The 46,316-nt window shown below is 46.6% G+C and carries 34 protein-coding genes and 1 tRNA gene; 23 read left to right on the top strand and 12 right to left on the bottom strand.

All coding sequences use genetic code 11. The features are described 5' to 3' along the window. A partial coding sequence (locus EOPP23_RS18145) for a hypothetical protein (RefSeq protein ID WP_194842668.1) occupies positions 1-1,062 on the bottom strand: 1,062 nt, incomplete at its 3' end. Between the two features lie 158 nt (positions 1,063-1,220). Between EOPP23_RS18145 and EOPP23_RS18140 the strand changes: the two genes are divergently transcribed. From EOPP23_RS18140 to EOPP23_RS18120, 5 genes are all read left to right on the top strand, one after another. Next, positions 1,221-1,775, top strand: a complete 555-nt coding sequence (locus EOPP23_RS18140) for a tRNA-uridine aminocarboxypropyltransferase (RefSeq protein WP_228550791.1) — start codon at positions 1,221-1,223, stop codon at positions 1,773-1,775. A gap of 145 nt (positions 1,776-1,920) precedes the next feature. Beyond that, complete coding sequence (alaS, locus tag EOPP23_RS18135; RefSeq protein WP_153767412.1) at positions 1,921-4,560, top strand: alanine--tRNA ligase; 2,640 nt, start codon at positions 1,921-1,923, stop codon at positions 4,558-4,560. A 145-nt stretch (positions 4,561-4,705) separates the two neighbouring features. Further along, complete coding sequence (locus EOPP23_RS18130; RefSeq protein ID WP_153767411.1) at positions 4,706-5,947, top strand: aspartate kinase; 1,242 nt, start codon at positions 4,706-4,708, stop codon at positions 5,945-5,947. Positions 5,948-6,422: 475 nt separating this feature from the next. Then, on the top strand, positions 6,423-6,623 hold the full coding sequence (gene csrA / locus EOPP23_RS18125) for a carbon storage regulator CsrA (RefSeq protein ID WP_153767410.1): 201 nt from the start codon (positions 6,423-6,425) through the stop codon (positions 6,621-6,623). Between the two features lie 209 nt (positions 6,624-6,832). Further along, positions 6,833-6,925 (top strand) — tRNA-Ser (locus tag EOPP23_RS18120). 57 nt (positions 6,926-6,982) lie between these two features. Here EOPP23_RS18120 and EOPP23_RS18115 read toward each other — a convergent pair. Further along, positions 6,983-7,192 (bottom strand): tyrosine-type recombinase/integrase, encoded by a 210-nt coding sequence (locus tag EOPP23_RS18115; RefSeq protein WP_370514816.1) that lies wholly within the window; start codon positions 7,190-7,192, stop codon positions 6,983-6,985. A 292-nt stretch (positions 7,193-7,484) separates the two neighbouring features. Between EOPP23_RS18115 and EOPP23_RS18110 the strand changes: the two genes are divergently transcribed. Genes EOPP23_RS18110 through EOPP23_RS18100 form a run of 3 tightly spaced genes read left to right on the top strand, consistent with a single transcriptional unit; the run spans position 7,485 to position 8,822 of the window. Then, the gene (locus EOPP23_RS18110) at positions 7,485-8,000 is read left to right on the top strand and encodes an adenylate kinase (protein WP_153767409.1); all 516 of its coding nucleotides are present in this window, start codon (positions 7,485-7,487) and stop codon (positions 7,998-8,000) included. Positions 8,001-8,029: 29 nt separating this feature from the next. Beyond that, positions 8,030-8,401 (top strand): VOC family protein, encoded by a 372-nt coding sequence (locus EOPP23_RS18105; protein WP_153767408.1) that lies wholly within the window; start codon positions 8,030-8,032, stop codon positions 8,399-8,401. 55 nt (positions 8,402-8,456) lie between these two features. Continuing rightward, on the top strand, positions 8,457-8,822 hold the full coding sequence (locus EOPP23_RS18100) for a VOC family protein (protein WP_153767407.1): 366 nt from the start codon (positions 8,457-8,459) through the stop codon (positions 8,820-8,822). 548 nt (positions 8,823-9,370) lie between these two features. Here EOPP23_RS18100 and EOPP23_RS18095 read toward each other — a convergent pair. Next, positions 9,371-10,264, bottom strand: a complete 894-nt coding sequence (locus tag EOPP23_RS18095; protein ID WP_153767406.1) for a protein kinase — start codon at positions 10,262-10,264, stop codon at positions 9,371-9,373. A gap of 338 nt (positions 10,265-10,602) precedes the next feature. Here EOPP23_RS18095 and EOPP23_RS18090 point away from each other — a divergent pair, with 338 nt between their 5' ends. Together EOPP23_RS18090 and rho are read left to right on the top strand one after the other, a co-directional pair. Beyond that, entirely contained in the window at positions 10,603-10,872 is a 270-nt protein-coding gene (locus tag EOPP23_RS18090; protein WP_153767405.1) for a DUF1778 domain-containing protein, read from the top strand. Positions 10,873-11,583: 711 nt separating this feature from the next. Continuing rightward, positions 11,584-12,528, top strand: a complete 945-nt coding sequence (gene rho / locus EOPP23_RS18085; protein WP_153767404.1) for a transcription termination factor Rho — start codon at positions 11,584-11,586, stop codon at positions 12,526-12,528. A 200-nt stretch (positions 12,529-12,728) separates the two neighbouring features. Here rho and EOPP23_RS18080 read toward each other — a convergent pair whose 3' ends face one another. Next, positions 12,729-13,418 (bottom strand): DJ-1/PfpI family protein, encoded by a 690-nt coding sequence (locus tag EOPP23_RS18080; RefSeq protein WP_153767403.1) that lies wholly within the window; start codon positions 13,416-13,418, stop codon positions 12,729-12,731. Positions 13,419-13,535: 117 nt separating this feature from the next. Here EOPP23_RS18080 and EOPP23_RS18075 point away from each other — a divergent pair, with 117 nt between their 5' ends. From EOPP23_RS18075 to EOPP23_RS18065, 3 genes are all read left to right on the top strand, one after another. Continuing rightward, the gene (locus EOPP23_RS18075; protein ID WP_153767402.1) at positions 13,536-14,489 is read left to right on the top strand and encodes a LysR family transcriptional regulator; all 954 of its coding nucleotides are present in this window, start codon (positions 13,536-13,538) and stop codon (positions 14,487-14,489) included. A gap of 113 nt (positions 14,490-14,602) precedes the next feature. Next, positions 14,603-15,619, top strand: a complete 1,017-nt coding sequence (locus EOPP23_RS18070) for a YafY family protein (RefSeq protein WP_153767401.1) — start codon at positions 14,603-14,605, stop codon at positions 15,617-15,619. 95 nt (positions 15,620-15,714) lie between these two features. Continuing rightward, positions 15,715-16,110, top strand: a complete 396-nt coding sequence (locus EOPP23_RS18065; RefSeq protein ID WP_153767400.1) for a RidA family protein — start codon at positions 15,715-15,717, stop codon at positions 16,108-16,110. A 171-nt stretch (positions 16,111-16,281) separates the two neighbouring features. On the opposite strand, the gene EOPP23_RS18060 is transcribed toward EOPP23_RS18065, so the two are convergent. Then, positions 16,282-16,632, bottom strand: a complete 351-nt coding sequence (locus tag EOPP23_RS18060) for a hypothetical protein (RefSeq protein WP_153767399.1) — start codon at positions 16,630-16,632, stop codon at positions 16,282-16,284. A 21-nt stretch (positions 16,633-16,653) separates the two neighbouring features. Next, positions 16,654-17,145, bottom strand: coding sequence for a DUF2938 domain-containing protein (locus EOPP23_RS18055; RefSeq protein ID WP_153767398.1), 492 nt, complete (start codon positions 17,143-17,145; stop codon positions 16,654-16,656). A 79-nt stretch (positions 17,146-17,224) separates the two neighbouring features. Here EOPP23_RS18055 and EOPP23_RS18050 point away from each other — a divergent pair, with 79 nt between their 5' ends. The 7 genes from EOPP23_RS18050 to EOPP23_RS18020 all read left to right on the top strand — a co-directional run bounded on the left by EOPP23_RS18050 (position 17,225) and on the right by EOPP23_RS18020 (position 27,118). After that, positions 17,225-17,683: a helix-turn-helix domain-containing protein gene (locus tag EOPP23_RS18050; protein WP_153767397.1), complete on the top strand. Its 459-nt coding sequence runs from the start codon at positions 17,225-17,227 to the stop codon at positions 17,681-17,683. Positions 17,684-17,713: 30 nt separating this feature from the next. Beyond that, positions 17,714-18,085: a VOC family protein gene (locus tag EOPP23_RS18045; protein ID WP_153767396.1), complete on the top strand. Its 372-nt coding sequence runs from the start codon at positions 17,714-17,716 to the stop codon at positions 18,083-18,085. Between the two features lie 312 nt (positions 18,086-18,397). Beyond that, on the top strand, positions 18,398-19,465 hold the full coding sequence (gene rluF, locus EOPP23_RS18040) for a 23S rRNA pseudouridine(2604) synthase RluF (protein ID WP_153767395.1): 1,068 nt from the start codon (positions 18,398-18,400) through the stop codon (positions 19,463-19,465). Positions 19,466-19,917: 452 nt separating this feature from the next. After that, the gene (locus tag EOPP23_RS18035) at positions 19,918-20,745 is read left to right on the top strand and encodes an SDR family NAD(P)-dependent oxidoreductase (RefSeq protein ID WP_153767394.1); all 828 of its coding nucleotides are present in this window, start codon (positions 19,918-19,920) and stop codon (positions 20,743-20,745) included. A gap of 245 nt (positions 20,746-20,990) precedes the next feature. Further along, complete coding sequence (locus EOPP23_RS18030) at positions 20,991-22,352, top strand: SPFH domain-containing protein (protein ID WP_153767393.1); 1,362 nt, start codon at positions 20,991-20,993, stop codon at positions 22,350-22,352. 103 nt (positions 22,353-22,455) lie between these two features. Further along, positions 22,456-22,977 carry a GNAT family N-acetyltransferase gene (locus EOPP23_RS18025; protein WP_153767580.1) on the top strand — a complete coding sequence of 174 codons (522 nt, stop codon included), beginning with the start codon at positions 22,456-22,458 and terminating at the stop codon, positions 22,975-22,977. A 61-nt stretch (positions 22,978-23,038) separates the two neighbouring features. Beyond that, positions 23,039-27,118 carry a hypothetical protein gene (locus tag EOPP23_RS18020; RefSeq protein ID WP_153767392.1) on the top strand — a complete coding sequence of 1,360 codons (4,080 nt, stop codon included), beginning with the start codon at positions 23,039-23,041 and terminating at the stop codon, positions 27,116-27,118. An 11-nt stretch (positions 27,119-27,129) separates the two neighbouring features. On the opposite strand, the gene recD is transcribed toward EOPP23_RS18020, so the two are convergent. The 4 genes from recD to EOPP23_RS18000 form a co-directional block, all read right to left on the bottom strand. Then, a complete protein-coding gene (recD, locus tag EOPP23_RS18015; protein WP_153767391.1) occupies positions 27,130-29,142 on the bottom strand; it encodes an exodeoxyribonuclease V subunit alpha in 2,013 nt (670 codons plus the stop codon). Beyond that, positions 29,136-32,753 (bottom strand): exodeoxyribonuclease V subunit beta, encoded by a 3,618-nt coding sequence (gene recB / locus EOPP23_RS18010; RefSeq protein ID WP_153767390.1) that lies wholly within the window; start codon positions 32,751-32,753, stop codon positions 29,136-29,138. Before recB ends, recD begins: the two co-directional genes overlap by 7 nt. Continuing rightward, positions 32,746-36,045, bottom strand: a complete 3,300-nt coding sequence (gene recC / locus EOPP23_RS18005; RefSeq protein WP_370514815.1) for an exodeoxyribonuclease V subunit gamma — start codon at positions 36,043-36,045, stop codon at positions 32,746-32,748. The genes recB and recC overlap by 8 nt, the downstream gene beginning before the upstream one ends. Positions 36,046-36,146: 101 nt before the next feature. After that, entirely contained in the window at positions 36,147-36,428 is a 282-nt protein-coding gene (locus EOPP23_RS18000; protein ID WP_153767388.1) for a hypothetical protein, read from the bottom strand. 174 nt (positions 36,429-36,602) lie between these two features. On the opposite strand from EOPP23_RS18000, the gene EOPP23_RS17995 reads away from it, so the two are divergent. Beyond that, entirely contained in the window at positions 36,603-42,422 is a 5,820-nt protein-coding gene (locus EOPP23_RS17995; protein ID WP_153767387.1) for a transporter substrate-binding domain-containing protein, read from the top strand. A 93-nt stretch (positions 42,423-42,515) separates the two neighbouring features. Here the strand turns inward: EOPP23_RS17995 and EOPP23_RS17990 are convergent, their stop codons facing one another. Then, entirely contained in the window at positions 42,516-43,565 is a 1,050-nt protein-coding gene (locus EOPP23_RS17990; RefSeq protein WP_194842667.1) for a folate-binding protein YgfZ, read from the bottom strand. A gap of 219 nt (positions 43,566-43,784) precedes the next feature. On the opposite strand from EOPP23_RS17990, the gene EOPP23_RS17985 reads away from it, so the two are divergent. Together EOPP23_RS17985 and EOPP23_RS17980 are read left to right on the top strand one after the other, a co-directional pair. Beyond that, entirely contained in the window at positions 43,785-44,063 is a 279-nt protein-coding gene (locus EOPP23_RS17985; RefSeq protein WP_153767385.1) for a succinate dehydrogenase assembly factor 2, read from the top strand. Next, a complete protein-coding gene (locus tag EOPP23_RS17980) occupies positions 44,023-44,520 on the top strand; it encodes a hypothetical protein (protein ID WP_153767384.1) in 498 nt (165 codons plus the stop codon). The genes EOPP23_RS17985 and EOPP23_RS17980 overlap by 41 nt, the downstream gene beginning before the upstream one ends. Positions 44,521-44,533: 13 nt before the next feature. Here EOPP23_RS17980 and nadB read toward each other — a convergent pair whose 3' ends face one another. Beyond that, positions 44,534-46,174: an L-aspartate oxidase gene (gene nadB, locus EOPP23_RS17975; RefSeq protein WP_153767383.1), complete on the bottom strand. Its 1,641-nt coding sequence runs from the start codon at positions 46,172-46,174 to the stop codon at positions 44,534-44,536. Positions 46,175-46,316 lie beyond the last annotated feature (142 nt).

Below are 46,316 nucleotides of genomic sequence, written 5' to 3'. Positions count from 1 at the left end.
ACCGTCGGTGTCGCCCAGATGTTGTTGTTGATTGTCGCTGTCCTCTGCCTCTTCGGTCGGAGGAATGTCCTGCTTTTTGGGGGGTGTCTCGGTATTTACCTTTGACTGTTCCGGCGGAGTTTCGCCGTCAGTACCTTTAGATTCTTTCCCAAGATCGGATGCAGCGGTTTGCTCTTTGCCGGTGTCATCGAGTTGTTGTGCTTCTTTCTCGGCTTCTGGTTGTGTTGCTAGTTTGGGCTTTGCATCGCTGACTGTTGGTGTAACCTCATCATGAGCGATATGAACGACATCTTCATCAACAAGGTTTGTACCAGTTTGAACGCTATCAACTATTTGATTACTTACAAGGCTACTGTCGTATGAAGTTGCAGGAAGCGACGAAGAAAGTGATGAGACAGGTGCTATAACTTCTGGCTGTGATTGATTCAGTCCGTATGGTGTATAGCTATTGAAAGCAAGCGCATCACTCCTTATCCAGGCAGCACTGCTTTCCATTACAGGGCTTGATAAAGGTTGATACTGTCCTATAGAAGGAGTGTTTGCCGTGAATGCCCCTTCTGGAGAAGTTGCAAACAATCGGCCCGACACCAGCAAACCACTGGCTCTAATGCCGACAGAAACCGAATTCAGTGCGAAGTAGTTCGGTGGGTCAAGCAGTGGCATGGCCCATAACTGTGGTGCTGAATAAAACGACGCTATAGAAGAAGTGCTGCCAAGTTCAATAATGGCGGGTGAACTGAAGCCACCTTCGTGTTGATGAATTTGTTCATCGAGTCTGTGATGGGGGGCAATATCCGCTTCATTATTGAGAGCACGGAAAAAAACGGTATCCTTGATAGCGACTTTTTGGCCAGCCTGATTGCTGGTCAGTACCAGATAGCTATTACCAGCCAGTAGCTCTACATGAATACCTGTTTTCTCAAAGATGAGAGTGGCATCTACCGAGATGTCCTTCAACTGATGGGCAGGTGATGGCTTCAGTGATCCCGGGTTTTGTATCAGTACACCAGAGTCAGAACTTATGACTTGTAGCTTGTTTGACTCATTCCAGAGGCTGGCCATCAATTATACTCCAATTACTTCAGCTGACAGGTGTACCGTCGGAGGCTTGATTAATATGTGAATGTTATTCTTATTTCACATAAAGATATTTTTATGTGTAGAGATTCAGATATAGCACAGGATTTTCTAATCGACTGAGATTGCGACGTTTGGATAAAATGAAACAGGCATTGATGAACGAAAAAGAGAACAGTAAAGCGATAGAGTTCTACTTGTTGATCCACGCTAATGAACTGGCAAAAGCAAGTAATACAGGGCAGCTCTTAAAGGATTTATCAGTACCACTTTCTATAGGTGAGTGGAGTAGGGTGAAAGAACCTGTTGATCTTATGAACAGGATTAAGAGCCCTGCTCATAAAGTAGTACTAGTGTTCCCATCAGAGTTTGCAACCTATCAACAGGACACTGGAATTAGTCAGCCGGAAAAACAGCCTGTAACGACTTATGTATTAATTGATGGCACCTGGCAGCAAGCTCGAAAAATCTATCGTAAGAGCCCTTACCTGCACCAGCTCCCCTTGGAGTTCCTGAATGTAGACAGAAAGTCGGTCTACACACTGCGAAGAAACCAGCAGGAAAAAGGTCTCTGCACCGCAGAAGTCGCGGCCTGTATTCTTGAGCAGGAAGGCTTGCTGGATGAAAGTGACATTCTGATGCAAAAGCTGGTCTCATTCTGCGAGAATTTCCATTCAAAATCTCCTGCAACAGCCTGAGCCGTGCATAGCTGTTTGCTTTTGCCTTCTATATAATGGCGTTTTTGCACTAATACCTATGGAAAGTATGAATCGGTTATGCCAGAGGATGCATACACCTGAATCATGCTTTCACTGATAGAACATCCCCTGGTGGAAAACCTGTATGACTCGTGTGACTGATAAAACAAGTGCCGGGATTCGCTCTGCATTTCTGAACTACTTTCAGGAAAAAGGCCATGAAATCGTGGCCAGCAGCTCTCTGGTGCCTCACGACGACCCGACCCTGCTGTTTACCAACGCAGGCATGAACCAGTTCAAGGACCTCTTTCTTGGACGGGAACAGCGTGCGTATACGCGTGCCACCAGTTCCCAGAAATGCGTGCGCGCTGGCGGCAAGCACAATGACCTGGAAAACGTGGGTTACACTGCCCGCCACCACACCTTCTTTGAAATGCTGGGTAACTTCAGCTTTGGTGACTACTTCAAGCAGGACGCTATCAACTACGCATGGGAATTCCTGACCAAGCGTCTGGGGCTGCCAACTGAAAAACTGTGCGTAACTGTTTATGAGTCTGACGATGAAGCCTATAACATCTGGCTGAACGAAGTGGGTGTGCCCGCGGAAAACATTATCCGTATCGGTGACAATAAAGGTGCACCGTACGCATCTGACAACTTCTGGCAGATGGGTGATACCGGTCCTTGCGGCCCGTGCACCGAAGTATTCTACGATCACGGTGACCATATCTGGGGTGGCCGTCCGGGCACACCGGAAGAAGACGGTGATCGTTTTATCGAGATCTGGAACGTGGTATTCATGCAGTACAACCGTCAGTCCGACGGCTCAATGCAGCCTCTGCCAAAACCTTCTGTTGATACCGGCATGGGTCTGGAGCGTATTGCGGCCATCATGCAGGACGGTCACAGCAACTACGATATTGATCTCTTCCAGAACCTGCTGAAAGACGCTTCCGGTATTCTCGGCGGTGTTGAAACCACTGAGTCTTCACTGCGTGTTATTGCTGACCATATTCGTTCCGCCTGCTTCCTGATTACCGACGGCGTAATGCCATCCAACGAAAGCCGTGGTTATACGCTGCGTCGTATTATTCGTCGCGCCTGCCGTCACGGTCACAAGCTGGGTGCCAAGGATTCCTTTTTCTATAAGCTGGTTGCTTCTCTGGTTCGTGAAATGGGCGACGCCTATCCGGACCTGAAAAAGAATCAGGCGCAGATTGAACGTATTCTGCTGCAGGAAGAAGAGCAATTCACCAAGACTCTGGACAAGGGCATGCGCCTGTTGGAAGAGAAACTGGCCGCACTGTCCGGTACTGAAATTCCAGGTGACGTAGTGTTTACTCTTTACGACACTTACGGCTTCCCAGTTGACCTGACCAGCGACATTGCTCGTGAGCGGGAGCTGACCGTTGATGAGAAAGGCTTCGAAGCACATCTGGAAGCTCAGCGTGAACGCGCTCGTGCCGCCAGCAAGTTCGGCATTGATTACAACGATCAGCTGACTCTGGAAGGTGTTACCGAGTTTACCGGTTATCATAAGCTGGAAGACGGTTCTGCGGTATCCGCTTTGTTCGTTGAAGGTCAGCCAGTCGATTTTGCGGCTGAAGGTCAGCAGGTAACGGTTGTTCTGGAAAATACGCCTTTCTACGCTGAGTCCGGTGGTCAAGTAGGCGACACAGGTTCTTTGATGTTTGACGGTGGTTCCCTGAAAGTTCTGGATACCCAGAAGCAGGGTGATAACCATCTGCATATTGCTCAAGTTCAATCCGGTCGCATTAAGTTAGGTGACAAGGTTGAAGCGCAGGTCGATATGGCCAAACGTCAGGCAACTGAGCTAAACCACTCTGCCACTCACTTGCTGCACGAAGCACTGCGTCGTGTACTGGGCGACCATGTTAATCAGAAAGGTTCCCTGAACGACGCCGAAAAGCTGCGTTTTGACTTCTCTCACTTTGAAGCGGTTAAGCCTGAAGAGCTGCGTGAAGTTGAGCGTATTGTTAACGAACAGATTCGTTCTAACACCGTCGTAGAAACAGAACTGCTGGACATCGAAGCGGCAAAAGCCAAAGGCGCTGCGGCACTGTTCGGTGAAAAGTACGGCGATGAAGTGCGTGTATTGACCATGGGTGCAGATGGCTTCTCCATCGAACTCTGTGGTGGTACTCACGCTGAACGTACCGGTGATATCGGTTCTCTCCGTATTCTGTCTGAATCCGGTATTGCAGCGGGTGTTCGTCGTATTGAAGCAGTCACCGGTGTTGCGGCTGACCAGCGTCAGGAGCAGGTTGAAGATACACTGAAATCTATTGCCGGTCTGGTGAAAGGTTCTCAGGACAATGTTCTGGACAAGGTATCCGGCCTGCTCGATCGTAACCGTGAGCTGGAAAAAGAACTGCAGAAGTTGCAGCAGAAACTGGCTTCCGCGGGCAGTTCCGACCTTATCTCCAAAGCGGTAGACGTCAAAGGCATTAAAGTGCTGGCGACCGAACTGGATGGTGTTGAACCTAAGTCTCTGCGCGATATGGTGGATCAGCTTAAGAACAAGCTGGGCTCCGGCGTCATCTTCCTGGCCGTTCCGGGTCATGAGAAGTTCCCACTGGTGGCAGGTGTGACCAAAGACCTGACCGGCAAGGTTAAGGCGGGCGATCTGCTGAAGATGGTGGCCGAGCAGGTAGGTGGCCGTGGTGGCGGTCGTCCTGACTTTGCGCAGGGTGGCGGCTCTCAGCCAGAAAACACGGCTGCGGCCTTGGCATCTATTCCGGTCTGGCTGGAAGAGAAGTTATAAGGTAATCCTTCAGGGTTATATCTGTTGTAACAAAAACGGGCTATAGAGCCCGTTTTTGTTGGGCTCTGTAAGTATTCACCGTTTTTTTATAGTGGTATTTGTGGTAAATTCCCGAATCGGCTCATAGATGTAGAACGAAATAATAATGGCGCTGTTAGTACAAAAATTTGGCGGCACCTCGGTCGGCAGTCTGGAGCGCATCCAGGGCGTTGCCGACAAGGTGAAAGGATTCCGCGAGCAGGGACACGACGTAGTGGTTGTGGTTTCTGCCATGAGTGGTGAAACCAACCGGTTAACGGACTTCGCCCACACTCTTCAAAAACAACCGACTCCACGGGAAATGGACGTGCTGCTCTCTACCGGAGAACAGGTGACCATTGCCCTGCTGTCGATGGCTCTCAACGAAAGAGGTTGCCCGGCCCGTTCCTATACGGGTGGCCAGGTCTCTATTCTGACCGACAGTTCCCACACCAAAGCACGCATCAAACAGATTGATGAAGAAAATATGCGTGCTGACCTCGACGCAGGTCGTGTTGTGGTTGTAGCGGGTTTTCAGGGTCGTGATGAACACGGAAACATTACCACGCTGGGTCGTGGTGGCTCCGATACGACGGCTGTGGCATTGGCCGCTGCACTGAAAGCCGATGAATGTCAGATTTACACCGATGTTGATGGTGTGTATACCACGGACCCTCGTGTTGTTGAGGGTGCCCGACGTCTGGACAAGATCACCTTTGAAGAAATGCTGGAAATGGCCAGCCTGGGTTCCAAGGTGTTGCAAATCCGTGCCGTTGAATTTGCTGGCAAATACGACGTTAAATTACGCGTTCTGCATTCATCCCAGGACGGCCCCGGAACACTTATTACCATTGATGAGGAAGTAGCTATGGAATCACCGGTTGTATCAGGCATTGCATTTAACAGGGACGAAGCGAAAGTCACCATCAAAGGCGTGCCAGACATTCCCGGTGTAGCGTCTCGCATCCTCGGCCCTGTGAGTGCGGCCAATATTGAAGTGGATATGATCGTTCAGAACGTATCCGATGACCGCACCACCGACTTCACTTTTACCGTTCATCGCAACGATTACCAGCGTACGCTGGAGGTCTGCAAGCAGATCTGCGAAGAGCTGGGTGCCCGTGAGTACGATGGCGACGAGAAAATCGCCAAAGTATCCATTGTTGGCGTAGGTATGCGTTCCCATGCAGGCGTAGCGACCAAGATGTTCCAGGCGCTGGCCGGTGAGGGCATCAATATTCAGATCATCTCCACCTCTGAAATCAAGGTGTCCGTGATCATCGCTGAGAAGTATCTGGAGCTGGCGGTAAGGGCTCTGCACTCAGTATTTGAGCTGGACCGGGAACCAGTGCAGGAGACCGAGGTCTAAAATCCGGAAGCCCCTCGACACAGGGGAATAGTGATTGTCTAGGCGGCGACTGACCGAAGGATTGTACCTGGTAAGCCATGGAAATACGGAAGTCAGACAGAAACATCACTATTCTCGAACGGGTACAGAAAACTTCTACTAGAATGCTCTGTGCCCGATTATTTTAATCTTGAAATTTACCATTACATTTCTCTGCTAGTAGAAATACGCATGGAAATATTGAGTTCGGTGGCTAGACTCCGTTAGCTGAGAAATTCTTAGGCATGAAACGGTAAACTGGCAGCTGTTGCTTTGCTTGAAGCGTTTACAAGGCAGTATACAAGGAATCAATACACCAACTATTGTTCCACTGTTGTGCAACTGTAATGTAGGGCTGGAAACTTCCTCGTGGAGTTTTTTAAGGCAATGAACCGATGCACCGCCGTGCTCAGGATTGACGTTCGTTGACTTACAGAGATGTAAATAAGGAGATTGTATGCTGATTCTGACTCGCCGCGTAGGAGAAACCCTGATGGTCGGGGACGAGGTCACTGTCACAGTACTGGGCGTTAAGGGTAACCAGGTCCGTATTGGTGTTAACGCACCAAAAGAAGTAGCTGTTCACCGTGAAGAAATCTATCAACGCATCCAGAAAGAAAAAGAAGGCCCTGGCTCTGATGCAGCCGAATCCTTTTGACTGTTTGAAGTGATACCTGAGCATCAGCAGTCAGCGTTGCTGGAGTTGATGGAATAAAGAGTGCCCGGCTAAAGAGTTGGGTATTTTTTTGTCCGGACTTTGTTTCTGGCTGTTTATTGTTCAAAATTGGCAAGATAAGACGCTAGTCGTCTTGCTCGGCAAAAGGACTTGCATTCCAACGGGTTGCAGGTAATATTACTGGCAATTCCGGTGAGGTGGCCGAGAGGCTGAAGGCGCTCCCCTGCTAAGGGAGTATACGGTTTGTAGCCGTATCGAGGGTTCGAATCCCTCCCTCACCGCCATTTCCCTTCTGTAAGTCTTTGATTGTCTTAAATAAATCCCCTGCACTATATTCCCATTTACTCAATTGTCCACAAAGTATCCATATCTTTTACCGGATTTAAACGTACGGCATCTGTCAGATAATCCTTGCTGAATTTTGCGTACTTCTCCGTCATCTTGATATCGCAGTGGCCGAGTATAGTTTGCAGTACCCTGATGTTTCTCCCATTCATCATAAAGTGACTGGCGAACGCGTGTCTCAGGATATGGCTTGCCTGTCCTTTCACCGTTCTCACCCCAGAATGCAACGTTGGGACTGTTACCCTTAGCGCGAGCCCCACATGTAAGTGTTTTATGCTCAGCGTCAATCACATATTTCCTGTCAAATTACATTGACAATAAACATCAGCTATATAAAAGTGGTTAGATGAAAACCAATCTAAAGCAACTTAAAGAACGAATTATCATCATTCCATAGGAATGGTGGGATTTGTTACGAGCTTTATTTGTAACCCCACCCATAAAGGTGGGTTCTTCATATCTGCCTTATGGGAAACCTAACAATTAGAGGGAGTTTCCATGAAAAAGGTAGCAGTTTTTGGTAAACCAGGCAGCGGAAAATCAAAAGTTAGTAAAGCTCTTGCTTCTGCTACGGGTATTAAGCTCCATCAACTAGATTCAATCGTCTACAAACCTGATGGCGAGCTGGTTGAGCGTGAATTATTCGACAAAGCGCATGAGCGAATATTGAATTCAGAAAACTGGATTATTGATGGCTTCGGCCCAATTAGTTCATTCAACGAACGTTTAAAGGCCGCCGATACCTTAATATATATAGATCTTCCGTATTTTGTAAGCTACTGGTTTGTTACGAAACGACTTATAAAAGGGTTGTTTTCAAAACCGGAAGGGTGGCCAGAAGGCAGCTCAGTGCTTAAAGGTACACTGGAAAGCTATAAAATATTGAAGTTATGTCCAAAATTCTGGAATGATGATTTTTTGTCCAAATTACAAGGAAGTAACGTTAATAAGAATGTATATATCGTTAAAAATGTTGCTGAGTTGAACAATCTTGTCGCTCAACTAATAAAGTAAAAATCATTATATGCTTTGAGTAATTAAACATGATTAGCAATGTTCTTTTAGGTTCCAACGATCTCAAGAAAGCCGAAGTATTCTATGATGAATTGCTTGTAATTTTTGACGCAAAGCAAACCATGAATACTGAGAAAGCTATTCTATGGAAGTCTGAAGATGGTTCAGTGGGTATAGCTGTCTGCAAACCCCACGATGGACTAGTAGCAACTAGCGGCAATGGCAGTATGGTTGGTTTAAAGGCTGACTCAAAAGAAATGGCTATTGCCGTTTATGAAAATGCCATTTCTTTGGGTGAAAGCTGCGGGGGTGCGCCTGGGGAAAGAAGAACTGGAGTGTTTGCTGCTTACTTCAGAGACTTAGACAAGAATAAGTTTGGTATTTTTTACGTTTCTTCATAGACAGCTCCTCATTAAAGCTGTTAAACATCTTTGTTACACAATTAGAGTATCTACTATGAAAATGAATTATTTCGTGTTTGGAACAAATAATAAGGAAAAGGCTGTTGCCTTCTATGATGAATTATTTGATGGATGTGGATTAAATAAAATTCATGACCAAGGGCGAATGACGCTATGGGGTAACGAAGACTTTATGTTTGCTATAGCTGAACCGTTCGATGAAAATCCAGCGTCGAATGGTAATGGAACAATGCTTGGCTTCCATGTTGATTCAGTTGAAGAGGTTAATCGATTGTATAAAAAAGCGCTTGATTTAGGCAGTGTTTGTGAAGGGAAACCTAAAATACGTTCCAATATGCATTCAGCCTATATAAGAGATTTAGATAAGAACAAAATGTGTTTCTATACGAGTAATACTTAACAAGTCACTATGATTGAAAATACGTCGCACTGACTACTATGTAGGATACTGTCAGTGCTCTTCTATTAAAATGGTGACCATATTGTTTTCAACGAAAAGCATCTATTATTAATACATGGGGTGAGTTATGAAGTATTTAGTGAAGGTATATCTAAAAGTAGTGGTGTAGTTGAAACATCCACCTTCAGTACAAGAGAAGCTGATAATATTCAAAGTGGTTTTAAAAGGTACTGGAGGACAACTCTAAACGTTTAGGTACTTATTACTTCGACCAAAATGATCGTGGCAATTACGAAGAAAAACTTACTATTGATTTTGAGCAGGTTGAATCTGTTAGAACAACAGAGGTTGAGTCATAGCTATAAACATGATTAGTGACTATGTATGAAATCATGCAGAAACACAGTTCAATTTACCGTCTTTAATTATTTTCTGATTTTTTTAGTTTGTCAGATTATCTCTACTGACTTTAGCATATCTCAACTCTATCTTTGATCATTGAATGAGTGCTCCGCTATGATGAATAGAACTGCTCTATGTGATAGTTTTTAGCCAGCCCTATGTGTGTCTACTAAAGGCTCACGCTCAGATAGTTGCTCTTTGAGCTGTAGTACTTCTTCACCTCTTTCTGGCCGATATACGAGAGAATATGTAATAATCGTTTTCGCAGTTTTTGTCATAGATTCCATCCATAAATCATCGCGATCTAATAATGGCTTCGCGTCCTTGCTCGAAGTTATCATTTTTAGACACTCATCAGCCCCGATCGGCTGCTTATTTAAATGATCCTTCGCCATAAACTGGTATCTAAAGACATTGGCTCCCAACATGCTGAGTGATTTGAGTGGTGGTCGGTATGAATCATGGTCATTCTGATAGCAACACCCGTAATCAATCAATTTAATAGTATCTTGTCCATGAAAGTAAACCATATTCCTGAAATTAAAATCACCAAAATATAAAGAATTGTCATTTAAAAACTTCAGCATAGAAAGTGTTTGATATAAAAGGTTGTTGAATTTCCTGTGAGTGAATGTACTGGATTTTTGGAGCATGAGTTTATTAAGTTCAATGTCGCCAAGTTCGAAAATAAATACTGGAAGCGACTGGTCCCAAAAACCTAAATAGTAGTCAATAATATGTTCACGGTTTGGCAGAGTAGATATGTGTTCGAGTATCTTTATCTCATTTGTATAAACTTCAAGCGACTTATCTGACGAAATATCTGCTCGCACTTTTTTTACAGCAACCTCTTTTCCTAGAGTTTTTGACCTGTGTACCTCCCCCCATCGGCCTTTAGAGATAAGTGTTCCAGCGTTTAATGCTAGTTCAGTGAAGTTTGCTAATTCAATATTTCGTCCACAGAAGAAGACATCAACTGCTTCCTGGGTATTGTGAGTAGGTGGGGAGGAGCTTAATAAACTAGTTTTATCCGTTATCATCGATAGTAGCCTCCCACTTTTTTATGGATTAGATTTCATCTCCTTATTGTTATTTATACGAATATTAGTATCACTAACTTTTATGTAAGAAGTCATAACAAGAAGATCTCCTTTGTGATTGGTGAAAGCCATTATGAAGCAATAAACTCGGCTGATGTTGAGGAAAAAGCTCTGATTTTGCTTAACTTACGGAGTACGATGAGCTCCAGATGCTATATCGGCTTAACTGATCCATTCAGGTATTTCTGATACTTTCCGCCACTTATCCGTACACTTGCTCTCTCCACCTCAGGGCTACAATCATTCATACAGAAATATTCCATACAAATGGAGACCTGATGGCAACTGAACGACTGGATTTAAGGCTTGATGAGGAAATCAAGGCTAAGGCTGAAAAGGCTTCGGCCTTGCTGGGTTTAAAGAGTTTGACCGAGTATGTGGTTAAGCTGATAGATGAAGACTCGACTCAGGTCATTGAACAGTACGAAAGTATCACATTTGATGATGATCTCTTTGACAGATTCACTAATGCCTGTGAACAGGCAAAAGTACCGAACGATCCACTGAAAGAAGCTCTGGCATTTACAGAGAAGAAGGGTGTGAAGTGAGCTGGATAAAGCCATCAATGATCGGGACTCTTTCAATTGTGGGGAGCATGAGCTGAATCTGTTTATCAAAACTCAGGCCGTAAAGCATATGCATGCAGGTAATAGCCGCACAATGGTTTTGCCTGCACTCATGCCATTGCCTAATCAGAAGCTGCCAAGCTGTTCAATTCCTGCTTTTCTTCTTGCTTAACTTGCAGTGTATGGTGAGTTTTATGGTCAAGGACTAGTAAGATCTGTTTGATCAATGCGCTGAAATATCTATGGGCAATAAACTCTCATATGAGCGTTCGTGGTTGATTGTCTGGCTGATGCTGCCGAAAGATTCTATGCAAAGTACGGGTTTGAGTTCTTGTGTAAGTACGATGCTCGAATACGTATGTTTATTCTGATGAAGACCATTGAAAGCTTGTTTGGTTAAGTAGTAAAGTTCTTAATTAATGATTATTGGTATTCTTCGTGTAATAAATGGATGTCAATAATCCGTCCAAACATTGACCAATACAGACAAGAAAAGACTAAAAAAAACAAAGGTATCTGAATTTAAGTGTTGTAAGATATTGATATGTATCGATAATAAAAGTTAAGCCGAGTATTTGAATACCACCGAAAAATCCAGTCACTCTCGACGCTTTTCAATCAGCAGTCTTTTTCATTGGGCTACTATAGATACGTCGAAAAACACTTAATTCTCCAGAGCTATAGACGAAAATCATGACGAGAAAAATTTTATCTTTAAAGGTGAAAAAAAACAAAGACTCCGAGAAAGTAGATGAGCCAGTCAAGGCTGAAGTGCATACTGACCCCAAAAAACGTTTTTTAAACGGCGTTGCTGTCAATCCTTCCCAGTTTATTTGCCTCGAATCCGGTTCTCGGCAACTCATTACTCGGGCCATCGATTTGATCGCTCCTATTGGAATGGGGCAGAGAGGTCTGATTGTAGCCCCTCCAGGTTCCGGGAAATCAACCATTTTAAAGCATGTTTGCCAAGCCGTGGGAGAAGCCTACCCCGAGATAAAGCTTTATGCATTACTTATTGATGAGCGACCAGAAGAAGTCACTGATTTTAAACGCAACGTACCAGCAGAAGTGCATGCATCGTCTTCTGATGCGAGCTATGAACAACATATCCGTGTAGCCAACAACCTTCTTGATACGGCTCTCAAAGAAGCGGGAGAAGGTCACAATGTAATGATTGTTATTGACTCTCTCACAAGACTTTCGCGAGTGCATAATGCAGAACGAAAGAGCAGCGGTCGTACCATGTCTGGAGGAGTCGATGCCAGAGCTCTTGAAATACCACGAAAACTTTTTGGTGCAGCCAGAAAGATAGAAAATGGTGGATCACTTACCATTCTGGCCACTATCCTGGTTGATACCGGAAGCCGAATGGATCAGGTTATCTTCGAAGAATTTAAGGGTACAGGTAATATGGAAATTGTCCTGTCACGAGAAGCGGCAGGTCAGAGAGTTTTCCCCGCGTTGGATATTGCTAAAAGCAGTACGCGTCGTGAAGAACTGCTCCTGAACCCTAAAGATATTAAAAACATAACCGTTTTACGGAGAGCACTCACTCACCTTAAGCCTGTAGATGGCGCTAGAAAACTGGTGGAATTGCTTGAAGAGTTTCCAACAAATGCAGAGCTTCTGAACCGCTAATTTCAGATATGGCGATGGATTTTTATTTCGAGAATCTTCCGACCGGATACTCTCTCACAATTTGGTTCGATATATGGTGCCCATTATAACTTCTAGTTAGTGATAGTTAAGGTATCGATATTCATTGGCCTTTTTGTTTTCGGTTTTCAACGTGCATGAAATAAAGAGTATCAACGGTGTAGCTGATACTCTTTCATGATTTACTTGTTTAAATCTGCATTCCACACCCGAGACATTTGCAGGGCATCTCTCACTTCATCGGCTTTACGCGGCGAGGACATTTTTTCCAACAAAGCCAGTGCCGCCTGGTAACTCACGACACTGCCATTAGACGTAATGATGTTGCCATCAATCACATAGTTCTGGTCAATCTGGACATCAACGTCAGGGTATTCTTTTTGTAGACCACCTTCACCGCCTGCCCAGGTAGTGGCTTTACGGCCATTTAACAGGCCTGCTTCAGCCAATAGAAAAGCGCCAGAGCAATTGCTTGCCATCCACTCAGCACTCTTTGCTGTCGTGCGAATATAGTCGACCAGTTCCTTATTACTCAGTAAAGGATCCATGTCGTATGCACTGGGCATAAGCAGCACATCAACATTCGGGCGGTCTTTTAGAAAAGCATCAACCTTAAGTTTGATGCCTTCCTCTGTTTTTATGACATCCTGAACACCCGTATTGATCGTGATCACTTCATAATCATCGAACCAGCTTTTACGACTGGCGACACCGAACACTTCCATCGGTGCCGTGATATCCGAGCTTAAAACACCATCAAATACGATAATACCAATCTTTTTATCGGCGGCATTGGAAGCCGTTGAAAGCAGAGTTGCAACACAGAAAACGGTGATGATTGCAGAGGCTCTGGTCCAGAGTTTTTTAAACATGTAATGATCTCCTGTTGATCAAAAAGCGATAAGTTTTTTCGTCACAGGGATACTAAGAAATATTCAGAAGTGATTAAATATCATTAATGTCATAACAGAAGTGAATGATATTCATCAATGGACAAGCTTAATCTACTGCGTATATTCGTTTCGGTCGTTAATCATGGCAGTTTTGCCCGTGCTTCTGTGATGTTAGGGATGTCCCCTTCAACTGTCAGCAAGGCAATAGGACGACTTGAGAACAGCCTGAATCTGCTTTTGTTTCATCGCACCACAAGGCAGCTGACATTAACTGAACATGGTCAAATATATGTCGCCACTGCACGTCAGATTTTGGGGCAGCTGGAACAATGTGAAGATGAACTGAAGTCGTCGAACGATGCACCAAAGGGTTGTTTGAGAATCAACATGCCGGTCTCTTACGGGCGTCTCTATGTTTTACCTCTGCTGGGTGAATTTTGTGAGCGATACCCTGATATCACACTGAATATATCGTTCGATGACAGCTACGTAGACGTGATTCATCAAAACGTAGATATTGCCATCCGCAGTGGCACTTTAGCGGAGTCTTCTTTTGTGGCTCGTCAGCTCAGCCCTATTGACTATATCACTTGCTGCTCGCCTGACTTTTTTCAGAAAAACCTTATCAACCGAGATAGAGTGTCCCTAAAGCAGCAAAAGTGGGTATGTTTTCGTTTTCGCCAGAGTGGGCGTGTATTACCCGTGTTTTTTCAGGAGGGTGATCAGGACATTCAAAAATTCGAACCACCTTCTCCTTTGATTGTTGATGACGGAGAGGCAATGGCAGAGCTCTGTGCACAGGGTTATGGGCTATCACAACTTCCGCACTTTATTGCACGCGATTGGCTGAAATCCGGAAAAATAATTCCGATAACGCACTTTCATCGACCTGATGATCATGGTGTCTGGATGGTGTATGCCCGCCGTAACTTCTTGCCTTCGCGCATTCGCGCCTTTGTGAATTTTCTTCAAGATAAAATACAGTCACAAGGAGAAACGCCTCGCTCGACCTGGGCTGAAAAACTGGTACTTTCTGAACGGATGGAATAAAGGGGGAAGAGCATTACGTCGCCGTTATGACATTGTATTTCCTGCTGTTCAGTCGTAGATTGATTGGCCAGCGCCATCTCAATATAAACGAATAATTATAACCATGGCTCAGAATGAATCGTTTTGATAGAGTGACATCCATTTTATTATTGCTACAAACACGTTCTGTTGTAACGGCGCAGTATTTATCCGAGTACTTTGATGTTTCCGATCGAACTATTTATCGCGATATAAGAACGCTTGAAACAGCCGGTGTACCCATAGGCTCAGAGGCGGGTGTCGGGTATTTTCTTGAAAAGAGTTACCATCTCCCCCCTGTTTCTTTCACGCTTGACGAAGCCGCTTCGCTTTTGCTGGGTGAAAAATTGCTGGTATCGAGCCTTGATGCTGATTCATTAAAAGATTTCAAACAGGCCTTAAATAAAATAAAAGCAGTTGTTGATCGTCAAGGTAAAGATTATCTAAGCTCTTTTGATACGGATGTTGAAGTATTGCCAACAAGCAGTCATTTTCCTATCGATGAATTTAATCAGAATTCATCCATAGAATGCGACCCTGAAAGAACACAAAAGAAAACTCAGGAGAGCAGTGACCGTTGGTTGCGAGAATGCCGTGATGCATTAGTGCATCGAAAGGTCATTGAAATTGATTATGCCGCTTTTAGCAGCCAAAAGCAGACAAAGCGTTGCCTCGAACCCATCGGTCTTTTTTATTACAGCTGGCATTGGCATCTGGTTGCCTGGTGTCGTTTGCGGTGTGCGTACAGGGATTTTCGGCTTGACCGAATTATGTCCTTTGTCACACAGGCTGAACAGTTTCCTCGCCACAGTAGAATAACTCTTCAGCAGTACGTTAATGAAAAGTCTGGCCATGATGAGCTACAGGAAGTGGAGTTGCTCTTTACACCGGATGCTGCGCGATACGTTCAAGAGCAGCGCTATATGTTTGGTTTTCTCGATGAAGAGACGTTGCCGGATGGAGTGAAGATGCGCTTCTTAACTCACCTCCCGGAATATATGGCTCGCTGGCTTCTGCAATACACCGATGGTGTCAGGGTGATTAAAGGAGACTCAATCAGAAAAGAATTACAGAAACTATCTGCTCAGCTAGCTGCACATTGGCGCGATTAACAAAACACTCCTGACACAGGGTTGTCAGTTCATGGTGTCACCATTGATAAACGGTCAATCGCCGTGAACAGTAAACGCATCAATTGGAGATATTCATGAAACGAACACCCATCAACCCGTGGTCATGGTCACTTGATATTGGCTACAACCAGGCTGAAGTCATTGAAGGTGCCAAACGGCAACTCAACTGCTCTGGGCAAACAGCGGTTGATTCTGCTGGCAGTCCTCAGCACCTGAATGATATGCGCAGTCAAATGGTTCTTGCCCTCGACAACCTCACTGCAGTCCTGGAGTCTGCTGATATGGGGCTGGCGAACATTACACGTCTCAGTATTTATACAACCGACGTTGATGAGGCCTTGAAGAATTTTGATATCTTTGGAAGCAGGTTCGGGCCTGTTCAGGCTAATCCGCCTATGACGTTACTCGGGGTTACTCGGTTAGCTATCCCCGGGCTTATGTTTGAAGTTGAAGCCACAGCGGCTGACTGAGCGCAATTTCTACACATACGTTACAAGAAAAGCTCATTACATTAGAGTCGTATTCGACGCTTAGCGCTGATTTTGATTCGATAAGGTGATCACCTTACTTACGATCAGGTAAGGTGATACATAGGATTGCCAGCAGACAAAGTAGTCAGTCTGTATGATTTTATGCGTAATCTAGAATTCAGGGGCAAAGCCTCTACGAATGAAAGCTTCCCTTGGCTTATGAACAACAATGGCTCGTTGTGATAATTTTCGGGTTTTAAACTCAATGCCAAAAAACTCCAGGCTGATCATCCCTGTTGTGCCATTGACGATGAAATTTATTACATGCCCACGCCTAACAAGCCCCGTTCTCGTTAAATCCATACTATTCCAGTCAATGGTTTCGCCAATAGCTCCTGCGTACGGAGCCTCATAGCCGCCTTCGGTTTTATCCATCTCTTTGATGTCAAAATACAAACCCATTGAAAGCAGAACAGTGACGGTAAATCCTACCGCCGAAAAAATACTTAATATGATCTTCAAATAAACCTCTCAAAATAGATTTTAAACAGCGCTGACCATTTGCACTGCGCAGCCAGAAAGATACAAACCAAGGCCATATACAATGTGATTTACCAGACTGTGTAATCGTGCTGAAGCTGGATTGGGTGTTCGTGAAGCGGCTATTCCTGCACCCATTCCGGGCTGCATTAATAAAAAGGGAGCGGCCACTGTCGCAACGCCAACAGCGAGTGCAGGCCCAATCGTGGGATTACCCACCCACCCATTGCCATAAAGACCGACCAATAAAGCAGCAAAGATGACGCCTATTACATAGTGTGCGGTCCATCCTATGACCTGTTCACCAGCTATTGAGGGGGCTGCTGCGATGGCGTCGTGACGAAACTGCCCGTGTGCCATATGGCCCATCCAGCGCCCCATCATGCCGTAGTTTGAAAATGGAATTCCAAACAGTGGTTTGCGAATAAGATTCCATATGTCCATTGCTGCCGTTGCACCAACTCCAATTAATATTATAAATAACAGGTTGCTCATAACCTTCTCCATAACTTGTCTTGAAATAAAACTGTTGATAGTGTGCAACCTCAAGTCGACTTGAGGTCAAGAGAAAGTTATGGATATCGCTGAGGTAGCAAAACGTTCTGGTGTGCCCGCCTCGACATTACGGTTTTATGAGGAGAAAGGCTTAATTCAATCTGTCGGCAGGGAAGGTTTACGGCGGGTTTTCAACGCCAATATACTGGAGCGATTAGGGTTAATTGCTTTGGGGCGTGTCGCAGGTTTTTCACTGGCTGAAATTGCTCAGATCTTAGGCTCAAAAGGAACGCCCAATATTGATAGAGCAATGCTGGTGAGTAAGGCTGATGAATTAGATAATACCATTCAGAAGTTGATAGCTATGCGTGATGGACTTCGGCATGCCGCTGATTGTCCTGCTCCCAGCCATATGGAATGCCCAAAGTTTCAACGTTTGCTTGGATTAGCTGCGTCTGGAATGATTAAAGGTGAGGGTACAGAGAAACTATCAAATAAGCGGCACTCTAACAAAGCACGTTACCAGACCCGTCAGTGAAGACAGCGTTAGCAACCGGAGTTATTAAACATGATTAGCAACATTCTTTTAGGTTCAAACGACATCAAAAAAGCTGAAGCATTTTATAATGAATTGCTTGCTATATTTGGGGCGCGACAATCTATTAATAATGACAATGCCATTCTATGGAAATCTGAAGATAGTTCTGTTGGTATTGCTGTCTGTAAGCCTCAGAATGAGCTGGTTGCTACGAATGGCAATGGCAGTATGGTCGGTTTGAAAGCTGATTCAAAAGAAATGGTTATTGCTGTTTATGAAAAAGCCATATCTTTGGGTGGAAGCTGCGAAGGTGCCCCTGGGGAAAGGAAGCCTGGAGTATTCGCTGCGTACTTCAGAGATCTGGACAATAATAAATTTGGTATATTTTACGTGTATTCTTAGAGCACGTATCGCAACTGACTGTTATTGAATAATAAAACGAATAAATGTTCTTGTTTAGTTTCTATTTCCTTAACTCAAGCTGGGTTCAGGCAATGCTTCTCGGTGTAGTGTGTCGACAGTAGATGAAGCGTATGACTCCACCGCTGAGCGACAAGTTTTCCGGGTAGTGCCTACTGCTTGTCCGAAACAGCCTGTTTGCCTGACGTTGGGGATTTCTGTCCATGCCGAAAAATGTTAGTCTTCCGCGGATTTCAATTTGTTGGTCTGGTCTGAAGACGACGCTTCAGCTAGCCACTTCAGTCCGGATGTTGTATGTCTAGTTCAGCTTTTTCCAAACCTTCAATTCGACTTAATAAGTACATCAGTGAAAGTGGTGTCTGTTCTCGTCGTGAGGCCGACCGGTTTATTGAGCAAGGCAATGTTTATATTAATGGCGCTCGTGCTCAGGTTGGTGATCAGGTTGCGCCCGGTGATTTGGTTAAGGTCAATGGACAGCAAATAGAACCATGGGACGAAGAACAGCTGGTATTTATTGCACTGAACAAGCCAGTAGGAATTGTCAGTACAACAGAAGCCGCTGAGCGAGATAATGTGGTTGATTTTGTTGGCCACAGTAAGCGGATCTTTCCGATTGGTCGATTAGATAAGGATTCCCAGGGCCTGATATTTTTAACCAACAATGGTGATCTGGTTAATAAAATCCTGCGTGCTGGTAACGGTCATGACAAAGAATATATTGTGACAGTGAACAAACCGGTTACCGATGAGTTTATTAAAGGTATGGCCGGTGGGGTTCCTATGCTGGGAACCAGAACTAAAAAATGTACAGTGGAGCGTATTACCAGTAACAGTTTCAGAATTGTCCTGGTGCAAGGGTTAAACCGACAAATTCGTCGCATGTGTGAACATTTTAATTTCCAGGTACTCAAGCTGGAGCGAGTTAAAATTATGAATGTCACATTGAAAGGTTTAGCGATTGGTGACTGGCGTGATTTAACTGAAAAAGAGTTGCATGAGATCTCCAAACTGATTGAACACTCTTCTTCAGAAGCTGCACCTGGTACTAAATCACAGACTAAAAAATCCTCACAAGGTAAGAAAAACCATCAGCGCCATTCAGGTGCCGATTCGTCTGCACGTCAACGCTCATCTGATGGTTCATCCAGAGAAGGCGGTCGTTCAGAAAAATCTGGACAGGGCAAAGGCCGTGGCGGAAGAAGTAAAGCAGGTAACGCGTCAGATTCCAGAAGTCGTTCGAATACTGGCGGTCGATCCGGGCAGGGTAAACCCGCTCATGGTAAATCCGGTCAGGGCAAGCCAGCATCACGCCCCGCTAAAAATAAATCTCGCAAGCCGACCAAACCAAGAGCAGGCCGATAAGAGCGGTCATGATTTTAAAAGGTGATGATTTTGTCATCGCCTTTCTTCTTATTTAATCCTGTTGTGTTTCAAATAAAACGCTCTAAACCCTATTTCAGTGTCTCAGATTCTGACGAAACATCTGTGCCTTTATTGATGCAACCTATCTATTTTATCTGAGGTCGTTTCTTTGAACTATATCAGTTCTTTTTTTTACTGATGTTGCGATATTGACTGGCTGACTTACGTGTATGGACACACGTATTCGAATATTAAACACCCGCCTAAAGCAGGTTCATGATCTATGAATTCATATGTCCAGGTACTTATGAGCGAACAATGACAAATTCCCGCAGTTTGATTTTATTTATGCTGAATACTTTGAACTGTTATTACTGAACACCGTCTAGTGCACTGGGTAGTAAGTCGAATAGTCTTCAGTTTTTGCACAAGTGTCACAGGACTTTTTCGGTATGGGTTTATTGGATGGTAAGAAGGTAATTGTTACCGGAGCGGCACAAGGTGTTGGTTATGAAATTGCTAACCGTTTCATCGAAGAAGGTGCTTCTGTTGCAATACTGGATCTGAACGGGGAAGGTGCATTCGCGGCCGGGGATAAATTGGGCGCTCTCGCCTATCAGGTTGATGTGACTGACTCTGAGATGATGGAACAGGTGATTAACAAGGCGGTTAAAGACCTCGGCGGTTTAACTACGCTGGTGAATAATGCCGGAGCCTCCGTGGTAAGCCCTCTGCATAAAACATCGCTGGATATGTTTCAGCAGATGTTGGATATCAATCTGAAAGGCGTTTTCCACGCCCTTCGCGTTGTCATACCAATGTTCATGGAACAAGAAGAGGGCGGTTCCATTGTCACGATAGCGTCCGGAGCTGGCGTTAAGCCAATTTCAGGGCAGAGTGCTTATGCTGCGTCCAAGGCTGCGGTGATCAGTCTGGCGAGTTCAGTGGCGCTGGAATATGGTTCGAAAATTAAGTCGAACAGCCTCAGTTCAAGTTATATTGAAACACCGGCAAGCCAGATCCTCAGAGATACCATGCCTGAAGCCCTGGAAGATGTGCGTGACTACACCCCAATGGGGCGTTTAGGACAGCCTCGTGATATGGCCGATGCCAGTGTATTTTTAGCGTCAGATCTGTGTTCATTCATTACCGGTCAAAATATTGAAGTCGATGGTGGTATTTTCCTGGCACAGGCTGGTCTGGAAAAAATGAGTGCGAAAGTGACTGCGTATATTGAAGGCATGTCTGAGGAAGAGCGTGCGGCGGTGAAGAAGTCCTGAGCTCTTACTTAATCGTTAATTATGAGATTGTATCGGGCGATGCTTTGGCACTTTCCTCAATCTTAGTCTCACATTTGAAGGACGCTTTAGGCGTCCTTTTTTATTGCTAGCTACTTTTTAAAGATGATTCTCGGGAATGTAGTGTCATCAAAACTTCTCAAAACATTAACATTGCAACTAACACGACAGTCTATGTATGCTTCCTGCTCGAAATAGAACCAGAACAATAGCAGGATGTTCAGTTGATGGATTCAGAAGTATTGTCAAAAAAAAAGTTGCCTATAAACAGTAAGGGTATTCTGGGAGGGATAGCTGCACTGGTTTTGGCTTATGTCCTGTCGCAGTCTTTCTTTTATGCCGAGCCGGGGTATATCTATCATGTTAGAACCGTCACGGGTAACGAAGCGGTTGTCACTGAAATCGGTTATAAGTTTTACCCTTTTGGTCGGTATAACTCATGGAAAAGAGCCATGACAGTACAGGCGGCTTCCGGCTCCTTATCCAATGCCATTACTTCAGAAAAAGACCCGGACAGTGCCTCTGCATCTCTGCCGCCTCTGAGCATTATGTTTCTCGATCAGGTCGATGCCCATGCCGAAGCAACGGTTCGCTTTGCCATCCCTGCCGATGAAGAAGGCTTTTTAAAACTGGCTCATGAATACCGGTCTCCTGAAAACCTGCTTCGTACCGCATTGCTTCCAGCCTTTAAGGAAACATTGCAGGCTAACGCTTCACTGATGGCGGCTGAAGAGTACTATGCAGGTGGTCGTACCGAGTTTAACTCCGAGTTTGAAAAACAGATGAGTAGCGGCATTTATCTCGTTAAGCGAGAAGAGGTAACGATTACAACTAGCCGACAAGGCAGTGGTACAGCTAACGCGGCTCTGGGCACTGATCAGGAGGAGTATGGCGAGGACTCCAAAACCGTCTTTGTGGTAAAGAAGGTGCTGGATGCAACTGGTCTGCCTATGCGTAAAACCCAGCGATTCACGGATTATGGAATTACGGTTGTTTCAGCGCTGGTGACGGATATGAACCCAAACCAGAAGTTCATTGAACGTATGCAGCTCAAGCAGAAAGCATCTGCTGACAGAGCTATCGCTCGTGAACAGCGTGTTCAGGAAGAAGAGCAGAGACTGCTGGCTATTGCTCGTGGTGAGCGTGAAGTTGCCGAGAGACAGGCGAAAGCCAAAGTTGAGCAGATTCAAAAGACGACAGAAGCCGAGACTGATAAGCAGTTAGCAATTACGGGTGCTGAAAAGTTGAAAGCCGAAGCAGAAATTCAGAAAGAAACGGCTCAGATTAATTTCGAGAAAGCCAAGATAGAAGCTCAGACTCAGCGCACCCTGGCTGATGCTGAAGCCTACCAGAAGAAAGTTATTTTGCAGGCAGATAATGCTCTGGCGCAGAAGCTGGACGCTGAAGTTAAAATTCAGGAACTTTGGGCGGATGCCTATGCCAAGCGTAAAGTGCCAACCACTGTTTTTGGTGGTGGCAGTGATGGCGCTCCCGTCGGTAATGACTACGAGACCAAAGCCTTTATGCAGTTGTTGACTATCGATGCCGCCAAACGTCTCAATTACAAGCGCGAAATCGTCAAAGAGTAAAGCTTCCCGCTTATTCTCTGTATCATCGTATGGTCTGTGATTAGATCGCTGACCATACAACATTTGAAATAACTGTACTGTATTAGCTATGAGACGAACGACTATGTCCACACCCGTTATTCAAACAGAAAGGTTAACACTAAGAGGCTGGCGGAATTCGGACTCGGAAGCACTCTATCGATTGAATTCTGACCCTGAATTCGTGCGATATCTGGGTGATGGAAAACCGTTGAGTCGTGACGATAGTTGGAGAATACTGGCGGTTCTGGCCGGACACTGGGCGCTTAAAGGCTTTGGTCTTTGGGCGGTTGAACTGACCGAGACGAAAGAGGCTATTGGACGGGTGGGTTTATGGGAACCTCACGGTTGGCCAGCCATTGAACTGGGTTGGGGCATAAGCCCGGAACACTGGGGTAAGGGCTATGCGACAGAGACCGCACGAGCATCTCTAAAGTGGGCCTTTGACGACCTGGGGTTAGAGTCAGTGATCAGTATTATTCATCCGGACAATCATGCCTCAAAGAGCGTTGCGCTGCGGATTGGTGAATCATTCAGTCACACAGAAAAATTGAAGAACATTAACTGTGAGATTTATAAAGTCACAAGACAGACTTATTATAAATAATACTGTGACCTGATGAGCATGAAATATACTAATACTCATTCACTGTCAGGAAGTTGGAATAATGTATTGGTACCGTGCAGCGATTGTTATTTTATTCAGCGCTGCAATGATAAGTGGAGTAGTGCAAGTTTGTGTCGGTGGTGATCCTCCGGAAGATAGCAGTAAGAAATTTAAATTAGAAAAAAAATCTTTTGAGGGCTCTTCAGTTACCGTCGACTATTACTATGAAGAGAATAATGAATTAAAGGTTAGATTAATTTATACCCCTGAAACAAAAGAAGTAAATGTAATCTACACCAGTACTATCAGGCATTTTTTTGATGGAATGGATCATCAGTTAAAAAAAAGTGAAAACGTCAATATAGAAATGAATTCTGTTGAAGAACTTTCGGAAGCGGATGGCGGAAGCTTGTTTTCAAACAGAATATTTACTACTAATTACTTTCCTGTGCCATTACAACCAGATTCTATAAATGAAATTATTGGTCCTTTAACTGCTACCAAAACGTTACAGGAACATACCGTTATTATTGAGCCGCTGCCTGATATTAGTTTGGTTGTGTTGCAAAAGATACTCGATTTGTCTGAAAGTGATGCACACTTCCCCTTTGACTCTACGATTCGATACGCATTAACTATCTCCGAGTTCACAGCACCGTCGTCCGAGATGTCTGAGCTGCCTGGTTTTGAAGTTATAAGATTAAAAGCCGGTGACTCTCCTTCCATTGTTCTTCAGAACGAACAGTTGACAAAAACTTCACTGATTTGGCTTAGAGGCGCGGGCAGTGAAGAGTCACAGCCAGCGGTCATGCCATTGACTGCATCAGGAGAGTTACTTCATTCAAGAGGCGTTGAGTACACTGAAGCCTCTCTCTCGCCTGAGCAAATTCAAAAATTGTTTCAAACGGGTATAAACAGTGGTCAGCTGTCTCTTGATGCCGCGAGTGTAGTTTCTGATACAGAGAGTTCAGGCGTTTTTAGTGAACCAGTACAAACATCGGTAAGTTTGGAAGAGCAAACCAAAAAAGTTGAACAGAAAATGCTTGATACCATCAAAATACTGGAGGAAATAGACAAGAGTAAAAGAGAATTCTGGCCATTTTATTTTAAGAATCTTGTACCCTGGTTAAAAAAAGTTTCATCCGATCATGAATCCCCTATTGGTACGTATTCAACAATTAGTATCCTTCATGCGGAAAGGGAGATAAAAGAGATCTTTGGTGTTGTTGCTGAATACCAGTCTGGTGTGTCCAGGCTAAAAAAATTGTATGAAGAGCATGTTCTGGTTTTAAACAAGAAACAGGAGCACCAGAATAAGGGTACAACGAGTAGGGTTAATACGGATCAACGGGTTGATCTTACTACGCATCAAAAAGTATCAAGGGCAGCAAAAGCATTGCTGGATAAAACCCAGCAAGATGATACTACAGGGCCTTTAGGCTACTGGGTTGGTATGACCGCTTATGAAAAAGCAGATTCATCGGTCAGTTCACCTGCGAAAGGGTCATCCGCTACAACGGCAAAACTACGTAGTGGCTTGGATGAGATTTTCAAGCATTCGCGTCTCAACGAAGACGATAAGCTTAGAAAAGCGATGACTGATTTCTTCTCAACCTTCTCTGTTGAAATAGCAGTCAACCATGAAATAGAGGAGTTGAATCGTTTAATGAATTCTGAGGTTTTCGATGGCCATGAAGAGGATGTTATAACTCACGCGTTATCAGGGCTCAGACAGATCAGAGAAGAGCAGCCGTTGATTCCTCCAGCCGTTCCGATTCAGAGTGGAACAAGCGAATCCGTTACTCAAGAAATCATTACAGACAGTGAACAGATTCCATCTGCAGAGGATGTAAAAGGTGAGAGTCAAGTCGAAGGCGGACAACAGGACACAACATTAAGGCTTGTTCTCAGCCCTGTGCTGCAGAATGCGATTGAAGCTCATCAGCGTAGACGTCTTAATGTGGCTCTTAGGCCAGAAGTGCCGTTGCCAGTGATTGAGTATGATGAGCTTGTCGCTTCCATATCGGCAACTAGTACAGATAAACCCACTGGGAGCACTCCACCAGATCGTCACTTAGACGATAGCCATTTGGGTGATAGTTATCAGAATGCAGACAGCCGGCCCTCTGGCTCAGTTGATGAGTCTCGAGTCTCATCAAAAAATAGAGCTCTTCAGGTTGAAGATAAAGCTGTTGCGTCACTGACATCACCAACACCAATAGACTCTGCTGAAGGCGAGAGTGGGTACACACCGCAGTCAGATCCGCTCGTCCAAGAGTTGTATCCAGATATGAACTTGGACTGGGAATCTTTTTTCAGACTGGTTCACGCGTGGAATGCTCTCCTTAAGACCGAAAGCACAGAAGGTGCTCAACAAGCTTTTGCCATTGGATTAGGCCAACGTCGTGCGATTATGGTGGGCAGTGAAAGTCAGTCAGCATCTTTTGCACCAGTAAGGTTCCAGGAGCTTTTAAAAGTGCCTCAAGGGCCAGAATATACGACTGGTCTGGCTGATATTCATGGCACACAAGAAACCGGCTCTGACGCTCTGGCTGAGAATAACAATCCTTCAGGTTATGACGCTCTTCGTTTTGAATACAGTAATAAAGAGAGACTGTCGCTGGCATTGACAACATTAAGCAACCTTAATACTTTTCTTATGGAGTCTATAGCCTGCGCAGTATGGAATGACTGGATTTACTATGGTGGTGTTGCAAGCGTTGCTCATACTGGCAAAAAAATATCAGACATCGCAAATGTATTTCCTGTGGAGCAACGGGACAAAATTCAGACAGTGGTTAGTCAAACTCTGGAGTATCTGTTCAGTCCTGGAGTTCAAAGCGGTATAGCGGCAGCCAGTCCTGCATTATTTTCGGCCAAACAGTACCTTGGCGCGCAATATCTGTTTGGTGCTCCCTATATTCGCTACTTGATGCATCCTTCTCACATAGCCAGGCTGGGCAATCATTTGGTTTTTACTCTGGATGATCTTGCCTATGAAGGTGCAGACATCAAAAAGCTGGTCAGAATTTTTCGGTACTGGCTGGATTATGTTGGCCCGATCCAACAACGTATCTCTGATCGAATGGATCGACGATTCAGACAATATAAAACCAGAGACATAAACATGACCGAATCTGAATTTGAAGATCTTCAGATGCGCGATCGCCTGTTTCTGGATCAACTGGATGAATCAAACTCTGACTGGGAAGCAGCGGTCGAGCCTGCTGTGCACAGTATGTGGAAGGAATACAATAAAAAGCAGCAGGCGATCTGGATTGAAAATGCCAGGTGGGCATACAACTACAGAAAACTTGAGCAACTGGTCAGGGATAATGTTGATTATACTACGGGCTATATCAGCCTGACACGCCCAGCCACGACATTAATGGCGCACAGTGTCAGGGCAAAATTTATGAAAATGCTATTTGCGACTTTTCGTAGTGCCATGAGCACTGCTCCTGTTGTAAACCCTGAACAGAGGTCAGAAGTCCCTGTAAATCGCAGACATTTAGTGAAAAATTTTCTTCATGATGGGGTTACGCTGATGTTATTCCATGGCCTGTATGATTGGACATACAGTGATTTGCGCTGGTCAACAACGCTTGTCAGGCCATTGCTGGAAGAGTCAGAAAGATTTGTTCGTGAGTCTTTTGGTTTTGAGTTTGAGCCAGCGATCACTCAAGCATTTCTGAGCAAGGCTCCCATGTTATCTCTTTCTCACAAGGAGTCATTATTGAGAGGGCTTGGAGAGTTGATGATGGATGATCCGACAGAGGCTCTGGATAAACTGAACCCGATGGTTAGCTCGATGATCAGTTTTATCCTTCTTACTCCTCCATGGCTGTTCAATATTTATGATATTGCCTCCGGAGTGCATCAGTCTCCTACCCATACAGTGACGGTGGGGCGCTCACCTTTGATCATCGATCCTGATTACGTTGATATAAATCTGACAGCTACAGAGCGGTTTAATGCTCAACACACTCTGGGCTATCAGAGTGAGCTTGATAACCTGAATCTGCTGAGCAATGTTTCCTTTGTTGAAATGCTGGATGTATTCCTGATGAGCTGGCGCTTTATATTGCAAGAGCGAGAGCAGAGTAACTGCCAGATATTAGGTAAACAGCCGTATCCGTAGACAATAGATTTTTATAACATTAACCGTTCAACCAGCCCTGAAAAGCGCTCGGTTCGCTTGATAACCGATTGCCCCATCACCTTATTGTCGCAGTAGATATCGAGCCGTTTCCTGGCTCGTGTTATACCGGTATAAACCAGCTCACGGGACAGCACAGGTACCATCTGGTCAGGCAGAACCATCATGGTGTGATTGAACTCTGAACCCTGACTTTTATGAATGGTCATGGCAAACACGGTTTGATGCTCTGGTAAACGACTGGGCAACAAATGCTTAATACTGCCATCAGGCAGCTCAAACACAACTTTCAACTTGCCATTGTCGTCGGGCAGGGCAATACCAATATCACCGTTATAGAGGTTCAGGCCATGGGCATTCTGGGTAATTAATACCGGCCTACCGGTATACCAGAGACCTGCAGAAGGCAGGCAGTTCATGCGGGCCAGCTGTGCACGAATGGCTTCATTCAAGCCTTCTACGCCGTATCGTCCTTCTCTTAGAGCACACAATAGTCGGAACTGGTTAAAACGTTTGATGATGGTTCGTTCACCAAGTTTTTCCGAGATAGCATCCAGATAATATTTATAGCCTTGAGCGGCCTGCCTAATCATCTGGTCATAGTCGTTGTCGTGCAAACTGTGTCGCTGAATATCCTGAAACTCGCTGTTTGAGAAAGCGGATTCAATTCCGGGTAGGTTGCCTTCGTTGACGGCCTTTGCCAGTGTGCCAATACCTGATCGGGCATCAAAACGGTAACTCTTTCTCAGCAGGCAGAAGCGGTTGCGAATAGGCAAGTCAGTGTCACTCTGCCATTCTTTCATTTTGAAGCCAGTGAGCTGTTCCAGCTGCTCAGACTGCATCTCCGAGTAACCACCGTCTGCAGCATTGCAGATATCACCCAGAACACTGCCAGCGTCCACAGACGCCAGCTGGTCTCTGTCGCCCAGTAGAATGACTTGAGCATGATCGGGCAGAGCATCTAACAGCCGACGCATCAGACTGAGGTCGATCATGGAGGCTTCATCCACCACCAGAATGTCCAGATGTAGCTGATTACCTGCATGGTGACGGAAGTCCGGGCTGCCGGGAATAACCCCCAGCAACCGGTGAATAGTGCCAGCTTGAGTCGGAATCAGATTGCGTATTTCATCGGTGCAATGCAGCCCTGACAGTGCGCCACCAATGGACTCTGTCAGTCGTGCTGACGCTTTACCTGTCGGTGCAACCAGTTTGATATCTGGAATCTTTCCGGCCTGAGCGCCCATTTCAATCAACATGGCCAGCAGACGTGTAACCGTTGTCGTTTTACCAGTACCGGGTCCGCCACTTATTACACAAAAAGGCTGACAGGCCGCCAGTGCTGCGGCTACTTTCTGCCAGTTCAGGCAGTATTGCTGTGGAATAAGTGTGTCCAGTGATTGGAGTTGTTCCGGAGATTGAGCTGTTCTAACGGTTTGCAAGCAGGCTTGCCAGTCAATCGGGTCAGTGTGTTCAATATCCAGCCATTTGATCAGTTGTTCCTTCAGATTGCTGTCATCGCTTTGCAGATCAAGCACTGACTGCAGAAAGGTGTAATTTCTCTGAAATAAGCGATCAAGAATATTTCGAGCCTGATCAATATCAATGGCCTGCTTGTTGCTGCGGTTCAAAAAGGCCGCAACAGCACATTCATGCTGCCAGTACCGGTAGAAATAGAGGTTATCGTTATCCAGCACCATTGGCGTGAGCTGTTGGCCATTGTCGATGACAGGAGAAGACAGTAACTGATCAGCATCAGGTTGACCGCTGAGATTGATACAGCTTTTTAAATCAGCGGTAGTGACTGCGTTCTGGTCAAAGAAAACCTTCTGATCAAAGAATGACAGGGGCAGGCAGACATTACCTTTGCCCAGCTCATAACTGAGCAGGGCAGAAGACAGGGTAGTCAGTGAATTACCATCGAGTTCACTCATTAAACGGGCAAACTGATAATCCAGAGGCCGGATTTTTTTGTTGTCCATGAGCTGTTGTAAAGCATTTAGCATGATGGCTCTCCGGCAAACAGGCTGTCCAGTTTGTTGATCAGTTGCAGGCTGGGGCGGTGCTGGAAGATGCCGGGCTGATCATCTCTGTCATTACGCACACCCCTGAGGAACAGATAGAAGACACCGCCAAAGTGTTGTTCGAAGTCATAATCCGGCAGACGGATTTTCAGCAAGCGATGCAATGCCAGGCTGTAAATCTGATACTGAAGGTCGTAACGATGCTCAATCATGACCTGTTCCATTTGTGGGCGCAGGTAATCATCCACCTGTTTGCCCAGCCAGTTGGACTTGTAGTCCAGCACATACCAGCGACCCTGGTATTCAAAGGTCAAATCGATAAAGCCTTTCAACATGCCTTGTACGGTTCTGAAATCCAGAGCACCGGCTTTGGCAGAAAGCGGGTCTTCACTGGTCAACAGTGTGTTCAGCTCATTGGCATTGAGGCGAGATACTGGCAGATAAAATTCCATCTCGGCTTTCTGTTGCTGTGCTGACAGTTGACCAAGTTTCAACTGATCGCCATCCAGAGGGGTTTCCAGGCAGTGCTCCAGCATGCCTGTCAGAGTATCGGACCACTTCTCTTCAAAACCTTCTTTCTCCAGCTGTTCCTGCACAAACTGGCTGATGACATCTGGTTGATTGCTGTCGTGTGGATACTCTTCAAACAGGGTGTGCATAAACGTACCCGGTCGAGCACCTTTGGGGAAATGGAAGATATCCAGCGTTTCTTCGATTTCGTCGGCGTTATCGCTGTTGGCTAACTGCTCCTGTTCAGCCAGCTCCTGATTGGATAACTCTGTACTCGCATCCAGTGTCGTCTGGCTAGGCTTACTGTGAGAGGTCTTGGACAGCGCAGAGTAACTGGTCACCCACCAGTTCTTTTCAATCTGATGTTGAAAGGTTCTGGCGGCCAGCTCAAGGCTCTTTTCGACAGGAGGTTCGTAGAGTGCAGACGGCTCTACCGGAAGCGGCTGAAGAGTAACCAGTGAGGGTTCTTCAGCAAGAGTCGTCAAACTGTCTTTCAGTGAAGCACAGGTGACTTCGCCGCCATTGCCGAGCAGGTAACCAATGGCTGATTTATGAAGGTCGGTCTTTTCTCCTTTCTTGCCAGGTCCGGCTTTCAGAGGTGCCAAACCAAGATAACAACTGTGTACTGAGCGGGTCAGGGCTACGTATAGAAGGCGAAGGTCTTCGGCCAGTCGTTCCTTTTCAGCCTGAAGAAAGGATTGTTCGTTGCCGGTCAGGTCCAGAACCGTTCTATTATCCTGATGGTACAGAGGATCCTTGTTTTCCCTGAAGCTGCAGATGTAGGGCAGGAAAACGATGGGATATTCCAGACCTTTGGATTTGTGAATGGTAACGATCTGAACAAGGTTTCGTTCACTTTCCAGATGCAGCTGTTGATCGTCCGCGCCGGAGTCAGGGGAGTGAATATGTTCCGACAGCCAGCGACGTAAAGCGTGCGGGCTTTCCAGCTTAAGGCTTGCTGATGCCAGTAGCTCACCGATGTGTAGGAAATCTGTCAGACGTCGTTCACCATAAGTCGTAGAAAGCAGTTTCTCGGCAATACGTCGCTGCCTTAACAGAGTGCGAAGCATGGGCAGCGGTCCCTGATGCTGCCAGATTTTCTGATAGCCAAGAAACTCGTCAACATAACCTTCCCATGCCTGCTCGTCCTGATTCAGATTATCCAGCTCCTGAGCGGTCATATTCAGAACCGGTGTCGCCAGTGCCGAACGCAGCACTCTGTCGTTATTGGGTGTCAGGCAGGCATCCATCAACCTGAGAATGTCCTGAGCTTCCTGGCAGGCAAACACGGAGTCGCTGCTACTGAGATAAACGCTGGCAACGCCTTGGTCAGCCAATGCGTCGCGAATCATCTGACCTTGTCGTCCGGTACGCACCAGAACAGCAATATCACCGGCCCTTAATGCTTCCTGCTTGCCTTTCTTTTCTATGCAGACCTGTTCGGATTTGGCTTGAGTCAGCAGCCGGTTAATCTCCCGGGCTGTCGCCTGAGTCATGGTCTGCTCATAGTCAGCTTTACCAATGGCCTTTCCATCGGATTCCTGCAACCAGAGCTGTATCGCTGGAACCGTCTGCCCTGAATTCAGCAGCTTTTTCTGATCGGCGACAGGAGACGGGTGAACCGACTCAAAAGGAATCTCCTGATAGATAAACGGATTATCGCTGACAGAAAACAACCGGTTGACGCCGTTCACCATGGCGCTGGTGGAACGCCAGTTAGTATCAAGAGAGTAATGAGCGGTAACCTGCTCTCGAGCCTGCATATAGGTGAAAATATCGGCACCACGAAAGGCATAGATCGCTTGTTTTGGATCGCCGATCATAAACAGTCCGGAATTTGATTCCGTGTTCTTGTGATCGCTACTGTTGTCGCTTTCTGCTGGATAAATACGACTGAAGATAGCGTACTGCTGAGGGTCGGTATCCTGAAACTCATCAATCATGGCGACTGAAAACTGTTTGCGAACAGCCTGAGCCAGTGCATCGCCCGTCGGGCCGTACAGTGCAGCACGCATATTACCCAGCAGATCATCAAACGACATCTGGTGTTTGTCTGCCAGATTCTGGTGGTGATTGACGCTCACCTCCTTCAGCGCACTGTTAATGATCATCCCTTCAAAGGCATCGGCGATGCTGAGACCGGAATTCAATAATTCGTCAATCTTCTGGAAAACTGGGTGATCGGGCATTTTGCCGGATTTACTCAGAGCTTTCTTAAGGCTGGCGGTACTGTAAATATCCCAGCTTTCATTGCGACCAAGGTTGGGGAAGAGTTCATCGCCATGGGCAAACTGTGCCATTAGGGGCAGGCGTTTAAGAGGCTTGGCGGTCTTCTTCAGACCTGCTTCCTGCAATTGCTCTTCTATCTGCTCTTGCTCTTCCTTCCAGAGTGCCTTGAGGTTGAGAGATGGTTCAATGCACCTCTTTTGAAACGCTTCCATATCCTTTGGCAGCTGGCCGGTATAAACCGTCAGGTCGTGTTTGCCAAGGTAGCTTCTGATGCTGGAAAGCAACGCATCCGGTGTTTTCCAGAGTTTGCGCGTTAATCGTGCCAGTGGCTTATCAAGGCTGTAGAAATGTCGACGCCAGAAGTCAGCGGTAGTTTGTTGCAACAGTTGATGTTCGTCAGTAATCAGTTCACTGGAAAACAGCGTGCCGCTTTCAAAGGCATGCTGTTTCAGCATACGCTGACAGAAGCCATGAATGGTGAATACGGTGGCTTCATCCATTTGTCGTTCAGCGGCCAGCAGTAGCTGCGCTCGCTCGGCGTGGCGGTCGAGACTATTTAATAGAAATTGAATGAAGTCGTCGTCTGTTGCTTCGCCTTCATATGCCTTTCGTGCTACCTGAAGTCGCTTTCTGATACGGTCTCTCAGTTCTTCGGTGGCGGCTTCGGTAAAAGTTACGACCAGTATCTGGTCAACTGTCAGTGGTGACAGCACCTTATGACCGACGACCAGTCGCAGATAAAGGTTGGCAATGGTGTAGGTTTTACCGGTTCCGGCACTGGCTTCGATCAGTCGATTGCCAGAAAGAGGAATGGTTTTGGCATCCAACTTGTGAACCGTTACTTCTTTAGTCATCACGGTTCTCCAGGTTGAAGTGTTGCAGGGCTGGGTCAAAAATTTCCAGACTCAGCTTTTTGAAATCGGGAAAAACATCTTCAAGGCTCGGATAGATACGGGTAATGTAAGCGTTTTCAGACTCACCCATTTTCATATAGCCGCCATAGAAGGTGTTACGGGCAGCCAGTTCTGCCGCTGCGGTATTGTCGCTCTCATTGCCGCCTTCATTACCGCTCTCTCTACCAAAGTGCTGTTGCCAAACCATGCCGGTTTCCGGGAAAAAGGCCAGTGGTTCGTTCATGCCATCGAGATAGTGTTTCACCAGAGTAGTCAGGTGGTCGAGGGCAATATCCTTGTCGACCGGGTCGAAGTGAGCGTTCTTATCCAGTGCAAACAGTCGGGTACTGCCAGGTTTTTTTGTCACCGCGCAATAACAGAGGTGTTCTATCCAGCCGTAGAGAATGTCCCGAGCCTTAAGCCGGGCAGGGCGGTATCGTACTGGGCCTGACTGGTAAATTTGTCGAAGCCAGCCGGTGAGCTGAATGGACTCAATGTTGAGATTCACCTCGATATCATCTCTGGACGCTATCAGATGTGATTTAACGTCCGATGCCAGTGGTTGCACCGATTGCTGTTGCTCATCCAGCAGCAGTTCACCAAAGGCACCATGGGGCAGTTGTCCGGTGGCATTCAGACGCTGACTGTATTCATCAACATCGGCTTCAGTTAGCAGCAGGCCGGTCAGTGACTGGCGAATCTGATAGCTGTCTAGCGGATCAACTTCAAAAGGCTCGGTATCTTCCGGCTGACTGGCGTAATCCTCGAAGAATACTTTTAAACGACGATTGCAGAAGTACTGGCAAGGGTTTCGATAGAAACGCAATAGTTCAGTGACTTCCAGCTGCTGGGGCTTTTCAGCCTCCGTTAGTTTGTTCTTTGTAAAGGCTTTTAACGCTTCTGAATCGCCTTCAGCGACAGGTAGCCATTCACGGGCGTAGCTGCGTTCTTCGTTATTCAGCTTGAAGTTGGCAGGGCTGAAAGGTTGCAGGCTGTGCTGGTGCAGTAACCTATCTTCTGCACTCTTCTCTCCAGTGTAATCATTGCAGTATTCCAGCAGCTCACTGACCAGCACTGAAGGTATTCGTTCACTGTTGTCTTTAATGCTGTTGCCCACATAGCTGACGTAGAACGTATCCTGAGCGGAAAGCAGGGCTTCCAGAAACAGATAGCGGTCATCATCTCTGCGGGAACGATCGCCCCTGCGCGGTGATTGAGCCATAAGGTCAAAACCAACCGGAGGCATGCTTCTTGGGTAAGCTCCGTCATTCATACCCAGCAGACAAACCACCTTGAAGGGAATGGAGCGCATGGGCATCAGGGTACAAAAATTCACTTTACCGGACAGAAAACGCTGGCTGCTGCGTTCTGACGTCAATCGTTCGGTGAGGTAATCCAGCAACACCGGTCTTGACAGGTTTTCTTGGTAGCCAGCATCTTCAAGCTGACTGGTCAGGTGTTCAAAACTTTCCCGTACCAGTAACAGAGGGTATTCGTCGTCTTCTTCAGCTTCGATAAAATCTTCTATTAACTGGTGGCAGAACTGACGCCACTGTTCGATGGTTCTGGGTTGATCCAGAGTATTGATCAGCTGTTCGGTATGATCAATAAACAGCGCCAGTTGACCAGCCAGAACTGCATCCATTCCCTGAGAAGGCTCAAAAGGCAGAATCCCGGCAAACAGACCTGATGACTCCGGCATGGCATACGCCAGCAGCATGCGTCGAATGCCAAATAGCCAGGAGTTGCCGGCTCGTGCGGGCAGGTCGAACATCTGTTGATGCTCCGGTGTGACTCCCCAGCGAATGCCGGCATCGGTTACCCACTGACGTACGGTTTCAAAACCGGATTCATCAAAGCCAAAGCGTCGTTGAATAGCGGGTATTTCCAGCAGCTCCAAGAGCTCGGAAGCGCCGCAACGATTTTGATCGAGGTTCAGCAGTTGCAGAATACCGGGCAAGACAGGGTGTTCGTTGCTGGCACTGCGGTCAGAAATGGAATAGGGGATATAGCGGGAATCTTCATATTGATTATCCAGCCCACCAAAGACAGCCTGAATCCAGGGGCTGTATTGATCGACATCGGGCAGCATCACCACCACATCTCTGGGCGTTAACTGCGGGTTTTTCTCAAACAGCTGCAGCAGTTGGTCATGCAACACTTCCACTTCCCTGAGCGGGGTATGGCTGCTATGAAAAACCAGTGACCGGTCATTCGGTGAAATAGTGAAGTCACTACTCTTCTGGTTACCTTCCAGTTCCAGAATGTCTTTCTGAACTTTATTAAGTAGAGAGTTATCTTTTCCTTCGACAAAGGCGACAATTTCATTGGCTTCCAGTTCAAACAGCTGATGGATATAGTCACGACCCAGCTTACCCATGGAAGCTAACAGCGAGTTTCCTTGCGACTGTTCGTCCAGCAGCAAGTCTCGCTGTTGAGAAGAAGGGGGTTGCCCTGACAGGTTTTTAGCGAACAGTCGGGCAGAAAGACGAGCCAGATACTTGGGGTCTTTCTCGTCGCCCCAGTAATACTGGCAGGGATTGCAGACCATAAGATGGACGTCAGTCTGTTGTGCCAGAGCTTTCAAAGTATCGACAAAATGTGGCGGCATGGCCGAGATGCCAAAGACAAACAAACGTTTTGGCAGTTTATTCTGTTTGTCGGTGTTTAAAGCATGAATAAAGCTGTGGTGCATATTGGCTCTGTGCCAGTGCGACTGGTCCAGTTCCGATGTTTTTTGAACCAGAGCTCTCCAGAGTATGGGCTGCCAGAGTTGGCCATCAGCGTGGCTGTTCAGTCCCTTTTCCCAGTCGGCAATCCATTCCGGACGATAGACAAGGTATTGGTCAAAAATATCTGCGACTTTGCCGGCCAGCTGGTAGCAGCGGACACCATCATTGTCTTTATCAAGGTAGTGACGTAAAGGTTCAAAGTGCTCCTCAGCGATCATATCTGGCAGCAGAGTTACCAGTTTCCAGGTCATGGCCTCCTTGTTAAAGGCAGAGCGCCTCGGGACATCAGGCAGAACATCGACAAAGGTTTGCCAGAGAAAACTGGCCGGCAGAGGAAAGCTAAGAGAGGCAGCGATACCAAGACCGCTGGCGATTTCCTGTCGGAGCCACTGGGCCATGCCGGGGCTCTGCACGAGGATCTGCTCTTCAGACAGTGGGTTGTCGAGAGGCTGCTTTTGTATGCGGTCCAGCAGCAGGTCCTTTAACAGGTCGAGCTGGTTGGAGTGATATATGGTGAGCACGTTGAAGGGTATCAGCTGGAATCAATAGAGCTGATACTGTTAACTGGCTGGCATTTGCTGTCAATAGCCAGATGACTGTGACCTGACTATAAAACGGGCTATCAGGCCTTGCCGTGTCTGAGAACAGCTCCGGTCAGGGCTGATCTCTTTTTGCTGGATTTGGGGGAAGAGGTTGATTTGTCGGTGTACTGCTCCATTTCCTGCTCAACCTGGTGAAGAGAGGCCGCATCGGGTTTGACTCTTTGAAGGTAGCGCCTGCCAGCGCCCTCTTTTATATTGAGTTTTCCTCTAAGGCCAGCCATTAGCATCATCATTTTTTCTGCCTGAGCGATGGTATTTTTACTATTCTCAATGCTCTCAAGGCTTATATCTTCGGTATCCATTATGCGTACCTGGCTGATTTTAATGTTTATTAAGCAATTTTTAATAGGCAGTCTTTGTAAGCATAGGAAATCGGCTGAGTGTGTGTAAAATTGCGTACATCCCTCAGTGGTTTACCGTTCGTTTAGCAGTAGAATAGCGGTGTTTCGCACCACTTCGATTAAAACTGAGCCCATATGTCCATTGCTCCCGATAACAAAAAATCATGGTTTTCCATCAGCCTCCTGCTGATGTTTCTGCTTATATTGGTATTTCCCTTTTATCAAGCCAGTGCCAATGAATATAAGCCAATAAAAATTGCCTATATGAAGGACAACCTGCCATGGACGTTTACTAACGACGCTGGCGACCCGGATGGCCTGATCCTTGATTTGTGGCGAGCCTGGTCGGAGAAGATCGGCGTACCGGTGCAGTTTTATCCCATGTCGGAAGAGCGGGCGCTGGCAAGAATTCGGGCCAATGATATCGACATTCTGGCGATGACTCGCCAGACCGGTGATTTGAAACTTCATGGTATCAGCACCCGGGAAATTCTTAAAAGTAAAACCGCACTGTTTATTCGCAGTGATATCTCCTTCCGTTCTATTTCTGATCTGCTTGAAGATAACAAGGTGGCAGTGCTACAGGGCAGTGATACTGGTGGTAAGCTTAAAAAACTGTTACCTGAAGCAAGACTTGAAGATTACGCCAATCAACGGCTTATGGTGGATGACATAGCCGCCAAGAAGGTGCGGCTGTTCGCCGGAAATGTTGATGTGCTTGAGTACTACCTTGATAGCCGTGGCATCAGTTCAGATTACACCATCTATAAAAGCCTGATCGAACCCGAAGTTTCACTGCGCACAGCGTTTCGTGAGGGGCGCTCGGCGCTGGGTTTCCTGATTGAAAGCGGTTTTGAAATGGTCTCGGCCAGTCAGCGTAATGATGTGCTTGAGCGCTGGCTGGGGTATTCAGCCAGTAAAAACGGAACTTTGCTGGTGGCGCTGGATGCCAACTCTTCCCCTCTCTCCTTTGTGAACGCATTGGGTAAACCGGCTGGTCTCTACGTTGACATCTGGGAGAAGTGGTCAGAAAAGACCGGTGTACCCGTCAAGTTTCGCATGGGCGATCAGCCGGAAATTATTGAAGCCCTGAAAGCAGGTAGAGCCGATATCCTCGGCAGCATTTCACCTTCAAAAGCACGTACTGAGTGGATGCGAATGTCCACACCCTATTATGGTTTGAACTCACGTATCTACTTCCGTAGTAGCCAGACACTGATTAATCTCAGTGAAGAGCTTCATGGCAAAAAGCTGGGTGTTATTGCTGACTCCAGCCATGAAGAGTTTGTAGAGAAGTGGTTGCCAGGTGTTCAGTTGATTCCGAGAGATAACACCAACGATATGATTCGCAGCCTGTTCTCGGGTGAGATTGATGCCTTTGTCGGCGAGCCGGTGGTTGTAGAGTCCTCCCTGGGTATATTGGGTCTGATGGGAGAGGTTACCAGCAGCAAGTATTTCAACATGAATGAGGCTATAGGTGCAGGGGTTTCATTTGAGAAACCGAGCCAACTCGTGGAGATGGTTAATAAAGGGTTAGCGGATATTTCTCTTGATGAGTATCGAAACCTTGAAGACAGCTGGGTGGTGAATCCGGACCATCGCTACTTTGGCAAGAACATTACCCGTGTCAATCTTTCTGAGGAGGAGCGCCGCTGGCTGGCCCAGAACCAGATAATCCGTATCGAGCTGCAATCTGATAATCCGCCTTTTCTGTTTCAGGACGATGAAGGTGAGTATCAGGGTATTGCCATGGATTATATCCGCTTGTTGGAAAGCAGGCTGGGCGTCACCTTCAGTTTGAATCCTACCCGTGACTGGCCAGACTCCATTGGTAAGGCTTACCGCCATGAAACGGATGTGCTGGGTATGATCCAGAAAACGGATGAGCGCAGTCGCTATCTTGATTTCACCAGTCCATTATTTAAGGTGCCTTCGGTTATTCTTGCCCGTACCTCTGACAAGTCCATTGAAAATATCAATGACCTTAAGGATCGAAGCGTTGGCTACATCGCAGGCAGTGCCTCTCTTGATTATATTCGTGCCAAACACCCCGGTATTAAATTCAAACCCATTGCCAGTTTGAGTAATGGTATTAACAGGGTGTCCAGTGGTTCTCTTGATGCGGTAATTGCTAACCTGGCCTCTGCCAGCTATGAGCTCGATCGATTGAAAGTAACTAATCTTCACGTCGTAGTGGAGGCCGGATTTGACGATGAATTTGCGCTGGCCAGCCGCAATGACTGGCCGATTCTGGGATCGATACTGCAGAAAACCGTAGACAGTCTGACCGAAGCTGAACGCAATGAAATCAGCAGTCGCTGGGTCTCGATTACCGAGCTGAACTGGCAGCCAAACAAGGAGTTGTTTATAGGCCTGTTGCTGGTTCTTGTGACACTGATTCTGATTATCTACTGGAACCGTCGACTGACTCTGGAGATTGGTGAAAGAGAAAGGGCAGAGGAAGAACTGAAAACCCGCTCTGATCTGGATCGATTGCTCAGTGAAATCTCCAGAAAATTTATGAATAAGTCTCTGGATGAAGCCATTCATTACTGTCTGCGTAAGCTGGCGGGCTACCTGAAATACGAAGTGGCCTTTATTCATTCCAGAAATGATCGACAGGCCAGTATCGAGCATTTCTGGAGCTACAGCGACAAGATGAACGCTCGGGATTTTGATGTTTTGTTGCAGGATGCTTTTTTTCAGAGCAGTGACCACTCCTCTGATGACGGTATCTGTTCACTCTTCTATGCCACCGAAGATCAGATCGCAGCGGGTAATGAGTCTCTGGGCAGACTGACTAATGGCGGTGGTCTTCAGGGTATCTATGTTGCCATGACCCTGTTTGGCGAAGAGGTTGGCGGTATTGTCCTGATCAATCGTCAGACTCGAGAAAAGTTGCTCAATGATGAAGCTGATTTGCTGCGAAGGGCTAGTGAACTGGTGGCTGTGGCTCGTTCAAGACAGTTATCAGAAAGTGCACTCAGGGAAAGTGAAGAGAGATACCAGCTGGCGATGGACGCGGCCTCGGACGGTCTCTGGGACTGGGATATTGCCAATGATCGAATTTACTTCAGTCCAAGATATCAGACCATGCTCGGTTATCGAGGCGACGAAATGGTTAATACGCCACTCGCCTGGCGTCGCTTGATTCATTCCGAGGACAAAATAGCGACGGCCGATTTCTTTAACGACCAGTTTGCCCACTCGGATAACTCTTTCGTCTGTGAGTACCGGATACGCCGTAAAGATGGCAGTTACGCTACGGTCCGCAATAAGGGTAAGGTGGTGTTTCGTGACAGTCGTAGTGCGCCTCTGCGTGCCATCGGTACCATGATTGATATTACCGAGCAGAAAGAGCGTGAACGGGAACTCTCAATGTCCCGCTTTACGCTTGATCGTGCTGCTGACCATATTCACTGGTTCCGTCAGGATGGCAGTCATAAATACGTCAATGAGTCAGCCTGTCGAACACTGGGCTATGAGACCGGTGAAATGATGGATAAGACCATCATGGATATTAATCCGGCGGTGACCTCTGCATCCTGGGAGCGACTCTGGGATCAACTGACCATGCGCAAGGCAATGACCTATGAAACCTTGCGTAAAACCAGGGAAGGGCGGGTATTTCCGGTTGAGGTGACGGCCAACTATATGGAATACGAAGGGGAAGGTTACCTTTTTGCCACCGGCCGTGATATTACCGATCGCAAGCACGCAGAGGATGCGCTTCATAAAGCCAAGGAAGCCGCGGATCAGGCCAACCAGGCCAAGAGTAACTTCCTGGCCAATATGAGCCATGAAATTCGTACGCCAATGAACGCTATTATCGGGCTCAGTCATCTGGTTCTGCAAACGACCATGTCTGCCAAGCAGCTGGATTATGTCGGCAAGATTCAGTCTTCTGCCCATGCCTTGTTGGGTATTATTAACGATATTCTGGACTTCTCTCGTATTGAAGCCGGCAAGTTGAATATGGAAGCCATTGATTTTGATCTCGGTGATGTTTTCGACAATGTCTATGACGTCACTCATATACGGGCAGAAGAAAAAGGTGTGGGCCTCAGTTATGATATTGCGCCGGATGTGCCGCGACATTTGACAGGCGACCCATTAAGGCTGGGGCAGGTGCTGATTAACCTGACTCATAACGCTGTTAAATTTACCCGGAACGGTGAGGTAAAAATCAGGGTTAGATTGCTGGAACGAACCGGCAAGAGTACTCGGCTGAACTTTGAAGTTGAAGATTCCGGTATTGGTATCAGCAATGAGCATCAGGCGAAACTGTTTGAATCTTTCTCTCAGGTGGACGGCTCAACCACTCGTAAATTTGGTGGTACTGGTCTGGGGCTCGCGATCTGCCGCAGTCTGGTCAATATGATGAACGGCGATATTCAGGTTGAGTCTGAACTGGATAAAGGCAGCTGTTTCAGTTTTGATGTCGAGTTGGGTCTGGGTGAAGTCATTGATCTTCATGACGATGCGCTATCTGGTGTTAAAGTGCTGGTGGTTGATGATACGGCTGAAGCCCGTCTGGTTCTGGTCAATATGCTGAACAATCTGGGCTGTGAAGTTCTTGAGGCTGATCACAGCACCAGTGCCATGAAGATTCTCAAAGAGCACAACAGTGGTAATAAAAAGCCAATTTCTGTTGCCTTACTGGACTGGCGTATGCCGGAAATGGATGGTATTCAGCTGGCTGAAATAATCAGGGATGAAGGGCTGGATCTGACACCGGCAATGATTATGGTATCCGCCTATGGTCGTGAAGAAGTTATGGCGCGGGCTACAGGGCGAGTGGATGCCTTTCTGATCAAGCCTGCGAGTAGTGCGGTACTGGTGGAGACTATTCTCAGGACGCTGGATTACAAGCAGACCGGTGGCGGCAGAAAAGGCATTGACAGTATTGCCCGCAAGGCAACCTTTGCTGGCTCTGTGCTACTGGTTGAGGATAATGAAATTAACCAGCAGGTCGCCCGTGAGCTGCTAGAAGGTATGGGGCTGACGGTTACCCTTGCTGATAATGGCCGTGAAGCTGTTACGAAACTTGGGGTCGAAACATACGATCTGGTGTTTATGGATATCCAGATGCCAGAGATGGATGGCTATCAAGCGACCAGAGTTATACGTCGCAACATGGGTAATGCGACACTGCCCATTGTTGCCATGACCGCTCACGCCATGACCGGTGATAAAGAGCGCTGTCTGCAGGTGGGAATGAACGATCATATTTCCAAGCCGCTCAATCCAGCTGAACTTCAGGAGATGGTTGCCCGCTGGTTAAACGCGGATCTTTCTAGTGAGATTATGCCACTGGTAACGCCTGTTGATATGGATCTGGAGTCGAAATCGGAAGTGCCTGATATTGATGGTGTGAATACGGTTCTTGGCCTGTCCAGAGTCAGAAACAAGGAAGAACTCTATCTATCTTTGCTTAAGAGTTTTTACCAGAGCCAGCGGGACGACCTTGATAAGCTTGCAACGGCTCTGGACGCTTCAGACTGGCAGGAAGCACGCTTCCTTGTTCACGGAATTAAAGGTGCGGGTGGCAACCTTGGGGCAGAATCACTGCAACAGGCAGCCACACAGCTGGAAACAGCGCTGAGGGGGGAGAATGGAAGACCCGGTGATGAGCTGTTAAGTGCTTTCAATCTTGAGTTTCAGCGCATCATGAATGCTCTCGCACCTTTGTCAGGCGAGGCTCAGGAAGAACTGAGCATTGGCGAGGGCATGATAGAGAACGAACGGCTTTCTTATCTGCTGAGTTCCATGAAGCAACAGCTCCATGAAGGTGATGTTTCAGTGACTGATTCCCTGTCAGAGCTGCTCCATGGATTGGCAGGCAAAGTAAACAAAAATAGCATCAACAGATTGCAGAAGAGTATCCGTTCTTTCGACTTTGACGAGGCATGCACCCTGCTGGATGAGATTGAGCAGGAAGCGGAGATTCTCTGAGGCGCTATAAAGTAAGGACTGGAAGTAAGGGCAAAAACTGTTTGCCCTTACTTTCTCAAGCACTCTTTGTACAGGCCGGTTGGCTAGCAGTGTTTATTGCTGAAGCTCGGCTTTAGGATCTATTCCATAAGGCAGGGTATGACAGGTTAGAGGTTGACCTGATTCTGTCTGCACTGTATTGCTTTCTGCAGCGTCAACACGAATAACCGCCAGAAGCTCTGTCGTGTCACTTCTACGAACACAATCAACGACTTCGCCAATCGCTTTTCTTGCTTCGTTGAAGAGTTTAGTGTTGGCTTTCAGCTCCACTGTCTCAGTAGTTGTTAAACGGTAGCAGCGGGTCTTTAGTTGTCCCAGATTCTGCATTCGCGCAACAATTTCCTGACCGGTGTAACATCCTTTACGAAAACTGACACTGCCCAGACTGGGTTGATTAAAGTGTTGTGGAATATAATTCTCGACAACTGCAGGTGTTAGTGCAGGGGTCACTGCTTCTATATCAAGTAAACGCCAGTTTTGCTGATTCGTTGGCGTAAAATGTTTTACCAACTCAGGCCAAAGCTTTGTCAACCTGTCCAGGTTTAACCAGGCTTCGTAGCGCTGACACAGTCCGGCCACTTCCAACAGCCAGCCATTGTCGTCAATCTGAATAGCCTGATTTCCTTCAGGGACGTTGCCAAAGACAGTTGCAACGGCAGATTTGATGTCGCTTCCGGAAAGACCAATACAGTAGAGCTCTTCTTTTTGCTGCAGTTCGGTTTTGAAAAAGACGGCGTACTTGCCAAGATTAGTGCGAGTGGTTTCGGTCAAACCTTCATGCATAGCCATCAGGCAGCTTTCATCTGAAGTTTTCAGCAGGCTGAACTGAGAATACATTCTGCCTTTAGGTGTGCAGACGGTTCCCGTTTGATACTGACCAGTGCTGAGCTTGCTGGTATCGCAGGTGAGTTGTCCCTGAAGAAACTTGAATGTGTCCGGGCCGGCTGATTCAATGATCGCTTTATGGTCAAGAATGCTGAGGGTTGGAGCGTGTCTGTCAGCAGGTTGAGAGTAACCCTCAAAAGCATTTAGTTGTTGCTCTTGATAATGTGCACCCTGTTCAGTGAGAAAATTTTTCAGGTGTTCTTCTCGCTCAGTGATCATAATCATATCTCGAATATTTGGCACTCAGTCTTTTGACTGTCTCGTTTGTCTGCATAATATAGAGTATTGATGGTTTGAACTACTTTCAAAACACCTGTGCAAACTCTCTTATCAGAGATGAAGGTCAACGCTCTCTAATAAACAGCGACTAAAGTCATTCTCGTATTCCGGTAGAACACGTATAATCCTGACCAGAATTATCAAGGGAGTTTGCCCAGAATGTTAAGCAATGACGATTTCAAACGTCTGCAATGGCACAGTCGGCGGGGAATGCTGGAGCTGGATGTGCTGCTTGAGCCATTCACTAATAAGGTTTTCAAATCACTGTCTGAGCAGGATCAGCAGGGATATATGAAGCTGATTGATTGTGAAGATCCGGATCTGTTTGGCTGGTTTATGAGTGACAACAGACCGGAAGATCCGCAGCTCAGCCGTCTGGTTGATCTGGTCTTGGGGCATGCCCGTGGCAACCTGCCAAAGACACTTGTCAGCGAATGATCAGTTGATTGAGGTACGGGCAGGTTTCTCTGTCCGTCACTTACTTTTTTTTATTTTCCTTTCTTTTTTTGCCCTGCTGGCTGTCTGGTTGTCGGGTACTCCATGGTTTGTGAAGCTGATAGCTTCTTTAATTCTTTCTGTATGTAGCAGGCACTATTATTCTGCTGAAATTTGCAAGAAGCATTACCGTGCAATCACTTCAGTTCGATATCACAAAGGGGTTTGGCATGCTTTCTATGGCAATGGCTGGCACAGAGTCTGGTTGAAGGGGGAGCGACTGGTATTGCCTGAACTGATGTCGTTAGGTTTTGTGGATGAAAAGGGAAAAGGTGGACTGAGGATTAATTTGTTTGCGGATTCAGACAGCTCTGAATCTATGCACGCGTTAAGGCTGAGGTTGCTGCTGGAAAGGGAACAGAAAAAAGGCAGTCAAATGACTGCCTCAAAGTATCAATAGACGGTCGTGACAGCTACGAGCCTAGTGGAGTGAAATCCAGAGCCACTTGTTTATTGAAGTTTTTAGGCGTCAGCACAGTTTCCCCGGGGGCATCATCAGTCAGTGGGTAATCTACATTGTAATGAAGACCTCTCGACTCTTTCCGCTCCAGCGCACTGTCGATAATCAGCTCGGAAACCTGAGCGAGGTTCCTCAACTCAATCAAATCATTACTGATTTTAAAGTGATTATAGAAGTCATTGATCTCATATTGCAGCAGGTTAACTCTGTTCTTCGCACGCTGTAGGCGTTTATTAGTGCGAACTATGCCAACATAGTCCCACATAAATCGACGCAGCTCGTCCCAGTTATGGGAGATAACAACATTCTCGTCAGCATCAGACACCTGGCTGTCATCCCAGCAAGGGATATCCATGACAGCAGTCTCTTGATTAGCGGCGCTGTTGATCTTTTGGGCACAGCTTCTGGCAGCAACAAAGCACTCCAGTAATGAATTACTGGCCAGACGGTTAGCACCATGCAGCCCTGTATATGTACACTCGCCGATGGCAAACAGGCCGGGAATATCGGTCTGTCCCTGTTCGTCTACCAGAACGCCACCACAGGTGTAGTGAGCAGCAGGCACCACCGGAATAGGCTCTTTGGTGATGTCGATACCATAGCCAAGGCAACGCTCATGAATCATAGGGAAATGTGACTTGATAAAGTCAGCAGGCTTATGGCTGATGTCCAGGAACAGGCAATCTGCTCCGAGTTTCTTCATCTCATGGTCAATGGCTCTGGCAACAATATCTCTGGGTGCCAGTTCGGCGCGATGGTCATAGTCTTTCATGAATTGACTGCCATCGGCTCTGACCAAACGACCACCTTCACCTCTGACCGCTTCAGAAATAAGGAAGGATTTAGCTTTAGGGTGATAAAGACCAGTAGGATGGAATTGATTGAATTCCATATTGGCTACACGGCAGCCTGAACGCCATGCCATGGCAATGCCGTCACCGCTGGCCCCGTCGGTGTTGCTGGTAAACAGGTAAGCCTTGCTGGCACCACCAGTAGCAATAATGGTGTTGTTGCCTTTGAATACTTTGACCTGATCAGATTTGATATCAAGAGCATACAGACCTGCACAGTATTGTTCAGGTAAGCCCAGTTTTTGGGCGGTAATCAAATCTATTGCCAGATGGTGTTCGTACAGGTCGATGTTACTGGCCTGCCGTGCTCTGGCAACCAGTGTTTCAGAAATGGCGCGCCCGGTTGCGTCGGCGGCGTGGATAATTCGTCGTTCAGAATGGCCGCCTTCACGGGTCAGATGAAATTCAAATCCGGATGAATCCTGATCAGGCGTAAAGGGTACGCCCTGATCAATCAACCATTGAATGCTTTCCTGACCGTGTTCGACAATATGTTCTACGGCTTCTTTTCGACAGAGCCCGGCACCTGCAATCAAGGTGTCCTTAATATGCTGGTGTGGGCTGTCTTTGGTCTGGTCAAGAACAGCGGCTACACCACCTTGAGCGCCATAAGTGGAGCCGGCAGAAAGGTAGCCCTTGCTGAGCACGGCTACCCTTAAGCTGGAGTTAAGATGAAGGGCAAGAGTCAGGCCTGCGGCACCGCTGCCAATAATTACTGCGTCATACTGATGGTGCTGAAGCATTTAGTTTTCACTGCTCCTGTCTGGCCAGACAAGCGACTGCTCACATAATCTTCTTGGATGTGAGTTAGAACAGGCGATTGGCTGGACTCTGTCTGAATGTACGGCACTTTGGCGATAGCGAGCTTTCTTTCTTTCGAGTTTC

The sequence above is a fragment of the Endozoicomonas sp. OPT23 genome (assembly GCF_009653635.1).
GTDB lineage: Bacteria > Pseudomonadota > Gammaproteobacteria > Pseudomonadales > Endozoicomonadaceae > Endozoicomonas_A.
Note: the sequence above shows the minus strand (reverse complement) of the source record. Positions and strands in the feature narration are given on the sequence as shown.

Bases quoted from the DNA above. Each gene is read 5' to 3' on its own strand.
- EOPP23_RS18140 (WP_228550791.1), top strand. From the start codon at position 1,221: ATGAAACAGGCATTGATGAACGAAAAAGAGAACAGTAAAGCGATAGAG.
- alaS (WP_153767412.1), top strand. From the start codon at position 1,921: ATGACTCGTGTGACTGATAAAACAAGTGCCGGGATTCGCTCTGCATTT.
- EOPP23_RS18130 (WP_153767411.1), top strand. From the start codon at position 4,706: ATGGCGCTGTTAGTACAAAAATTTGGCGGCACCTCGGTCGGCAGTCTG.
- csrA (WP_153767410.1), top strand. From the start codon at position 6,423: ATGCTGATTCTGACTCGCCGCGTAGGAGAAACCCTGATGGTCGGGGAC.
- EOPP23_RS18110 (WP_153767409.1), top strand. From the start codon at position 7,485: ATGAAAAAGGTAGCAGTTTTTGGTAAACCAGGCAGCGGAAAATCAAAA.
- EOPP23_RS18105 (WP_153767408.1), top strand. From the start codon at position 8,030: ATGATTAGCAATGTTCTTTTAGGTTCCAACGATCTCAAGAAAGCCGAA.
- EOPP23_RS18100 (WP_153767407.1), top strand. From the start codon at position 8,457: ATGAAAATGAATTATTTCGTGTTTGGAACAAATAATAAGGAAAAGGCT.
- EOPP23_RS18095 (WP_153767406.1), bottom strand. From the start codon at position 10,264: ATGATAACGGATAAAACTAGTTTATTAAGCTCCTCCCCACCTACTCAC.
- EOPP23_RS18090 (WP_153767405.1), top strand. From the start codon at position 10,603: ATGGCAACTGAACGACTGGATTTAAGGCTTGATGAGGAAATCAAGGCT.
- rho (WP_153767404.1), top strand. From the start codon at position 11,584: ATGACGAGAAAAATTTTATCTTTAAAGGTGAAAAAAAACAAAGACTCC.
- EOPP23_RS18080 (WP_153767403.1), bottom strand. From the start codon at position 13,418: ATGTTTAAAAAACTCTGGACCAGAGCCTCTGCAATCATCACCGTTTTC.
- EOPP23_RS18075 (WP_153767402.1), top strand. From the start codon at position 13,536: ATGGACAAGCTTAATCTACTGCGTATATTCGTTTCGGTCGTTAATCAT.
- EOPP23_RS18070 (WP_153767401.1), top strand. From the start codon at position 14,603: ATGAATCGTTTTGATAGAGTGACATCCATTTTATTATTGCTACAAACA.
- EOPP23_RS18065 (WP_153767400.1), top strand. From the start codon at position 15,715: ATGAAACGAACACCCATCAACCCGTGGTCATGGTCACTTGATATTGGC.
- EOPP23_RS18055 (WP_153767398.1), bottom strand. From the start codon at position 17,145: ATGAGCAACCTGTTATTTATAATATTAATTGGAGTTGGTGCAACGGCA.
- EOPP23_RS18050 (WP_153767397.1), top strand. From the start codon at position 17,225: ATGGATATCGCTGAGGTAGCAAAACGTTCTGGTGTGCCCGCCTCGACA.
- EOPP23_RS18045 (WP_153767396.1), top strand. From the start codon at position 17,714: ATGATTAGCAACATTCTTTTAGGTTCAAACGACATCAAAAAAGCTGAA.
- rluF (WP_153767395.1), top strand. From the start codon at position 18,398: ATGTCTAGTTCAGCTTTTTCCAAACCTTCAATTCGACTTAATAAGTAC.
- EOPP23_RS18035 (WP_153767394.1), top strand. From the start codon at position 19,918: ATGGGTTTATTGGATGGTAAGAAGGTAATTGTTACCGGAGCGGCACAA.
- EOPP23_RS18030 (WP_153767393.1), top strand. From the start codon at position 20,991: ATGGATTCAGAAGTATTGTCAAAAAAAAAGTTGCCTATAAACAGTAAG.
- EOPP23_RS18025 (WP_153767580.1), top strand. From the start codon at position 22,456: ATGTCCACACCCGTTATTCAAACAGAAAGGTTAACACTAAGAGGCTGG.
- EOPP23_RS18020 (WP_153767392.1), top strand. From the start codon at position 23,039: ATGTATTGGTACCGTGCAGCGATTGTTATTTTATTCAGCGCTGCAATG.
- recD (WP_153767391.1), bottom strand. From the start codon at position 29,142: ATGCTAAATGCTTTACAACAGCTCATGGACAACAAAAAAATCCGGCCT.
- recB (WP_153767390.1), bottom strand. From the start codon at position 32,753: ATGACTAAAGAAGTAACGGTTCACAAGTTGGATGCCAAAACCATTCCT.
- EOPP23_RS18000 (WP_153767388.1), bottom strand. From the start codon at position 36,428: ATGGATACCGAAGATATAAGCCTTGAGAGCATTGAGAATAGTAAAAAT.
- EOPP23_RS17995 (WP_153767387.1), top strand. From the start codon at position 36,603: ATGTCCATTGCTCCCGATAACAAAAAATCATGGTTTTCCATCAGCCTC.
- EOPP23_RS17990 (WP_194842667.1), bottom strand. From the start codon at position 43,565: ATGATCACTGAGCGAGAAGAACACCTGAAAAATTTTCTCACTGAACAG.
- EOPP23_RS17985 (WP_153767385.1), top strand. From the start codon at position 43,785: ATGTTAAGCAATGACGATTTCAAACGTCTGCAATGGCACAGTCGGCGG.
- EOPP23_RS17980 (WP_153767384.1), top strand. From the start codon at position 44,023: ATGCCCGTGGCAACCTGCCAAAGACACTTGTCAGCGAATGATCAGTTG.
- nadB (WP_153767383.1), bottom strand. From the start codon at position 46,174: ATGCTTCAGCACCATCAGTATGACGCAGTAATTATTGGCAGCGGTGCC.